This is a genomic window from Streptomyces sp. HD, from assembly GCF_028369295.1.
In the GTDB taxonomy this organism is placed as follows: domain Bacteria; phylum Actinomycetota; class Actinomycetes; order Streptomycetales; family Streptomycetaceae; genus Streptomyces.
Map to the genome: position 1 here is coordinate 1 of NZ_JAQMYP010000057.1, position 57,363 is coordinate 57,363.

45 protein-coding genes, 1 other RNA gene and 1 pseudogene (1 of these 47 only partly in view) are annotated in these 57,363 nt (G+C 71.2%); 23 read left to right on the top strand and 24 right to left on the bottom strand.

The features are described 5' to 3' along the window. Positions 1 to 84 precede the first annotated feature (84 nt). The 3 genes and pseudogenes from POF73_RS38055 to POF73_RS38065 all read left to right on the top strand — a co-directional run bounded on the left by POF73_RS38055 (position 85) and on the right by POF73_RS38065 (position 1,764). Entirely contained in the window at positions 85 to 723 is a 639-nt protein-coding gene (locus POF73_RS38055) for a TetR/AcrR family transcriptional regulator (RefSeq protein ID WP_272123883.1), read from the top strand. A gap of 237 nt (positions 724 to 960) precedes the next feature. Then, positions 961 to 1,053: pseudogene (locus POF73_RS38060) on the top strand (DNA-binding response regulator); the annotation flags it as partial. 144 nt (positions 1,054 to 1,197) lie between these two features. After that, positions 1,198 to 1,764: a dihydrofolate reductase family protein gene (locus POF73_RS38065; RefSeq protein WP_272123885.1), complete on the top strand. Its 567-nt coding sequence runs from the start codon at positions 1,198 to 1,200 to the stop codon at positions 1,762 to 1,764. A gap of 138 nt (positions 1,765 to 1,902) precedes the next feature. On the opposite strand, the gene POF73_RS38070 is transcribed toward POF73_RS38065, so the two are convergent. From POF73_RS38070 to POF73_RS38080, 3 genes are read right to left on the bottom strand one after another with little or no spacing between them, the layout of a single operon-like run. Next, on the bottom strand, positions 1,903 to 2,853 hold the full coding sequence (locus tag POF73_RS38070; RefSeq protein ID WP_272123886.1) for an ADP-ribosylglycohydrolase family protein: 951 nt from the start codon (positions 2,851 to 2,853) through the stop codon (positions 1,903 to 1,905). Between the two features lie 4 nt (positions 2,854 to 2,857). Then, positions 2,858 to 3,064, bottom strand: coding sequence for a DUF397 domain-containing protein (locus POF73_RS38075; protein ID WP_272123887.1), 207 nt, complete (start codon positions 3,062 to 3,064; stop codon positions 2,858 to 2,860). An 11-nt stretch (positions 3,065 to 3,075) separates the two neighbouring features. Continuing rightward, a complete protein-coding gene (locus POF73_RS38080; RefSeq protein WP_334313649.1) occupies positions 3,076 to 3,888 on the bottom strand; it encodes a DUF5753 domain-containing protein in 813 nt (270 codons plus the stop codon). Positions 3,889 to 4,111: 223 nt separating this feature from the next. Here POF73_RS38080 and POF73_RS38085 point away from each other — a divergent pair, with 223 nt between their 5' ends. Next, entirely contained in the window at positions 4,112 to 4,552 is a 441-nt protein-coding gene (locus tag POF73_RS38085; RefSeq protein WP_272123890.1) for an ATP-binding protein, read from the top strand. Between the two features lie 368 nt (positions 4,553 to 4,920). On the opposite strand, the gene POF73_RS38090 is transcribed toward POF73_RS38085, so the two are convergent. The 3 genes from POF73_RS38090 to POF73_RS38100 form a co-directional block, all read right to left on the bottom strand. Continuing rightward, entirely contained in the window at positions 4,921 to 6,825 is a 1,905-nt protein-coding gene (locus tag POF73_RS38090) for a hypothetical protein (RefSeq protein ID WP_272123892.1), read from the bottom strand. 224 nt (positions 6,826 to 7,049) lie between these two features. Beyond that, complete coding sequence (gene galE, locus POF73_RS38095; RefSeq protein WP_272123893.1) at positions 7,050 to 8,030, bottom strand: UDP-glucose 4-epimerase GalE; 981 nt, start codon at positions 8,028 to 8,030, stop codon at positions 7,050 to 7,052. A gap of 110 nt (positions 8,031 to 8,140) precedes the next feature. Then, complete coding sequence (locus POF73_RS38100) at positions 8,141 to 9,739, bottom strand: glycosyltransferase family 2 protein (protein ID WP_272123894.1); 1,599 nt, start codon at positions 9,737 to 9,739, stop codon at positions 8,141 to 8,143. Positions 9,740 to 9,904: 165 nt separating this feature from the next. Here POF73_RS38100 and POF73_RS38105 point away from each other — a divergent pair, with 165 nt between their 5' ends. Next, positions 9,905 to 11,809 (top strand): hypothetical protein, encoded by a 1,905-nt coding sequence (locus POF73_RS38105; RefSeq protein WP_272123895.1) that lies wholly within the window; start codon positions 9,905 to 9,907, stop codon positions 11,807 to 11,809. Here the strand turns inward: POF73_RS38105 and POF73_RS38110 are convergent. Then, positions 11,761 to 12,225, bottom strand: coding sequence for a MarR family winged helix-turn-helix transcriptional regulator (locus tag POF73_RS38110; protein WP_272123896.1), 465 nt, complete (start codon positions 12,223 to 12,225; stop codon positions 11,761 to 11,763). The two genes, POF73_RS38105 and POF73_RS38110, sit on opposite strands and share 49 nt — an antisense overlap. 124 nt (positions 12,226 to 12,349) lie before the next feature. Between POF73_RS38110 and POF73_RS38115 the strand changes: the two genes are divergently transcribed. Then, the gene (locus tag POF73_RS38115) at positions 12,350 to 12,763 is read left to right on the top strand and encodes an organic hydroperoxide resistance protein (protein WP_272123898.1); all 414 of its coding nucleotides are present in this window, start codon (positions 12,350 to 12,352) and stop codon (positions 12,761 to 12,763) included. 19 nt (positions 12,764 to 12,782) lie between these two features. Here POF73_RS38115 and POF73_RS38120 read toward each other — a convergent pair whose 3' ends face one another. The 8 genes from POF73_RS38120 to POF73_RS38155 all read right to left on the bottom strand — a co-directional run bounded on the left by POF73_RS38120 (position 12,783) and on the right by POF73_RS38155 (position 28,829). Continuing rightward, positions 12,783 to 14,375, bottom strand: a complete 1,593-nt coding sequence (locus POF73_RS38120; protein WP_272123899.1) for a hypothetical protein — start codon at positions 14,373 to 14,375, stop codon at positions 12,783 to 12,785. Positions 14,376 to 14,460: 85 nt separating this feature from the next. Further along, complete coding sequence (locus POF73_RS38125; RefSeq protein WP_272123900.1) at positions 14,461 to 16,692, bottom strand: bifunctional glycosyltransferase/CDP-glycerol:glycerophosphate glycerophosphotransferase; 2,232 nt, start codon at positions 16,690 to 16,692, stop codon at positions 14,461 to 14,463. 1 nt (position 16,693) lies between these two features. Beyond that, positions 16,694 to 18,895, bottom strand: coding sequence for a CDP-glycerol glycerophosphotransferase family protein (locus POF73_RS38130; RefSeq protein ID WP_272123902.1), 2,202 nt, complete (start codon positions 18,893 to 18,895; stop codon positions 16,694 to 16,696). A 142-nt stretch (positions 18,896 to 19,037) separates the two neighbouring features. Continuing rightward, positions 19,038 to 21,224 (bottom strand): bifunctional glycosyltransferase/CDP-glycerol:glycerophosphate glycerophosphotransferase, encoded by a 2,187-nt coding sequence (locus tag POF73_RS38135; RefSeq protein ID WP_272123904.1) that lies wholly within the window; start codon positions 21,222 to 21,224, stop codon positions 19,038 to 19,040. Positions 21,225 to 21,408: 184 nt separating this feature from the next. Beyond that, positions 21,409 to 22,323 (bottom strand): carbohydrate ABC transporter permease, encoded by a 915-nt coding sequence (locus POF73_RS38140; RefSeq protein WP_272123906.1) that lies wholly within the window; start codon positions 22,321 to 22,323, stop codon positions 21,409 to 21,411. Continuing rightward, a complete protein-coding gene (locus POF73_RS38145) occupies positions 22,320 to 23,666 on the bottom strand; it encodes a carbohydrate ABC transporter permease (protein WP_443049711.1) in 1,347 nt (448 codons plus the stop codon). The genes POF73_RS38140 and POF73_RS38145 overlap by 4 nt, the downstream gene beginning before the upstream one ends. Before the next feature lie 4 nt (positions 23,667 to 23,670). Further along, on the bottom strand, positions 23,671 to 25,053 hold the full coding sequence (locus POF73_RS38150) for an ABC transporter substrate-binding protein (RefSeq protein ID WP_272123910.1): 1,383 nt from the start codon (positions 25,051 to 25,053) through the stop codon (positions 23,671 to 23,673). Positions 25,054 to 25,259: 206 nt separating this feature from the next. After that, complete coding sequence (locus POF73_RS38155) at positions 25,260 to 28,829, bottom strand: FHA domain-containing protein (RefSeq protein ID WP_272123911.1); 3,570 nt, start codon at positions 28,827 to 28,829, stop codon at positions 25,260 to 25,262. A gap of 469 nt (positions 28,830 to 29,298) precedes the next feature. Between POF73_RS38155 and POF73_RS38160 the strand changes: the two genes are divergently transcribed. The 4 genes from POF73_RS38160 to POF73_RS38175 all read left to right on the top strand — a co-directional run bounded on the left by POF73_RS38160 (position 29,299) and on the right by POF73_RS38175 (position 34,596). Then, on the top strand, positions 29,299 to 31,002 hold the full coding sequence (locus POF73_RS38160) for a serine/threonine-protein kinase (protein WP_272123913.1): 1,704 nt from the start codon (positions 29,299 to 29,301) through the stop codon (positions 31,000 to 31,002). Between the two features lie 163 nt (positions 31,003 to 31,165). Continuing rightward, a complete protein-coding gene (locus tag POF73_RS38165; protein WP_272123915.1) occupies positions 31,166 to 32,407 on the top strand; it encodes a serine/threonine-protein kinase in 1,242 nt (413 codons plus the stop codon). A gap of 121 nt (positions 32,408 to 32,528) precedes the next feature. Beyond that, positions 32,529 to 33,635: a peptide chain release factor 2 gene (gene prfB / locus POF73_RS38170; protein ID WP_272123916.1), complete on the top strand. Its 1,107-nt coding sequence runs from the start codon at positions 32,529 to 32,531 to the stop codon at positions 33,633 to 33,635. A gap of 316 nt (positions 33,636 to 33,951) precedes the next feature. Further along, the gene (locus tag POF73_RS38175; RefSeq protein WP_272123917.1) at positions 33,952 to 34,596 is read left to right on the top strand and encodes a hypothetical protein; all 645 of its coding nucleotides are present in this window, start codon (positions 33,952 to 33,954) and stop codon (positions 34,594 to 34,596) included. A gap of 107 nt (positions 34,597 to 34,703) precedes the next feature. On the opposite strand, the gene POF73_RS38180 is transcribed toward POF73_RS38175, so the two are convergent. Further along, positions 34,704 to 34,895: a hypothetical protein gene (locus tag POF73_RS38180; protein WP_272123918.1), complete on the bottom strand. Its 192-nt coding sequence runs from the start codon at positions 34,893 to 34,895 to the stop codon at positions 34,704 to 34,706. Positions 34,896 to 35,221: 326 nt separating this feature from the next. On the opposite strand from POF73_RS38180, the gene ftsE reads away from it, so the two are divergent. The 11 genes from ftsE (at position 35,222) to POF73_RS38235 (ending at position 46,565) form a co-directional block, all read left to right on the top strand. Beyond that, entirely contained in the window at positions 35,222 to 35,911 is a 690-nt protein-coding gene (gene ftsE, locus POF73_RS38185) for a cell division ATP-binding protein FtsE (protein WP_272123919.1), read from the top strand. A 38-nt stretch (positions 35,912 to 35,949) separates the two neighbouring features. After that, the gene (gene ftsX, locus POF73_RS38190) at positions 35,950 to 36,867 is read left to right on the top strand and encodes a permease-like cell division protein FtsX (protein WP_272123920.1); all 918 of its coding nucleotides are present in this window, start codon (positions 35,950 to 35,952) and stop codon (positions 36,865 to 36,867) included. A 67-nt stretch (positions 36,868 to 36,934) separates the two neighbouring features. Beyond that, the gene (locus POF73_RS38195) at positions 36,935 to 38,113 is read left to right on the top strand and encodes a S41 family peptidase (RefSeq protein WP_272123921.1); all 1,179 of its coding nucleotides are present in this window, start codon (positions 36,935 to 36,937) and stop codon (positions 38,111 to 38,113) included. 83 nt (positions 38,114 to 38,196) lie between these two features. Continuing rightward, positions 38,197 to 38,739, top strand: coding sequence for an SsrA-binding protein SmpB (gene smpB, locus POF73_RS38200; protein ID WP_272123950.1), 543 nt, complete (start codon positions 38,197 to 38,199; stop codon positions 38,737 to 38,739). A gap of 114 nt (positions 38,740 to 38,853) precedes the next feature. Further along, positions 38,854 to 39,222, top strand: a transfer-messenger RNA (tmRNA) gene (gene ssrA, locus POF73_RS38205). Positions 39,223 to 39,334: 112 nt separating this feature from the next. Beyond that, the gene (locus POF73_RS38210; protein WP_272123923.1) at positions 39,335 to 40,627 is read left to right on the top strand and encodes a contact-dependent growth inhibition system immunity protein; all 1,293 of its coding nucleotides are present in this window, start codon (positions 39,335 to 39,337) and stop codon (positions 40,625 to 40,627) included. Further along, a complete protein-coding gene (locus POF73_RS38215) occupies positions 40,627 to 41,634 on the top strand; it encodes a DUF4232 domain-containing protein (protein WP_272123925.1) in 1,008 nt (335 codons plus the stop codon). Before POF73_RS38210 ends, POF73_RS38215 begins: the two co-directional genes overlap by 1 nt. 197 nt (positions 41,635 to 41,831) lie before the next feature. Next, the gene (locus POF73_RS38220) at positions 41,832 to 42,356 is read left to right on the top strand and encodes a PadR family transcriptional regulator (RefSeq protein WP_272123926.1); all 525 of its coding nucleotides are present in this window, start codon (positions 41,832 to 41,834) and stop codon (positions 42,354 to 42,356) included. Further along, positions 42,353 to 43,045, top strand: coding sequence for an ABC transporter ATP-binding protein (locus tag POF73_RS38225; protein ID WP_272123927.1), 693 nt, complete (start codon positions 42,353 to 42,355; stop codon positions 43,043 to 43,045). Before POF73_RS38220 ends, POF73_RS38225 begins: the two co-directional genes overlap by 4 nt. After that, positions 43,042 to 45,393: an ABC transporter permease gene (locus POF73_RS38230; protein ID WP_272123928.1), complete on the top strand. Its 2,352-nt coding sequence runs from the start codon at positions 43,042 to 43,044 to the stop codon at positions 45,391 to 45,393. The genes POF73_RS38225 and POF73_RS38230 overlap by 4 nt, the downstream gene beginning before the upstream one ends. Before the next feature lie 164 nt (positions 45,394 to 45,557). Continuing rightward, positions 45,558 to 46,565 (top strand): extracellular catalytic domain type 1 short-chain-length polyhydroxyalkanoate depolymerase, encoded by a 1,008-nt coding sequence (locus tag POF73_RS38235; protein WP_272123929.1) that lies wholly within the window; start codon positions 45,558 to 45,560, stop codon positions 46,563 to 46,565. A gap of 24 nt (positions 46,566 to 46,589) precedes the next feature. Here POF73_RS38235 and POF73_RS38240 read toward each other — a convergent pair whose 3' ends face one another. The 3 genes from POF73_RS38240 to POF73_RS38250 all read right to left on the bottom strand — a co-directional run bounded on the left by POF73_RS38240 (position 46,590) and on the right by POF73_RS38250 (position 49,136). Next, on the bottom strand, positions 46,590 to 46,922 hold the full coding sequence (locus tag POF73_RS38240) for a hypothetical protein (protein ID WP_272123930.1): 333 nt from the start codon (positions 46,920 to 46,922) through the stop codon (positions 46,590 to 46,592). Between the two features lie 256 nt (positions 46,923 to 47,178). Continuing rightward, on the bottom strand, positions 47,179 to 48,024 hold the full coding sequence (locus POF73_RS38245; RefSeq protein WP_272123931.1) for an SDR family oxidoreductase: 846 nt from the start codon (positions 48,022 to 48,024) through the stop codon (positions 47,179 to 47,181). Positions 48,025 to 48,170: 146 nt separating this feature from the next. Then, a complete protein-coding gene (locus POF73_RS38250; protein ID WP_272123932.1) occupies positions 48,171 to 49,136 on the bottom strand; it encodes a helix-turn-helix transcriptional regulator in 966 nt (321 codons plus the stop codon). A gap of 134 nt (positions 49,137 to 49,270) precedes the next feature. On the opposite strand from POF73_RS38250, the gene POF73_RS38255 reads away from it, so the two are divergent. Then, positions 49,271 to 49,876, top strand: a complete 606-nt coding sequence (locus POF73_RS38255) for a TIGR03086 family metal-binding protein (RefSeq protein WP_272123933.1) — start codon at positions 49,271 to 49,273, stop codon at positions 49,874 to 49,876. Positions 49,877 to 49,939: 63 nt separating this feature from the next. Here the strand turns inward: POF73_RS38255 and POF73_RS38260 are convergent, their stop codons facing one another. The 5 genes from POF73_RS38260 to POF73_RS38280 form a co-directional block, all read right to left on the bottom strand. Beyond that, the gene (locus POF73_RS38260; protein WP_272123934.1) at positions 49,940 to 51,460 is read right to left on the bottom strand and encodes an FAD-binding oxidoreductase; all 1,521 of its coding nucleotides are present in this window, start codon (positions 51,458 to 51,460) and stop codon (positions 49,940 to 49,942) included. Between the two features lie 115 nt (positions 51,461 to 51,575). Beyond that, positions 51,576 to 53,303 carry an NAD(P)/FAD-dependent oxidoreductase gene (locus POF73_RS38265; RefSeq protein ID WP_334313650.1) on the bottom strand — a complete coding sequence of 576 codons (1,728 nt, stop codon included), beginning with the start codon at positions 53,301 to 53,303 and terminating at the stop codon, positions 51,576 to 51,578. Between the two features lie 125 nt (positions 53,304 to 53,428). Next, positions 53,429 to 54,898: an FAD-dependent monooxygenase gene (locus POF73_RS38270; RefSeq protein WP_272123935.1), complete on the bottom strand. Its 1,470-nt coding sequence runs from the start codon at positions 54,896 to 54,898 to the stop codon at positions 53,429 to 53,431. A 175-nt stretch (positions 54,899 to 55,073) separates the two neighbouring features. Next, complete coding sequence (locus POF73_RS38275) at positions 55,074 to 55,451, bottom strand: pyridoxamine 5'-phosphate oxidase family protein (RefSeq protein ID WP_272123936.1); 378 nt, start codon at positions 55,449 to 55,451, stop codon at positions 55,074 to 55,076. 69 nt (positions 55,452 to 55,520) lie between these two features. Further along, a complete protein-coding gene (locus tag POF73_RS38280) occupies positions 55,521 to 57,011 on the bottom strand; it encodes an MFS transporter (RefSeq protein WP_272123937.1) in 1,491 nt (496 codons plus the stop codon). Positions 57,012 to 57,155: 144 nt separating this feature from the next. On the opposite strand from POF73_RS38280, the gene POF73_RS38285 reads away from it, so the two are divergent. Beyond that, positions 57,156 to 57,363, top strand: the beginning of a protein-coding gene (locus POF73_RS38285; RefSeq protein WP_272123938.1) for a winged helix-turn-helix transcriptional regulator. Its footprint extends 212 nt past the window's final position; 208 of the gene's 420 nt are visible here — the first part of the coding sequence; it begins with the start codon at positions 57,156 to 57,158; the stop codon falls past the right edge of the window.

Genomic DNA, 57,363 nt, shown 5'->3' on the forward strand with positions numbered 1-57,363 from the left:
CCGGGGGGGCCCGGCCGGGGGCGGCGGGGCCCGGGGGGCCGGGGCGGTCGCGTAGGGACGGGACCGTACCGTCGCTACGCCCCTATGCTGTTCCGCATGACGACCAACGCCGACCAGCCCCAGACGCCTCCGCGACGCCGGGCCCCCGCAGGGGCGGCCGTACTTCGCGAGGACGTGACGGAGGCGATCCGGGCGGCCGTCTTCGAGGAGCTGGCGGCCGTCGGCTACGCGCGCATGTCGATCGAGGGCATCGCGCGCCGCGCGGGCGTCGGCAAGACGGCGGTGTACCGGCGCTGGCGTTCCAAGCTGCACCTGGTGCTCGACGTGGTGTCGGCGGTCGCGGTCATGGGGCTGCCCGTGCCGGACGCCGGTTCCCTGGAGGGCGATCTGCGGCTGCTGTACGAGGTGACCGCGCGCGCCCTGCGTCACCCCTTGGCCTCGCAGATCCTCCCGGACCTCCAGGCCGAGGCGGCCCGCAGTCCCGAGATCGCCGAGGCCGTGCAGAAGGCGTTGCGGGACGGGCAGGCGAGCGTGGCCAACGGCATCGTGATGGCCGCGGAGAAGCGGGGCGAGGTGCGTCCGGGCATCGACGAGGAGCTGGCCCTCGACCTGATCTCGGGCCCCCTGTACTGGCGGTCCGTCGTGATCCGCAGCCCCAAGGTGCCCAAGGGCTATCTGGACGCCCTGGCCAGGGCCACCGCGCATGCCCTGAAGGCGCTGTGAACGACGCCGAACGACGTCGAACGACGCCGTGAACGACGCCGTGAACGACGCGGTGAGTAGGCTGCGCGCATCGAGCGCCGGTTGACCGAGGCTGCGTCACTGCGACGCGTGCGGTGACCGGAGCGGTGACCAGCGTGAAGCCGGAGTACCGGAGCACCGGAGTAGAGGCGGAACTGCCGTGAGAGTCGTGATCGCCGAGGACAACGCCCTGCTGCGCGAGGGACTGGTCCTCCGCGCATCGGCAACGTCTTCCTGAAGCTCGGTCTGCCGCAGAGCGACAGCGGGCATCGCAGGGTGCTCGCCGTGCTGACGTATCTGAACAACGTGTAAGGGCTGCTCGCCAGTGTTCCGGGGACTCCGGGAGCTCCGGGGACTCCGGGAATTCTGGGTGTTCCGGGTGCGAGCCGACTCGCGCGGTCGCATTGTGTGCACGGGGAACGTCGACTCCAGGATCGTCACCGAGGAGGACTTCTGATGCGCAGGGTGACCTATTCGATGGGCGTCTCGCTCGACGGCTACATCGTCGGGCCGGACGGCGGCTTCGACTGGACGGCGCCCGAGGCGGAGGTCTTCCGCTTCTGGATCGACGAGATCCGGGGGGTCGACGTCCACCTGCTGGGACGGCGGCTGTACGAGACGATGCTGTACTGGGAGACCGCCGAGCAGGAAGGATCGCTCGACGACGCGGCGGAGCTTGAGTGGGCCGCGCTCTGGAACCCGCTCCCGAAAGTGGTGTTCTCCCGCACGCTGTCGGCCGTGCAGGGCAACGCCCGCCTGGCCTCCGGCGGCGTGGCGGAGGAGATCGAACGGTTGCGGGCCGAGCCGGGGGATGGCGAGATCGCGATCGGCGGCGCGACGTTGGCCGCCGAGGCGGCCGCGGCGGGTCTGATCGACGAGTACCGGACCATGGTCTACCCGGTGCTGGTCGGCGGCGGCATTCCATACTTTCCACGGCACGAGCGCCGGGTGGATCTCGAACTCGTCGAGACCCGCACCTTCGGCTCCGGGGTCGTCTACCTCCACCATCGCGTGGTGCGCTAGCGCTGGAGAGTCCGGGTGGGCGGGCGTTGTGATGATTCCGGCGGTCATTCCGGCGCTTCGCGCCAGTCCACGCACTCCAGCTGCCCTCCCCGCAGTTCGTATTCCGCCCCCGCGTCAGCCGAGCGCGGGCAGCTCCGCTCAGCGCCGGGTGCCCGCCTCGCTCAGCCGCAGTGCCAGCTCGGTCAACTCTGCCGCACCCAGGACGCGTTCACCGAACCCCGGCAACGGCACATGCAGCGCCGCCGTCCACCGCTCCGGCACCGCGCCGATGCCGTACACCGCCCCGGCCAGCCCGCCCGTCACCGCGGCCACCGTGTCCGTGTCGCCGCCGAGGTCGATGGCGGCGCGTACGGCGTCCTCGTAGGAGGAGGAGGTGCGCAGGGCCCAGACGGCGGAACCCAGGCACGGCCATACGGCACCGTTGAACTCGGTCGCCTTGTCGGGGTGCCAGTCGGGGGCGAGGACGACGGCGTAGCGCTCCCGGTGGTCGGGGTGGACGGCGTCGAGGGTGTCCGGGACGGCGGTGAGTGGATCGTCCCCGGTCAGGGCGATGCGCACCAACTCATGGAAGACGGCGGTGCCTTCCCAGGCCGCACGGTCTCCGTGGGTGAGGGCGGCCAGGCTGCGGGCCGCGTCCATGGTGGCCTCGCATCCGGCATCGGCGAAGTACACGGCGGAGGTCGCCGCCCGCATCAACGCGCCGTTTCCCGCCGCCCGTTGACTCACCTGGAAGTGCAGCGCGGCGGCCATGTCCCAGGGGTCGCCGCTGCCCAGCACGGCTTCCGTCTGCAGACCGATGTCCTTCGGCTCGGCCGCCGCCCAGCGCTGGAAACGCCGGAAGACGTCCGGGAGTTCCATCCCTCCGCACTCCAGTAGCGACTCCCCGACGAGTACGGCCATCTGCGTGTCGTCGGTCGCCTCGCCGGGCTCCCAACCACCGCCCCCGCACATCTCACCGCCGGCGCCCTTCGGGAAGCGGGCCGAGAAGGCGCCCTCCGGCCCGAACTCGAAGGGTGCGCCCAGGGCGTCGCCGACAGCGGAGCCGATGACTGCGCCGAGGGCGCGGTTGGTTCTGGAGGGGGCGGTCATGTGCCTATCCGGGCTGGGCGTTGCTGTTCTTGAGGGTGGTGAGTAGGGCGTGGAAGGCGGTGGGGGTGGTGGTGAGGATGGTGGTGGGGGCGTCGCTTTCGCGGAGGCATATGGAGGTGGGGGGCATTGCGGGAAGGGCGAGTTCAACGCAGTTGTCGCCATCTCCGCCGCCGGAGAAGGAGGACTTTTGCCAGATGAGGTCGGGGGACATGGAAGGGCCTTTCACAGCTCACGGACGATGCGGGTGACCAAGTCACGGGAAGCGGCCTGGGACAGGGCTGAAGCCGAAACGCGGTCGTAGCGTTGCCGGTACTGCTTGAGCCGGGACTCGGCGTCGATGAAAGTTCCGCCGTGTCCCGTGTCGATCTGCACCGTGTCGAGCGGCGGGACGGGGCCGTGCAGATAGAGCATGGAGTACCCGGCACCGGCGAAGTCCTCGCTGTCGAAGGGGACCACGCGTACGTTCATGTGGTCCAGCTCGGAGCGGTCGAGGATGTGTTCCAGCTGGCTGCGGGCTGCTTTGCGGCCACCGACGCGGAGGCGTAGCGCTGCTTCGTGGATCACCGCCTGGTATGGCGTGGCGTGCTTCTCCGAGAGGATCTGCTGGCGTTGCGAGCGGAACGCGACATGCGCGTCCTGTTCCTTGCGTGGCCAGTCCGGCGTCGCATAGCTGAATGCGGCTCGCATGTGGTCCTCGGTCTGCAACAAGCCCGGGATGTGGGCCATTTCAAAGGTCTGGATCCGCGTTGCGTGCTGTTCATGTTCGGCCAGGTCGAGCCCGGAGGGGGCGACGATCCCGCGGTACTTCTCCCACCAGCCCTTACCCCGCTCGGTAGCCATGGCTACCAGTGCGTCGACATACGCCATGTCGTCACAGGCGCAGTGCGCTGCCAGGCGACGGATGCGGTCCTCGCTGATCCCGCTGCGGCCCGCCTCAACCGCACTCTGCTGTATGGGATTTGAGCCGAGCAGTGCCGCTGCGGCGCGGGCTGTGATGCCCGCTCGCTCGCGCATCTTGCGCAGTTCGGTCCCCAACCGCTCCTGTCGGAGGGTGGGGTTGCTCCTCGGCGGCATCCGCGCTCACTTCCTGGTCGCTTGCTGATGAGTATGCCGTGCTGAATGGGCAGATTCCGGCATCACCTTGTGCCGTCACCACCTTACGCCCTACTGTCAGTAATGCAGGCGGCACCCTCCGTTGTGTACAGCCTCCGTCTGCCTCAACTCACCCCTGCCTACGGCGACTTGGAGCTGACCCCCCATGCCCGAATACAGCCTCCGCATCCCCACCCACGCCACCTCCCCCCGCATCGCCCGCGAGTTCGTCACCTCCGTCCTGAAGGCGCAGCAACTCGGCGACATCGTCGACGACGCCACACTCTGCATCTCGGAACTCGTCACCAACTCCTGCCTCCACGCAGGCGGAAGCGCCGCAGGCGCCGGCACCGGCGCCGGGCTCCTCCTCGTCACCAACCCGGTCGGCCTGCGCGCGACGGTCTTCGATACGGACGTCACCCTGCCGGTGATGAAGGAGGGGTACGACGCCGAGAGTGGGCGTGGGCTGTGGATCCTCGACTCGGTCACCGCTGGGCGGTGGGGTGCCGAGCGGCGAGGGTGGCGGGCGGGGCGCGGGGGCGGGGAGGGCGGGAAGGGTGTCTGGTTCGAACTCGGAGCGCAGCGTCCGTCCGGACGCGGGCGATGAGTGCTTGGCTCGCCGCCGGAGGCGCGGACCAGGTGGCGCACGATGGGCAGGCCGGGTGCCGTCGTGGTGGGATTCCGAGGCGCGCCAGAACCGGTCGAAGGCCCGCACCCGGTCGGTCGGCGACATGCCCGGGCCCTGGTCGCTGACATGCAGTTCGGAGCCGGGGCACGGGTGAGCTTCAGCGTGGTGCCAGGTGGGAGACCCGCAGCGCGTTGGCTACGGGGCTGTCTGTGATCTGCTCCGACGCCATGTGTCGGACGTCTCCAGAGCGGTGGGAGAGTCGCCGTTCTGACGGGCCGGTGACAGGGGTGGTGACGAAGATGAGGAGCCATCCGATCGATCACGAACGGGTGCCTGCTTGGCGGGGTCTACGCCCGGCGCAGCACCCTGCTCGCTCCTGCCGCCACCGTTGTGACCAGGAGCCAACCGATCCCGATCAGTGCCACGGCGGCCCATTGCGTGATGCGGGCCGGAGCGTAGGAGCGTTCCTGCCCCAGGTCCACGAGTGGCAGCAGCAGGTCGAGCGTGTAGATCGCGGGTTGGAAGGGCGGAGCCGTGCCGTCGCCCACTGCGATGGGTGGCCAAGCGGTGAAGAGAGCAGTTCCGGTGGTCAGAAGACACAGCAGCAGCCACACGGCACGCCGCGGGCGGTAGCCGTAGCCCACCGTCGCGTCCTGGAGGAGGCTCCACAGCCTGGCCGCGGGAGACAGTGTTCGTCGCATGCTGCGGTGCTTGGCGACCAGGACGACGCGGGCGTCGGCGTCCTGACCGTGGCGTTGGTAGGTGGTGGCGAGCTGCTCGTACGGATGGGGCACGAACCCGGCGGGGTCACGGGCCAGCCAGGGCAGGCGTGCCTGCGCCGGGAGCGCGGGGTGCAGGCTGTCGTAGGCGGCGCCGTCGAGGACCAGTCCGGCGGGCCAGGCAGCAGGGGCGTCCCGCAGCATCCCGATTCTGCTGCGGGACAGATCGATCACGCCCGCTGGTGCCTGGCGCATGCGAATGGAGAGGGTGGCTGTGGATGATCCGATATAGCTCAGGGCCCACTCGTCGGCGGGCGTGTCGAGGACGGCGTCATCGAAGCAGACGCGGCTGCGGGCCGTGACGCTGAAGAGGGAGATCCTGCCGTGTGCGGTGAAGCCGTTGCACAGGTTGAACACACCTCCGATCTCGACTCCGTTGCCGCGTAGGGCGGGGTATCGGTTGTCGAGGGCCGTCAGTTCGGCGCCTTCGAAGAGGACAGAGCCACCGATGCGGGAGTCACGCAGGTCGATCATGCCGAGTGCGACGAATCCGTCCCGGCAGTCGAGGTCGCCGCCGACGCGCAGTCGGGAGGCGTCCAGAGCGGCGTCCGCGGTCGGCGCGTTCGAGGAGATGTCGAATCGGGCCCCTTTGAGGACGACGCTCCCGCGCACCGACGTGTCCCGGACAATGACGGGACCGTGTAAGACCAGACCGCGCCCGGACCAGATGTCACCACCTATCTCCGCACAAGAGAGATTCAGCGCGTACGCACCCCGGCCCGCGCCGGGGCCGTCCAGTCGGCAGTCGTCCATCCTCACGGTTCCGCCGATGGAGGCCCCGTAGAGGTTGATCTGCCCGGCGGCCGAGAATCCGGAGTCGAGGAACAGGCCACCGCCCACGGTCAGTTCGGGCGCCTGAAGGCCCGAGTCGCGGCCGATGCGGGTGCCTCGGAAGGCCAGGACGTCCTGTATCCGGGCGCTGTTCAGGAATACCGTTCCCGCACAGTCCAGGCCGGATGCCCAGAAGTCCTCACCCACCTCGACGGACTGCGCGTCAAGGGCGGCCTCGCCATGGGCCGGGCGGATGGCGGTGTCGTTCAGCGACAGTCGGTTTCCGACGGTGAGGGAACGCAGGTCCACTGTGCCCGTGACGGTACAGGCGGTGATCTCGCACTCCAGGGTGACGCGAGCGCCGACCAAGCTCAACCCCGGCATCGTGCAGGAGTTGAGTTGGAACGCGGTGTCAAGGTGCGCGTTGTCGAGGCAAGGAGTGGCGTCGAACCGGCATCGGTCCAGGCGGATCGAGCCCCTGACCGTGATCTCGGCGAGGTTCAGTTCGCCGGTGACGCGCGCGCCACGCAGCCGCAGGCGGGCCTGGCAGCCTGGGCGGGACGAGGGCGCGGAGATCAGAAGGTGGCGGAGCGTACTGCCACGAACCTCGGCCACGTCCTCGCACCACTCGCCGATCCGATACGCCTCCCACATCCGCCGCTCCTGCGGGCTCCATTCATCCGGCGGGTCGTTTTGAGCCACAGCGGCATCCCTCCCCCGACGCCCGGACCGCAAAGGTTCGAACGGCTCTTCGCTACCCGGCAGTCCTGACGGTCATGCCTCACGCCTGGAGGCCCGCAGACAGGCGCGGACGGCAGAGACGAGTTCCTCGTACCCGCCTCGCTGGGCCAAGAGCCGGGCGACGCAGTGTGTGTCACGAACCGGCAGGGGATTGCCGGTGATTGCCAGGCCGGCGCACCGGAGAGTCAGCCCCGCGCCGCCTTCGGATGCGTCCGCACCCACCCCTCCCACGCCGACTCGATCATGTCCCGTACGTCGTACCTGGCCTTCCAGCCCAGCTCCGTGGTGATGCGGTCGGCGGAGGCGACGACGCGGGCCGGGTCGCCGGGGCGGCGCGGGGTGACGGTCGCGGGGCGGTCGTAGCCGGTGACCTCGTTGATCAGGTCGACCATCTCACAGACCGAAACGCCTTCCCCGCGGCCGATGTTGAGGGTGAGATCCCTGCCGGGGGAGGACTTGACGGCGCGGGCCGCGGCCACATGGGCCTCGGCCAGGTCGACGACGTGGATGTAGTCGCGGACACAGGTGCCGTCGGGGGTCGGGTAGTCGTCGCCGAAGATGTGCGGGGGCTCGTCCGCCGTCAGCTTCTCGAAGACCATCGGGACGAGGTTGAAGACGCCGGTGTCGCCGAGTTCGGGACCGGCCGCGCCGGCCACGTTGAAGTAGCGCAGCGATGCCGTGGACAGGCCCGTCGCGCGGTGCGTCGCCCGGACCAGCCACTCGCCGGCCAGCTTGGTCTCGCCGTACGGCGACATCGGCACGCACGGGGTCTCCTCCGTCACCAGGTCGACATCCGGCATGCCGTAGACCGCGGCGGAGGACGAGAAGACGAAGGACCGCACCTTCGCCGCCGTCACGGCCTCCAGCAGGATGCGCAGGCCCTCCAGGTTCTCCCGGTAGTAGAGCATGGGGAGTTCGACCGACTCGCCCACCTGCTTCTTCGCCGCGAGATGGACGACACCGGTGATGCGGTGAGCCATGATCGCGCGGGCGACGCGCTCGGGGTCCAGGGTCGAGCCGACGACCAGCGGTACGCCGTCGGGCACGCGGTCGGGATTCCCCGTGGACAGGTCGTCGTACACCACGGCGTGCTCGCCCGCCCCGGTCATCGCCCGTACGACGTGCGCTCCGATGTAACCGGCGCCGCCGGTGATCAGCCAGGTCATGTGCGGCCGTCCCCTCGTCAGTCCTTGTCAGTCATCGTCGATGAGCCTGTGGTCGTGCTTGGTGTGTCGCTATCGGTGTCGATGTCGGTCTCGGCGGACCGTGCTCGGGGTCAGTGACAGTGAAGCAGGCGGCGCATTCGGCCGCGGGCCACTGTCATGACTCCGCGTAAACCCATGGCCATACGTAATGCCGGTGTTCCGGAGTGCGTGAGGTACGGGTGTACGAGTACTACGGCGTGCCGGGCGCTGACCACGGCGCGACGGCGCAGCGGGGCGGCGCCCGGGAGGACACATGCGGTGACCTCGCGATACGCCCCGCCCCGGAAGCGTACGCGCAGCCGCAGATCCCAGGTGCCCGCCTCGAACCCGGCCCAGCGCACCGTCGTCGCCGCAGACCACACGCCGTCTCCCGGCGTGAGCGCCACCGTCGTACGAGGCCCCGCCTCACGCCCCGTCTCCCGGCACCGCCACTCCACGTCCAGGGCCTGAGGTCCCGCCTGCGCCACTCTGCCGTACAGCTCGTGCAGACGGAGCCGGAGCAGGGCGCCGCGCGCGCGTGGGCGCAGTTCCGCGTCCACGGCGAGGGGGAGGTGGCGGATCGGGCGGGTCAGCAGCGGTTCCAGGGTGAGTTGAGGGAGGTCGGGCGACCAGACGGGGGTGCCGTCGGGGGTGTGGGCGTAGGGCGGGAGCAGGCGGGCGGGGCGGGACGCGAGGTCCCTGAGGCGGGGCAGGTCGCGGGGCTCGGGGGAGGCCAGGACGACGCGGCCGATGAGACGGCCGGGCGCGGCGGGGTGCTGAGTCCAGTCGGAGGCGTCGTACTCGGCGAGACACGACCGGGTGTGCGCCCACCAGGCGCGCTGGTAGCGGGCGTCGCGCAGGCCCAACTCGCGGACGTACATGCGCAGTTCGTGTTCGAGGAACTTGCCGCGCGCCGCCCGCGCCAGCTCCTTCTGTCCGGCGCCCAGCAGGATGTCGTACGCCAGCCGGCAGGCCTCCGTGCGCGCCAGCCAGTTGGTGATGCCGGCGCGGTCCAGGGAGATCGACAGCCGGCCGGCGGAGCGGCGTACGTGCCAGATGTACACGCGGTCCGGGACGAGGGCGATGCGCGGCGCGGCGGCCAGTACGCGCGCGGTGAAGACGAAGTCCTCGTAGGGGAAGCGGCCTTCGGGGAACCGGATGCCGTGGTCGCGCAGGAAGTCCGTGCGGTAGAGCTTGTTGACGCACAGCGTGTCGTGGACCAGGCGCGGGCGCTGCGCCGGGTTTTCGTACACCGCGTGCCCGGCGTAGAGGCCCGCCTCCCAGGGCACCTCGCGCCCCTGTGGCAGCTCCCGCCGCACGCACAGCCCGCCCGCCACCTCCGCGTCCGCCCCCGTCGCCGCCCCGAGCAGCGCGTCCACCGCGCCCGGCGGCAGGACGTCGTCGCTGTCCAGGAACATCACGTACGGCGATGTCACCCGGTCGAGCCCGGTGTTGCGCGGGCTGCCGCAGCCGCCGCTGTTGACCCGGCGCCGGACCACCTTCACCCGTGGCTCGCTCGCGGCGAGGCGTTCGAGGAGTTCCACGCTGTCGTCCGTCGAGCAGTCGTCCACGGCGACGACCTCCCGCACGGCGGGCCCCTGCGCCAACGCCGAGCGGACGGCGGTCGTCACATGCGCGGCGTCGTTGTGGCCGATGACGATGACGCCGACCTGCGGGGCGTGAGAGTGCATGGGGTCACGTTCCGGAAGCGTAGGAATGTTGGGTAGCCGCCCGCTAAGAGGCGGGTGGGGCGGAGGTGGTTCGTCGCGGGGATCGTAGGCCGGGTGAATGCCATATCCGTGGAGATACGCCGTCAATAAAGAATATTTGTCGGCTAATAACACAAAATCCCCCTCATGGTGGACGGGAAGCAGGAGCTGCCGAGGACGCCCAGGACGCAGGGGAAGCCGAGGAAGCGCGGCCGCGCAGACGGTGCGGCCCCGGTCGTCGCCGTCTGTGTGCCCGTCGCCGTCATGCTCGGCATCGGGTTGTGGAGGCTCGACCGCGGCGGCATGTGGCGGGACGAGGGGGTGACCTTCCAGGTCGCCCGCCGCTCCGTGCCGGAGATCTGGCGGCTGGTGCAGGGCGTGGACGCCGTGCACGGCCTGTACTACCTGCTCATGCACGCCGTCCTCGCCGTACACCCCGGCGAGGTCGCCCTCCGGCTGCCGTCGGTGCTGGGCGCGACCGCGGCGGCGGGACTGGTCGCCGCGCTCGGGGTGCGGCTGGCCCGGCCGAGGGTCGGGCTGTGGGCCGGACTGCTGTTCGCGGTGACGCCGCTGGTCGGGCACTACGCGCAGGAGGGTCGGTCGTACGCGCTGGTCACGGCCGGGGTGGCGGGGGCGACGCTGCTGCTGGTGCGGCGGGTGTGGTGGGCGTACGGCGTCGTCCTCGGGGCCTGCTGCCTGCTGCACGAGCTGGCTGTGCTGGTGGCGGGCGCGCATGCGGTGACCCTGGCGGCGTGGCGGGTGCCGGGCAGGGTGTGGCTCGCGTGGGGGCGCGCGGCGGCGGGCGCGGGCGTGGCCCTGGTGCCGCTGGTGGCCGTGTCACGGGCGCAGGCCGGGCAGGTGGAGTGGCTGGCGGCGCCGGGGTGGGGGAGTGCGGAGCGTCTGCTCCGGGGGTTCGCCGCCGGGCCCACGGGCGCCGTGTTCGGGGCGTGTGTCCTGCTCATGCTGGCGGGGCTGACGGTGCGCCGGGTCGCCATGGTCGCGCTGCCGCTGTTGGTGGTGCCGCCGGGCCTGCTCATGGCCGTGTCGCAGGTGCGGCCCATGTACGACGACCGGTATGTGCTGTACGCCCTCGCGGGGGCGCCGCTGCTGGTGGCGGCGGGGGCGGACCGGCTGGTGACGGCGGGGGCGGATCGACTGGCGGGGGCGGATCGGCCGGTGGTGGCGGGGGCGGACCGGCTGGCGGTGGCGGATCGAGCGGCGGTGGCGGGGGCGGATCGACTGGGGGTGGCGGACCGGCTGGTGGCGGCGGGGGCGGATCCGCTGGCGGTGGCGGACCGGCCGGAGGTGGCGGTGGCGGGAGCGGATCGGCTGGCCGTGGCGGATCGACTGGCGGTGGCGGGAGCGGATCGACTGGCCGTGGCGGACCGGCTGGTGGCGGCGGGAGCGGATCCGTTGGCGGTGGCGGACCGGCCGGAGGTGGCGGTGGTGGATCGGGCGGCGGTGGCCGTGACGCGTGAACGCCGGCACGCCGGCCCAGGTCAGGGTCCCGTCCGGTTTCCGAAGCTCCCCCTGGCGGGCGTCCTCGCCATCACCCTCGCCTTCCTCCACCACCTCCCCCTCCACCGCCAGGACCGCTCCCCGGCCCACCGCCCCGACAATCTCGCCTCCGCCTCCGCCTTCGCCGCCCGGCACCTCCGCCCCGGCGACCCGGTGCTCTACCTGCCGTCCATCGGCCGGCGCTCGGCACTTGCCTATCCGCGTGGCTTCCGGCGGGCGTGGGACATCGCGCTCGACCAGTCCGGACCGAGGTCGGGGACGCTGTACGGCCGGGAGGTCGGCGCCCGGGAACTGCGGCGCAGGCTCGACTCGGTCGACCGGGTCTGGGTCGCCGCCGAGCCGTACGCCCTGAACTCGCCCTGGTATCCCCGCAACCCCACCGAACGCGCCAAACTCGCCATCGTCGGCGAGGAGTTCCGCCCGCTGCGCACCGGGCAGCCCGACGGCCCGCTACGGCTCTACGTCCGCCGCCCGCCGGGCTCGCCCTACGGGGTCTCCTCCACCGCGGCCGAGTCCAGCGCCTCGGTGAGCTGATCCAGCCGGGCCCGCAGCGCGCGGATCTCCTCCACGTCGAACCCCGTCGCCCTGGCGATCCGGCGCGGCACCTCAAGGGCCCGCTCGCGCAGCGCCGCGCCCTCCTCCGTCAGCCGCACCTCCACCGAGCGCTCGTCGCGGGCGTTGCGCTCCCGGCGTACCAGGCCCGCCGCCTCCAGCCGCTTGAGCAGCGGGGACAGGGTGCCGGAGTCGAGGCGCAGATGTTCGCCGAGCTTCTTCACGGGCAGGTCGCCGTGCTCCCACAGCACCAGCATCACCAGGTACTGCGGGTAAGTGAGCCCCAGGTCCTTGAGGATCACGCGGTAGACGCCGCCGAAGGCCCGCGAGGCGGCGTTCAGGGAGAAGCAGATCTGCTGGTCGAGGCGGAGCCAGTCGGCCGTGGGCGAGGTCGTCATGGTTCCAGGGTAGCTCGTGTTCGCCATTTAGTTGTGTGCAATTGAATTGTGTGCTCTACTTGTGGTCGTGACGGCGGCCGCCAACGGAGCCGCCGGCACGTGACTTCGAGAGGGATGGTTTTCCATGGACGCGCTCTACACCGCTGTCGCCACCGCCACCCACGGCCGCGAGGGCCGCACCGTCAGCAACGACGGCAAGATCGACCTCGCCCTGGCCATGCCGGTGGAGCTGGGCGGCAACGGCCAGGGCACGAACCCGGAGCAGCTGTTCGCCGCCGGGTACGCCGCCTGCTTCGGCAGCGCCCTCGGTCTCGTCGGCCGCCAGGCCAAGGTCGACGTCTCCGAAGCCGCCGTCACCGCCGAGGTCGGCATAGGCAAGCAGGGCGAGGGCTTCGGCCTGAAGGTCACGCTGCGCGTCGAGCTGCCCGACACCCTGGACGAGGCGACCGGCCGCAAGCTCGTCGAGACCGCCCACCAGGTCTGCCCCTACTCCAACGCCACCCGCGGCAACATCGACGTCGACCTCGTCATCGAGTAACCACGCGCCGCACGGACGATCACCCGATCCGCGCCAGCACCTCCCCCGACGTCCCGCTCCAGGCCACCACCACCGCCTCCTCCGGCACCCGCTTCCACCGCGTCAGCAGCAGCCAGCGCGCGTGGTAGCGCCGGGCGATGGTGACGCGCTCGGCCCGGGTCGACGTCGGGGAGAGGTAGGCGCGGACATCGGCGACCCTGCGTTCCCGGACCCGCTCGTCCAGGGCGGGGTCGGGCCAGATCGGCGCGGCGAGGTTCGGCCCGTACCCGGGGATGGAGCGAGGGGCGAAGTGCCCGTCGGAGATGATCACTTCACCCTTCCCGACATGCCGCGCCACCCACGCGTACGACGGCCACTGAGACGGCTGCTCCAGGCCGATCGGGTCCAGCACGCGCGGCAGCACCGCCCCGCCCTGCACGGTGAGGAACCCGACACAGGCCCCGGCCACCGCGGCCCCGCCCAGCACCCGGCGCACCCTGCCCCACGGCCGGGGCGCCGCCAGCTCCACCGCCAGCGCGAACTGCAACGGCACCAGGGTGAGCCCGAGGATCCTGCCGTAGGTGTAGTGGCCGCTGAACCAGCCGTACCCCACGAGCAGACAGTCGAGGGCGAACAGCAGCACCAGCGGATCCCGCCAGGTGCCCCGCCGCCACCGCAGCCACAGCGCGGGCAGCCCGAGCAGCGCCAGCCAGAACTGTCCGAGAAGCTGCTCGTACAGCCGCCGGTGCATCCAGTCCACACTGCGGTTCCCGGCCAGCGCGAACACGTCGAAGTACGGCCACCACACCGCGACCAGCACCGCCGTGCCCGCCGCCACCCCCCAGCGCGCGACCACGGCAGCGCCCCACCCCCGCTGCCACCCGGTGACGAACGCCACCGCCCCCAGTACCGCGGCCGCCGCCGTGATCGGATGGATCAGCAGGATCAGCCCGTACAGCGCGCCCAGCCCCGCGTACCCGGCGAACCCCGGCAGCCCGCTCGGCCCGACGAACCGGACGAGCCCCTTCCCGCGCGCCCGCGCCCCCGTCCACGCCCAGGCCCAGAAAGTGAGCCCGATGGCGAAGGCGGACGGGTAGCCGAGGTTCCCGGTCATCGACATCAGGCTCAGATAGCCGCTCCACCAGGCCCGCTCGGTACCCCACAGCAGCGTCATCGCGCCCAGCGCCAGCACCGGCGCCCACGGCCGTGGCGTGAGCACCCGCACGAAGCGGCCGATGCCGGTCAGCAGCACCAGCAGGTTCAGCGGGCCGGCCAGCCGCACCACCTCCCAGCCGCCCAGCCCGGTCAGCCGGGCGAACGCGCCCTGTGCGACCGCGTACGGCGTGTAGTACGGGCTGCCCGCGCCCGGCAGGTCCGCCATCGGATGGCGGGGATGGAGGAGGTTCGCGCCGAGGCGTTCCACGACGGCGGCGTGCTGGCCGGCGTCGCAGCACAGCGGCACGGCCCAGTACGCCAACAGCATCACCAGGTAGAACAGGAACCCGAAGACCTGGTACGGCGTCGGATGCCAGACGCGGCCGCCGCGCAACGCGGTGGCACCCTGCACGGTCCTCCGGACGAGAGTCCCGACGGCCGCCTTTCTGACAGTGGAGGTTGTGTGGGTCTGGGGCATTTGCCGTATGTTCCCGGCCGGGTCAACGGCATTAACTCACGTCACCACATCGAGTGAGCCCATCGGCGGCCCCTCGGCAAACCCGTCAGCGGGCGTCCAGCAGCGACCTCGCCGACGCCGGAGCCGGCACCGTCGCGGCGGCCGACCCCGGCACCGGCTCGCCCAGCATCAGCGTCCGTACCACCCGCTCCGCGGCCTGCCCGTCGTCGAACTCGCAGAACCGCCGCCTGAATCCCTGCCGCGACCGCAGCGACTCCTCGTCCTGCCAGGTCCCGGACGTGAACAGCCACGCCAACTCCCGGTAGGAGCGCGACACATGGCCCGGCGCGTCCGCCGTGATGTCGAAGTAGGCGCCCCGGCTCGCCGCGTACGCCCCCCAGTCGTCGGCGTGGATCACGATCGGCCGGTCCAGGTTGGCGTAGTCGAACATCAGGGCGGAGTAGTCGGTGACCAGGACGTCGGCGGCCAGCATCACCTCCTCGACGTGCGGCTCGTCCGTCGCGTCGATCAGCACGCCCCGCCGGTGCAGATCGGCCAGGCCCATCCCGCGGGCCGTGCCCTTGGCCAGCGACGGGTGCAGCCGTACGACGAGGGTGTGGCCGGTGCCCAGGTCCGCGGCGAACCGGGCGAGGTCGATCCGGTCGACATGGCCGCCCCGGCGGTAGTCGCGGCGGGTCGGCGCGTACAGCACCACGGTGTTCCCGGCGGGGACGCCGAGCCGCGCACGGGCCGCCGCACCGGCCTCGGGCCCCGCGTTGACCAGCACGTCGTTGCGCGGGCTCCCGGTCCTGAGCGAGGTGAAGTGACATGGGTACGCCCGCTCCCACACCAGCTCCGAATGCCGGTTGGCCACCAGGCTGTAGTCCCAGCGGTCGGCCCGCCACAGCATCTTCGGCACGTCGAAGCCGTGCCGCGCACCGGGCTTGGTCAGCAGGTCGGCCGCCATGTACTTCAGCGGGGTGCCCTGGTGGGTCTGGAGATGCACACTGCCGGGGCGCTTGGCCAGCGTGCCCGGCCAGTTGACGTTGTTCACCCAGTACGTGGCCCGCGCCATGACCTCGTGATAGCGCCGCGAGCCGGGCGTCACGAAGTCGGTACCGGGCGGCAGCGAGTCCACCGCGTCCTCCTGGACCACCCACACGCCCTTGATGTGCGGGGCGATCTCCCGCGCCTTGGCATGGATCGCCGCCGGGTCGCCCAGCACCCCGCGATGCGAGAACGCCGAGTAGACGGCGAGATGCGGATCCAGCGGAAGCCTGGACTGGGCCCCGTACCAAGCCCGTTGGGCCCGCTGCGACACCGCCCGCGTGACGCGCCGCTTTCCGGCCCCCGCCACCCTGCGCAGATCACGCAGACCGCGTGCCACGGCGTACGACGCGTAGGGCGCCGTCGCCAGCAGCCGCATCTCCCTGCCGCGCCAGCCGTCCGGGAGGGTGAAGCCGTCGGGGAGGTGGCGGGCGTGGAAGGCGCGGATCTCGCGGTAGAAGTCCGGCCGGTCCGCGGGCGTCACCCGGTCCTCGCGGGCCAGCACGAACAGCATGTGGTCCAGGGCCCGCTCGAACAGCAGCGGGCGCGCCCACGCCAGGTCCGGGCGCCCTTCGAGGAACGCGAACAGGCCCTCGTACTGGGGAAAGATGTCGAAGTGCCGCCGCCCCGGAGTCTTGGTGATCGCCCCCTGCCGGCGCTGCCGGTACTCGACCCCGATCCGCTCCAGACAGGCGATGCTGTCGGCCAGCACCATCGAGCGGTAGGTGACGGGCGCGTCCTCGTACAGGCCCGGCGCGTAGCGCAGCTCGTGCTTGAGGAAGAAGTCGCGCCGGTACGCCTTGTTCCAGGCGACCAGGAACAGATGCAGGTACTCCGGGTTCTCACGGATGTCGAAGGTGCCCGTCCCGGCCGCGGCCAGCAGGTCCGCCGCCGTACTGCGGCCGCCGCGGCCCCACCAGTGGGTGCGTACGTGGTCGAAGACCAGGATGTCCGGATCGCCGGCCGACTCCAGACGGGCCGCCACCGCGGCCAGCAGGCCCGGCGTGTAGGAGTCGTCGCTGTCGAGGAACAGGACGTAGTCGCCGTTCGCCTCCTCCAGACCGGCGTTGCGGGCCCGGCCGAGGCCGACGTTCTCCGGCAGGTGCAGCACGCGCACGCGTACGTCGCGCTCGGCGTAGCCGTCCAGGATGGCGGGGCAGCTGTCGGGGGAGCGGTCGTCGACGGCGATCACCTCGAAGGAGGTGTACGACTGCGAGAGCACCGAGTCCAGGCACTCCCGCAGGAAGCCCTGCACCTTGAAAACGGGGACGATGATGCTGAAGCGGGGCACGTCAGCTCCTCACGGGGGTCGTCGCGGCGGGGGCGGGGATGCGTTCGGCGAGCGGGATCACCGGCGGGATGGCCTCGGGCGGCTCGCCCAGCAGCACCCGGCGTACGACGCGCTCGGCGGCGAGCCCGTCGTCGAACTGGCAGAAGCGCTCCCGGAACGCGGCCCGCAGCTCCTTGGCCTCCGCGTCCGCCCACGAGCCGTCGCGGAAGACGGCCGCCAGCTCGCCCGGCGTGCGCGCCACCCGGCCCGGCGGCGCCTCCAGCACGTCGAAGTAGACGCCTCGCAGCTCCCGGTAGATCTCCCAGTCGTCGGCGTACACCACGATCGGCCGGTCCAGGTTGGCGTAGTCGAACATGATCGACGAGTAGTCGGTGATCAGCGCGTCGGCGGCCAGGCACACGTCCTCGGCGGAGCGGTGCCCGGTGACGTCGATGATCCGGCCGGTGCCGCGCGCTCCGCCCCGGTCGTAGAAGTAGTGGGCGCGCAGCAGCACCACGTACTCGTCGCCGATCTCCTCGCACAGCGCCTCCAGGTCGAGGCTCGTCTCGAAGCCGGTGGCGTAGTCGCGGTGCGTGGGCGCGTAGAGCAGGGCCTTCTTGCCCTCGGGGACGCCGAGTTCGCGGCGGACGCGGGCGACGTCGGCGGCGGTCGCCCTGTAGTAGACGTCGTTGCGCGGATAGCCGTACTCCAGGGGCTCGTGCGCCGACGGATACGCGCTCTCCCACATCTCGGTGGAGTGCCGGTTGGAGGTGACGTTGTAGTCCCAGCGGTCGACCCGGGCCAGCAGCTTGGCGATGCTGCCGGTCGCCGCCGCCACCACGGGATACGTCGCCTGGTCGGCGCCCATCTTCTTCAGCGGGGTGCCGTGCTGCGTCGACAGGTGCACACTGCCCCTGCGCTTGACGACCGCGTCCGCGAAGTTGGCGTTGTTCACCAGGTACTTGGCCCGGGCCAGCACGTCCCAGTACTTGCGGCTGCCGATCACCGCGTACTCCACGTCCTTCGGCACCGTGTGCGCCTGGTCCGCCTCGACCAGGAACACCGAGCGCAGATGCGGGGCGAGTTCGCGCGCCTTGGCGTGGATCGCGGCCGGGTTGCAGAGGTAGCCGCGGCCCCAGTACGCGCAGTACACGGCGAGGTTGCGGTCCAGCGGGCGGCGCAGCTGACGCCGGTAGCGCAGCCGGGTGCGCAGTCCGTGTGGACGCGGCGCGCCCGCAGCCACCCTCGCCAGCGCCTGGTTGACGCCGCGCAGCGCCCGGAACGCCGCGTACGCCCCGCTCGCCAGCAGCCGGTGCTGCACCCTGAGACTGCCGCCCGGCACCCGGAACCCGGCGGGCCGGTGCCGCCGGTAGAGCCTGCTCGCCCGGCGGAAGAAGGCCCGCCGCCCGCGCGGCAGCCGACGCGGATGCGCGGCCGTCTTCAGTACGGTGCCGAAGACCTGCTCGAACAGCGCCGCGAACCGCTCCCCGGACAGCCCCTGCCCGGCCGCCCGCGTCAGCACCAGCTCGACCTGGTCCAGCAGCTCGAAGTGGTGCTCCCCGGGCAGCCCCAGCCGACTGCCCTGCCGCCGCACCAGATGCCGTACGACGACCTGCCGCAGCACCGCCATGCGCTCGGCGCTCGCCACGACCAGTCCGCCGAAGCCGATGTCGGTGAAGTGGCCGTCGGGAAAGGCGAGATGCCGTTCGGCGAGGAAGGCGCGGCGGTAGGCGGCACTCCAGGCCGGGAGCTGCACCCCCGTCAGCTGCGGCGCCCGCTCGGGGGAGAAGGCCCCGTCCGGCGTCCCCGCCAGCACGAGCGCGGCCGGGTTGGTGGGCTCGCCGACCCACCACGGGGTCCGCTCGTGCTCGAAGTGCAGGACGTCCACGTCGCCGGTCTCCTCCAGCCGGGCGTCCAGCGCCGCCAGCGCGCCCGGCACCAGCACGTCGTCCCCGTCCAGGAACAGCAGCCACGCCCCCGTCGCCGCCCGCATCCCGGCATTGCGCGCCCCGGCCGGACCGGCCGCCGGCGGCGAGTGCACGGGCGCCACCCGGCAGTCCCGTTCGGCATACCCGGCGACGACACCGGCAGCCGCCGAGTCCGGGGCATCGCAGACCGGGATCAGCTCGAAGTCGCCGAAGGACTGGACGAGGACGGAATCCAGCGCCTGCGACAGCCGGCCGGCGACACCATGAGACGGAACGATGATGCTGAAGCGGGGCATACTGCCCTTTCTGTCGGTGTTCTGGAGGAGACAGGGGCCATTCAGCTGCGGTTCGGCCGTGCCTAAGGGGCGCGGGGAACTGCGCGACAAGCCACGACGGCGCCGCAGACGAAAGACGGCACATCGCGGCACCAGCGGAGCGTTACGGCACAGGGTGACGCCGGTCGAGCGGCACGACGGGCGGCACGCCGGTCTCGCCCAGCACCACATGCCGTACCACCCGCTCGGCGGCGCGACCGTCGTCGTACGGGCAGAAACGCGCACGGAAGGCCGACCGCAGCTGCGCGGAGCGCGACCCGCGCCAGTGGCCGGTGGCGAAGATGTCGATCAGCTCGTCCTCGCTGCGCGACACCGCGCCCGGCGGGAAGGCCCGCAGATCGAAGTAGGTGCCGCGGGCCGCCTCGAACGCCTCCCGGTCGTCGGCGTGGATCACGATCGGCCGGTCCAGGTTGGCGTAGTCGAACATGATCGACGAGTAGTCGGTGACCAGCGCGTCCGAGGCGAGGCACAGCGACTCGACGTTCGGATGGTCGGTGACGTCGATGACCCGGCCCGGCTGGGGAGCGTCGACCAGGGGGCCGCCGTGGCGGTGGTGGGCGCGGGCCAGGACGACATGGCGCGGACCCAGACGGCGCACGACGCGGTGCAGGTCGAGGGTGGTGCGCTGGGTGCGGCGGTAGTCGCGGTGGGTGGGGGCGTAGAGGATCACGACCGCGCCCTCGGGGATGCCGAGCGACTCACGGATCCGGGCCACGTCCGCCGAGGTCGCCCGCAGGAAGCGGTCGTTGCGTGGGCTGCCGTACTCCAGGGTGGTGTAGCCGCCCGGGCACACGCGCTCCCAGGTCAGCGTGGAGTGGCGGTTCGCGGACAGGACGTAGTCCCACTTGTCGACGTTGGCCAGGAGTTCGCCGAAGTCCGTGTCGCCCGCTGCCGCCGGGCGTTCGCGCAGGTCCAGGCCCATGTGCTTGAGCGGGGTGCCTCGCCGGGTCTGCACCATGACCTGGCCGGGGCGCTTGACCAGACGGCGGTCGAAGTCGGCGTTGTGGACGAGGTACTTGGAGCGGGCGAGGGCCGTCCAGTAGGCGGCCGTGCCGGGGCGCAGCCGGCGGGTGCCGGTGGGGACGGCGGCATGCTGCCCGGCGTCGGCGACCCACGCCGTGCGGACGCCCGGGGCGTGCGTACGGAACGCCTGCTCCAGGGCGCCCGGGTGGCAGCCGTGGCCGCGCACCCCGTCGGCCGCGAAGACGGCACGGTCGCCGCGCACCGGGAGGCAGCGCTGGGCGCGGTAGTGCAGGCGCAGGGCGCCGGAACGCAGGCCCTTCAGCAGCCGGCCCGTGAACTTGCCGGTACGACGGGCCAGGGCCGCCGTCCGTTGCAGGGCCCGGTAGGTGCGGTGCAGGCCCAGCCGGACGAGGGCGTAGTGGAGGCGGGTGCGGGCCGGGGCGGGGGCGCCGGGGGCGTGGTAGCGGCGGTAGTAGGTGCGGGCCCTGCGCAGGAAGTCGGCGCGGCTGCGGCGCGGGAGGCGGTCGCGGCGCCCGAACACCACGATCAGGTGGTCGACCATCCGGCGGAACAGCACCGGGCGCCAGTGGGCCAGTTCGGGGTTCCGGTCGACGTAGGCGAAGACCCGGTCGTACTGCTCGAAGATGTCGAAGTGCCGCGGGCTGACCGTGCCGAGGATGCCGCCGCGGCGGCGCTGCCGGTAGTGCACGCACACCCGGTCCAGGGTGGCGATCGACTCCGCCGTCATCAGGACCGGGTAGGTCCAGGGCGTGTCCTCGTAGTAGCCGGACGGGAAGGCGAAGCCCTCCTTCTCGACGAAGCCCCGCCGGTACGCCTTGTTCCAGGCGACCATCAGCATCCGCAGCAGCCCCGGGCGGTCCGCGAGGCGGAACGGCGCCGGGCCCTCCTCGGAGAGCTGGTCGGCGGCCTGGTTGCGGACCGTCTCACCGGTCCAGTAGGTGCGCGCGTAGTCGTAGACCAGGACGTCCGGCTCGCCGGTCTCCTTCAGCCGGTCGGCGATCGTGACCAGGGCGTCGGGGGTGAGGGTGTCGTCGCTGTCGAGGAAGATCAGGTAGTCGCCGGTGGCCTCGGCCATCCCCGCGTTGCGGGCGGGCCCCAGGCCCTGGTTCGCGGTGAGGTGCACGGGGCGGACCCGAGGGTCGCGGGCCGCGAACTCGTCGATGATCGCGCCGCACGCGTCCGGCGAGCAGTCGTCGACGGCGATCAGTTCGAGATCGGGGTACGACTGCGAGAGCACCGATTCCAGGCACTCATGCAGGTACGCCTGAACCTTGTACGCGGGGACAATGACACTGAACCTGGGCAAGGGACATCCATGGGTCGGCTGGTGCGGTGGGGCGCTGTCGCCTTGCCGGGAACGGCCAATGGAGTGACTTGGTTACGGTGCCTAAGGCATACGGGGGACCGTGAGTGAACGGCAGGGGGCGGACCGGTGTCGGTCCGCCCCGCCGAGCCGTCTTTCGTCTAGGGCCGCTGCCTTTGCCGTACCGCTACTTGACCGCGCCCGCCATCACGCCGGACACGAACTGCCGCTGGAACGCGAAGAACACGATCAGCGGGATCACCATGGAGATGAAAGCGCCGGGCGCCAGCACGTCGATGTTGTTGCCGAACTGCCGTACCTGGGTCTGCAGCGCGACCGTGATCGGCTGGCTCCCGGAGTCCGTGAAGATCAGCGCGACCAGCATGTCGTTCCACACCCACAGGAACTGGAAGATGCCGAGCGCGGCGATCGCCGGACCGCCGAGCGGCATCACGACACGGAAGAACAGCCGCAGTTCACCGGCGCCGTCCAGACGGGCCGCCTCCAGCAGCTCCCGCGGGATCTCCGCGAAGAAGTTCCGCAGCAGGAACACCGCGAACGGCAGCCCGAAGCCGACGTGGAAGAGGATCACACCGATCAGGGACCCGAAGATGCCGATGTTGCCGAACAGCTCGGCGATCGGGATCAGTGCCACCTGCACCGGCACGACCAACAGGCCGACCACCCCCAGGAACCACCAGTCGCGGCCCGGGAACTCCATCCACGCGAACGCGTATCCCGCGAGCGCCCCGATGGTGACGACGAGGACCGTCGCCGGGACCGTGATCAGCACGGTGTTGAGGATCGAGTCGGTGATGTCGCTGTTGCCGAGGAGCTTGTCGTAGCTGTCGAAGGTGAGCTGGGAGGGCTTGCTGAAGACCTCCCACCAGCCGCTCGCGGCCATCTCCTCCGGCGGCCGGAGCGAGGACAGCAGCAGCCCTAGCGTCGGGACCAGCCAGAACAGCCCGACGACGATGAGCAACACCCGCACCAGCCCGCCACTGACGAACGAGGCGAGCCGCCCGCCGAGCGACTGCTCGCCCTTGACGACGGTGAGCGGCCGGGGCGCCGCCTCGGTGGGCCTGTCGACGTCCGCACTCATCGCCTGACCTCCCGCCGCAGCCGACGAACGTTGAACCACATCACCGGAATCACCAGCAGCAGCAGGAACACCGAGATCGCGCTCGCGATGCCCGGCTGGTCCTCGGAGAAGCCCTTGCGGTACAGCTCCAGGGCGAGGACGTTCGCGTCGTCCTGGGAGGAGCCCGGGGCGATGATGAAGACCAGGTCGAAGATCTTCAGGACGTTGATCATCAGGGTGACCGTGACGACCGCGAGGACGGGTGCGAGGAGCGGCACCGTGACCTTGCGGAACACCTGCCACTCGTTGGCGCCGTCCACCCGGGCCGCCTCCAGCAGGTCACGCGGGATGCCCGCGAGCCCGGCCGCGATCAACACCATCGCGAAACCGGCCCACATCCAGATGTACGACCCGATGATGGCCGGCGTGACCAGGGACGGGCCGAGCCAGTCGACGCCGTTGTACGCCTCCTTGAAGTTGTCGCCGGGGAGCCGCAGCTGGGCCCCGTCGGCCTCGGCGGGCAGCGTGAACGTGCCGTCGTCGGCGGCGTTCGTGGCGGCGACGACCTTGCCGTCCTTGACCGCCTCGATCCTCATCCCGGGATAGCCCAGCTCGGACGCGTCGACCCCGCCGAGCGTGCCGACGCCCTTGCCGCGGGTGAAGTCCTGCCAGGTGGTGCCGGTGACCTTGCCCGGCTCGGCCTTCGCCGCCACGGCCTTCTTGGCGTCGTCCGGCATCTGGTCCGGGGCGACGCCGACGAGGGGCAGGGTGACCGGGGTTCCGGCGCTGACGGTGGCCTTGGTGATGAAGGCGCCGCCCGGTGCCGCTTCGAGCGGCGACTCCCGCCCCGGGTGCGCCTTCGGGAACGCGGACGACTGCGCGAAGGTGTCGTGGACGCCGACCCACACCGCGTTGGCGACACCCTTGTCCGGGTCCGCGTCGTACACCAGCCGGAAGATGATGCCCGCCGCCAGCATCGAGATCGCCATCGGCATGAAGACGACCAGCTTGAACGCCGTACCCCAGCGCACCCGCTCGGTCAGCACCGCGAAGATCAGACCGAGCGCGGTGGCGACGGTCGGGGCGAACACCACCCAGATGATGTTGTTCTTCAGGGCCGTGCGGATGCCGTCGTCCGTGAACAGGGACTTGTAGTTGTCGAATCCGGCGAAGCCGTCCCCGGACTGGTCGTAGAAACTGCGGACCAGCGAGTACCCGATCGGGTAGACCACGAGCGCGCCCAGCAGCACGAGAGCGGGCAGCAGGAACAGCGCCGCCATGGTCATGCGTGTGCCGGTCACACTCCTGCGCGACCTGGGTTCGGCAGGGGGCGCGGAGCCCCCTGCCGCTTCCGCCGACGCCATGACGTCAGTTTCCGTACGCCGCGGCCGCGTCGGCTTCCAGCTTCCGCTGTGTGCCCGCGATGTCCGACGGGTTCTTCAGCAAGTCCTGCAGCGCCTTCCACTCACCCTTGCCGGGCGTGCCGCCGAACGCCTGCGGCGCCTGGTCGGACATGTCGAAGCGGAAGTCGTCGCCGGAGCCGATGAGGGCCTTGGCGATCTTCTGCTGCACGGCGTTCGGATACGCCGAGTTGGCCACGTTCTTGTTCGGCGAGAGGTAGCCGCCCAGCTTCGCCTGGATCGTCGCCGCGTCCGGGGAGGCGAGCCAGGTGGCCAGGGCCTGCGAGGCCTTGGAGTCCTGGAGGATGACGGCCGCGTCGCCGCCGGAGACGACGGGCGCGGTGTCACCGACGGCCGGGAACGGGAACACCTTCGCGTCCGTGCCGACCTTCGCCTTGGCCTGCGTGATGTTGACCTGCGCGAAGTCGCCCTCGTAGACCATCGCGGCCTTCGGCTGGTCGCCGCCGGTGAAGGTCTGGGTGACCGAGGCCGGGAAGTCCGTCTGCAGCGCGCCGCTCGCACCGCCCGCCACGTAGTCCTTCTTGCCCCACACCTGGGCGAGCGTGGCCAGCGCGTCCTTCACGGAGGCGTCGGTCCACTTGATCTCGTGCTTCGCCAACTGGTCGTACTTCTCGGGACCGGCCTGGGAGAGATAGATGTTCTCGAACCAGTCGGTGAGGGTCCAGCCCTCGGCACCGCCCACGGAGAACGGGGTGACCCCGGAGTCGTACACCGTCTGGGCGGTCGTCAGAAGCTCGTCCCACGTCTTGGGCTCGGTGGCCCCCGCGTTCTCCAAGACCTTGGCGTTGTACCAGATCAGCGACTTGTTGGCGGCCTTGTAGTAGACGCCGTACTGCTTGTCGTCGACCTTGCCGATGTCCTGCCAGCCCTGCGAGTAGTTCTTCTGCAGCTCGTCGATCGCCTCGGGGCCGAGCGGCTTGGCCCACTTCTTCTCCACGGCCTGCTTTATGGCGCCGGGCTGCGGAAGCATCGCGATGTCCGGCGGCTGTCCGCCCGCGACCTTCGAGCCGAGGAAGTTGATGATCGGGTCCTGGGCGGGCACGAAGGTGACCTTGGCGCCGGTGCGCTTCTCGAACTCCGCGAGGACCTTCTTGAAGTTCTCCTGCTCGGCACCGGTCCAGACGGCGGCCACTTCGAGAGATTCGCCGTTCAGCTTGGGAAGGGTGACGGTGTTGGCGGTCTCCTCGCCGGATCCGCCCTGTTCATTGCCGTTGCCGCTGTCGTCGTCGCCTCCGCACGCGGAGAGCGAGAGTGCGAGGGCGCCCGCGAATACGGCTGCCGCGGTCCTGGCGGCCCTGCTTGTCCGGTTCCTGCTGCTCGTGCTGCGCATCACTGCCCCGTTCTTCGTGCCTCGTCGAACGTTCGAGCGCTGTCCCGTTTGATCTGGTCTACGCCTTGGGGTTGGGGGCGGCAAGACCGCGTCCGCTGTCAACCGGGGGATCGTGACGACCTCGTGACCAGGGACCCCGCACTCCTGCCATCGGCGCGAACGGAGCCGTCCTCAATCACCGGACGGGCTGAAATCGCAGACCGGCGTCACAGCAGTGACGGCACCTCGGCCGCCGCGACCTCCCGCGCCGCCCGCTCCAACGCGCTGGCCAGCAACGCAAGATCCGTCGGTCCGTTGCCCAGCTCACGGACCGGGCGGCGGGTCGGCGGGTCGCCCATGCGGTGCCACTCCAGCGGCACGACCGTCGGCCGCAGCGTCGCCGTCCGCGGGATACGCCCCGTGACCCGGCCGCCCTGGAACGGCACCGCGCTGCCGTCCGCCCAGGCCAACCGTCCACGCCCAGGCGCCGGTTCGTCCGGCCCCGAGGTCACCGCGTCCAGCGTCACCCGCAACGTCGCCCGGCGCGCCGGCTCCGACTCCGCCGTACGCCCCCCGACACCGGCGGCGGCCACCAGATGCACCCCGAGCCGCTCGCCCTCCCGGGCCACGGCCTCCAGCGCGCGTATCACCGACCCCGCCGCGGGCCGGCCCAGCGACCCCAGCGGAGGCGAGACCAGCGCGTCCAGGTCGTCCACGACCACGACGAGCCGGGGCAACGGCGGCACGGCCGCGGCCTGCCGACGGGCCGCTCCCGGCCGCAGCCGCAGCGTGGAGCTGGACGGCGAGTCGAGATCCCCCGAGCCGTCACCGGATCCGGCGCCGATGCCGGCCCCCGCCCCCGTCGCACGCTGCGCGACCATCCGGCTCGACAGCTCACGGCCGGTGTGCCACTCGGTGAAGTCGGACCGCCCGAGCAGCTCCGCGCGCCGCTTCAGCTCGGCGCTGAGCGACTGGGCGAACTCCCGCATGCGGACGGGGTCGTTGGCGGTGAGATGGGTGGTGACATGCGGGACGTCCGTACAGACCCGCAGCCCGTCGCCGTGGCCGCCGCCCGAGGCCGTGCCGTCCCGGCCGTCGATCAGCACGATGCTCAGCCGGTCCGGCCGCTCGGCCGCGGCGAGCGAGGCGACGACGGCCCGCAGCAACTCCGTACGCCCGCTGCCGGAGGGTCCCTCGATCAGCAGATGCGGTCCGTCGGCGCCGAGGTCCGCGCCGACCGGCCCGCGCGGCCCGGCCCCGAGCACGGCACACGCCCGCCCGCCGAGGGCCCCCGCGTCATCGCCCGCGTCGGCCCACCGCGCCATCAACGACGCCGGGGTGGCCCGCGCCAGCCCCAACTCGTCCAGCAGCCGCGCCGCCTGCGGCAACGGCACCGACACGCGCGCGTGCCGCTCACCACCCGTCCCCTCGGTCCGCAGCGGCGCCAGAGCCCGCGCGAACCGCTCCGCCCAGGCGACCGAGACCGCGTCCACGGCGGCGACGGTGCCGTGGCCCACGGGGCCGTGGACGGGGGCGTTGGCAGGGGCGGGCACCGAGGCGGCGGGGCTGTGGCCGGTTGGGCCGGGTGCCCCCGAGCCGTGGCCCGCCGAGTCGTGATCCGTGGGGCCGCGGCCCACAGCGCCGCCTGTGCGGGCGCCCTCGGACCCGGCCCCGGACTCGGCCCCGACACCGATCCCGCTGCCGGCCCGTGCCACCCGCATCAGCCGCAGCGCCGTGGCCACGTCGCCGCTCAGCAGCGCGACAGCGCCGCACTCCCGGAACACCGGCGACACCGTGCAGGCCGCCTCATAGGTCTCCGTCACCGGCGACGCGGGCGAGGCCGCGGCCGTCTCGGCGAGGCAGACGACATGGATCCCGGCCCGCGGTCCCTCCAGGGCCAGCCGGGCCACCGCCTCGCGCACATCGGCGCCGCCGGGATCGCCGTCCACGACGACCACGCTGTACGGCCCCACGAACCCGTCCGTCGGGTCGTCGTCCCGCGCCCAGGAGGGCCGCCGAACGGCACGCTCGGCAGGGTCCTGCCCGTCCGCGCCCCGCGCCGCCCCGCCCACCGCACCGGCAGACCTGGCGCTCGCGGGCGTCTCCGCCGACACGTCCTCCAGACGGCGCAGCAGCTCCTCGGTGCGGGCCATGGCTTGTTCGCGGTCGTAGGCCAGCAGCAGCCGGCAGTCCTGGCCGTGCCCGGGGCGGATGTGCGGGAGCCAGCCCAGCCAGGCCCACTCGGCGGTGCGCTCCTCCAGGGGGCGGGAGCGGTCCGCGCTGATCAGGACGATCTCCAGGGCGTCGGGCGAGTGCAGCGCCGCGAGCTGGGCGAGCACCGCGCGGGCCAGCCCGGCGAGCCGCTCGCGCGGACCGGCCAGCCCCAGTGCCCCGACCTCGCGCAGACCGGCGGTCACCGGCACCGCGGGCAGCAGCCCCGAGCCGTCGGGCGCCGCCCGGTCCGCCGTGCCCAGCCGCACCGTGAGCGCCTCCGGGTGACCCGGTGCGCGCTCCCACAGCCGGGGTCCGGGACCCAGGGCCGTCAGCAGCAGCGATGCCGGGTCCGGCCAGGCCTCCGGCTGCCGGGGGCCGCTCACCGCGGAGGGGAGCTCGATCGCCTCGCCGCGCTCTTCGTCGTCGTACGTCTCGTGCCGGGGCGTCTCCTGCTCCCCGCGTCCGCCGGCCAGCCGCCGTGCCCACGCGGTGAGCCCGCCGCGCCTGCGCACGCCCTGCGGCACGTCGGTGCCCCGCAGGGGAGTGCCCTTACGGCTGCTGCCGTGGCCGCCGCTCGCCGGGGACTCGCCGAGCCCGCCGTCGCCCGATCCGTGTTCGGCGCCTGCGCCGAGCGGGCCCACTCCGAAGCCCGCGCCGTGCGTGTCGCCGTCGCGCGGTCCCGGATGCGGCCCGTCGGCCCGTCCCTGCCGTTCGATCCGCGGGGCCCCGCCCTGTACCGGCACGATGGGCGGCTCGACAGGGCCGTGTTCCTGCGCGGCCGACCTGCCTCCCGAGGGTGCGCAGGCGGCGCCGCCGTCCGCCACGCGTGCGTGAGGCACCGCACCGCTTGTTCCGGTCGCTCGCGCGGGCGCCGTGGGCCCGTCGCTGCGCGGGGCGGCGCCGCCGTCCACGCCGCGGTCGTCGAGGTCCCCGGCGGGGACCCGCACATGCCCCTCCCCGTCCGGCTCCGTCCGCACTCGCGCCCCCGGACCCCCGGCCGGAGCCAGCCGCAGCGCCGACTCACCGATCCGCAGCAGCGACCCGGGCGCGAACCGCACCGGGCGGGTGGTCACACCGGAGCCGTCCAGCGTCGTGCCGTTGGTGGAGCCGAGGTCGGCGACCGAGACACGGCCGTCGGCGGCGACCGTGACCGCGCAGTGCAGGCGGGAGACGTCCGGGTCGTCCAGCGGGACGTCGGCGTCGGCGGAGCGGCCGATGCGGATCTCGCCGCCGTGCAGCAGATGAACCCCGCCCGCGTCAGGCCCGGCCACCACATGGAGCTGGGTCGGGGCGTCGTCCAGCTCGGGGTGCGGCTCCGGGGCCGGCGGGGCGCCCAGGGCCAGCACCGCACCGTCGGTCAGCGGGGGCTCGCCCAGCGTGCTGCGCCGGTCGTCGAGCCGCTCCGAACCCGCGTACAGCACGACCGGGCCGTCGCCCCCGGACACCGCCGAGGCGAGCGCCGACGCCACCGCCGACAGGGCCGTGCCCGCGGGCGCCGTGACCAGCACGTCGCAGCTCGCGGCGCGGCCCCGCGCCGGGGCAGGCGGGGCCAGCGGATCTACGACGGTCAGCCGGATCTGCATCGGCGTCAGCGGTCCCTTCTGCGAGGGCGCGGAACAGGGCCCGTCTGATGGATCTCCGCGGCGTCGCGACGCCCGGCGCGTGCTCTCGCCGCACCGAACGCCGAGAGCGCGCACCGAACGCCGCTCCCTCTTCCGCGGAGATCCATCAGACGGGCCCTCCACCCCACACGAGCACATCGGCCAGTACTCCACGCATCCTCGCACCTGCCACTGACAGCGCGCCCCCCGCCCGAAGGCAAGTGATCTTGATTGGTCGGCTCTGCCCGCAAAAGTGCATGACAAGTGCACTGCCGGTGATCACTTGAGATCGCTCACGTCCGCTTGCGGCAACCACGAGACAGAGCCGAGCGTCTTTCCTTCGAACATGTACGGGAAGCCGTACGTAAGACGCACAGAATGACGACAGTCGGTGCCGCGAAGCACGGCACTACAGTGGGTCGGAACGTAGGCAAGCAGCAGGGAGCGCGACGTGCGGCCGGTAGGCAGCAAGTACTTCCTTGAGGAGCCGCTCGGGCGCGGCGCCACGGGGACCGTCTGGCGAGCGCGCCAGAGAGAGACGGCGGGTGCCGAGGCGGCAGTGGCCGGGCAGCCCGGCGAGACGGTCGCGATCAAGGTCCTCAAGGAGGAGCTCGCCGGCGATCCCGACATCGTCATGCGGTTCCTGCGCGAGCGCTCCGTACTGCTGCGGCTGACCCACCCGAACATCGTCCGGGTCCGCGACCTGGTGGTCGAGGGCGAGCTGCTCGCCCTGGTGATGGACCTCGTCGAGGGCCCCGACCTGCACCGCTACCTGCGCGAGAACGGTCCCTTCACCCCGGTCGCCGCCGCCCTGCTCACCGCACAGATCGCCGACGCGCTGGCCGCCAGCCACGCCGACGGCGTCGTCCACCGCGACCTGAAGCCCGCCAACGTCCTGCTCCGGCAGCACGGCGGCCAGATGCACCCGCTGCTGACCGACTTCGGCATCGCCCGCCTCGCCGACTCCCCGGGCCTGACCCGCACCCACGAGTTCGTCGGTACGCCCGCGTACATCGCACCCGAGTCCGCCGAGGGCCGCCCGCAGACCTCTGCCGTCGACATCTACGGCGCCGGAATCCTCCTCTACGAGCTGCTCACCGGCCGCCCGCCGTTCGGTGGCGGCTCCGCCCTGGAGGTCCTGCACCAGCACCTGAGCGCCGAGCCGCGCCGCCCGTCCACGGTCCCCGACCCGCTCTGGACGGTCATAGAACGCTGCCTGCGCAAGAACCCCGACGAACGGCCCAGCGCCGAGAACCTCGCGCGCGCCCTGCGCGTCGTCGCCGAGGGCGTCGGCGTGCACGCGAACTCCACGCAGATCGCCGCGGCCGAGGGCGTCGGCGCGCTGCTCGCCCCCGACCCCGCGCCGACGGCCGTGCCCGGCTCGGCCGACCCGACGCAGGTGCTGCCGCACGGCGCGGGCGCCGGGGCGTTCGACCCGAACGGCGCGACCAGCGTCCTGCCGCACACCGGCGCCCCCGGCCCGGCGGGCGCCGCCGACCCCACCGCCGTACTGCCGCACACGGGCGGTCAGGGCGGGCACGGTGCCGCCGACCCGACGGCCGTGATGCCGCCGATGCCGCCCGGACAGCCCGGTCAGCAGCCGGGGCAGCCCGGACCCGAGGACCCGCACCCCTGGCAGAACCAGCTGCGCGCCGCCCGGGACCGCAACGAACAGACCCAGGTCCAGTACCTCGACCCCAACGAGGACCCGCTGCGCCGCCGCCCCCAGCGCCAGGTCGCCCGCCCGCAGCAGCAGCCACGGCCCCAGCAGCAGCGGCCGCCGCAGCGCCAGCAGCCGGGGTACGGCTATCCGCAGCAGCAGCCTCAGCAGTACGCCCCGCCGCAGCCCCAGCGCCCCCAGCAGCCGCAGCGGTACGCCCCGCCTCCGGCACCGGAGCCGCAGCGGCCCCAGCGCGAGCCGCGCCAGCCGCGCCAGCGCAGCGCCAACCCGATGCGGATCCCCGGCCTCGGCTGCCTCAAGGGGTGCCTGTTCACGATCGTCATCCTCTTCGTCGCGGGCTGGCTGGTCTGGGAGCTGAGCCCGTTGCAGGAGTGGATCGGCACGGGCAAGGGCTACTGGGACCAGCTCACCGACTGGTTCAACAGCGTGACCGGGTGGATCGAGGACCTCGGTGGGGGCTCGGGCACCAACTGACCGAAGGTGGCGTGACGTCGGTCACAAGTGGAGCCTTCGGCGGCTCGACTGCGGCCACCTTGGGGATTTGTCGACACCTGGCGGGTGATTTACGCCTCCGCGGTGAAGGTTGGCTCTCCGGACGCGTAGTTTTAGCGACAACACGCGTCAGGTAGGAGCAGTCTTGGCACGCAAGATCGGGAGCCGGTACACCGCCAACCAGATCCTGGGGCGGGGCAGCGCCGGCACGGTGTGGCTGGGCGAGGGGCCCGAGGGGCCCGTCGCCATCAAGCTGCTGCGCGAGGATCTCGCGTCCGACCAGGAGCTCGTCGGACGCTTCGTACAGGAGCGCACGGCGTTGCTGGGCCTGGAGCATCCGAACGTGGTCTCCGTGCGTGACCTGGTGGTCGACGGCAACGACCTCGCGCTGGTGATGGACCTGGTCCGGGGCACGGATCTGCGCACCCGCCTCGACCGCGACCGGCGGCTCGCGCCCGAGGCGGCGGTGGCGATCGTGGCGGACGTCGCGGACGGGCTGGCGGCGGCCCACGCGGCCGGGGTCGTGCACCGCGACGTCAAGCCGGAGAACGTCCTGCTGGACATGCAGGGCCCGCTGGGCCCGGGCGGCGCCCACCCGGCCCTCCTGACGGACTTCGGTGTGGCGAAACTCATCGACTCACCGCGCCGCACCCGCGCCACGAAGATCATCGGTACGCCGGACTACTTGGCACCGGAGATCGTGGAGGGCCTGCCGCCCCGTGCCGCGGTCGACATCTACGCGCTGGCGACCGTCCTGTACGAGCTGCTGGCGGGCTTCACGCCGTTCGGCGGCGGCCACCCGGGTGCGGTCCTGCGCCGCCACGTCACCGAGACGGTGGCCCCCCTGCCCGGCATCCCCGACGAGCTGTGGCAGCTGGTCGTGCAGTGCCTGGCGAAGGCACCGGCCTCGCGGCTGCGGGCCTCGGAGCTGGGCGGCCGGCTGCGGGAGCTGCTCCCGTTGGTGGCGGGGATGCCGCCGCTGGACGTGGACGAGCCGGACGGGGAGCCGGTGGAGGAAGAGGCTCCGGTCACCCAGGAAGCGGCGCCGGCGGGGGAGGGGGCGCGACGGCGCGGCGCGGTGCCGTTGGTGCCGGGGGCCAAGCCGGCCGACTCCAACCGGGACACGCATACGTCGATGAGGGTGCCGGCGCCCGACGAGCTGGCCGGTGGCGCCCGGGGTACGGCACGGGTGCCGAGGGCGACGGGAGCGCCGCGGCCCGGTTCCGCCCGCCATCGGTCCACGACTCGGCGGCGCCGGGTGGCGCTGGGCGCGGCGGCGGTGGCGCTGGTGGCCGCGGCGGGCGTGGGCACCTGGCTGGCGACGTCGGACGACGACGCCGGGGCGACCCCCCAGGACAAGAACAACACCGCCCCGGCGGCCCCGTAACCTCCCGCGGCCCCCGGCGACCCTGCCCGTACCGTCCCCCGGGGGCCCGGCCCCTTCGATCCGGGCCCTCGGGGGGCTGCGTGCGGACCTCCCCGCTTGGCGGAGCCGTTACGCTGGAGGCGTGGCAGTCGTCGATGTATCCGAAGAGCTCAAGTCCCTCTCCTCGACCATGGAGTCGATCGAGGCCGTTCTGGACCTCGACAAGCTGAGGGCAGACATCGCCGCTCTAGAGGAGCAGGCGGCCGCGCCGTCCCTGTGGGACAACCCGGACGAGGCGCAGAAGATCACCAGCAAGCTGAGCCACCTGCAGGCCGAGGTCAGGAAGGCCGAGGCACTGCGCGGGCGGATCGACGATCTCGCCGTGCTCTTCGAGATGGCCGAGGAGGAGGACGACCCGGACACCCGTGCCGAGGCCGAGTCCGAGCTCACCGCCGTCCGCAAGGCACTGGACGAGATGGAGGTCCGGACGCTGCTCAGCGGTGAGTACGACGCCCGTGAGGCGCTCGTCAACATCCGCGCCGAGGCCGGCGGCGTCGACGCCGCGGACTTCGCCGAGAAGCTGCAGCGGATGTACCTGCGCTGGGCGGAGCAGAAGGGCTACAAGACCGAGGTCTACGAGACGTCGTACGCCGAAGAGGCCGGCATCAAGTCGACCACCTTCGCCGTGCAGGCGCCGTACGCCTACGGCACGCTCTCGGTCGAGCAGGGCACCCACCGCCTCGTGCGCATCTCGCCCTTCGACAACCAGGGCCGCCGGCAGACCTCCTTCGCGGGCGTCGAGGTGCTGCCCGTGGTCGAGCAGACCGACCACATCGAGATCGACGAGTCCGAGCTGCGCGTGGACGTCTACCGCTCCTCCGGGCCCGGCGGCCAGGGCGTGAACACCACCGACTCCGCGGTGCGCCTCACCCACATCCCCACCGGCATCGTCGTCTCCTGCCAGAACGAGCGGTCGCAGATCCAGAACAAGGCCACCGCGATGAACGTCCTCCAGGCGAAGCTGCTTGAGCGGCGCCGCCAGGAGGAGCAGGCCAAGATGGACGCCCTCAAGGGCGACGGCGGCAACTCCTGGGGCAACCAGATGCGGTCCTACGTTGTGCACCCGTACCAGATGGTCAAGGACCTGCGCACCGAGTTCGAAGTCGGCAACCCCGAGGCCGTGTTCAACGGTGAGATCGACGGATTCCTGGAAGCCGGAATTCGCTGGCGCAAGCAGCAGGAGAAGTAGCCGGAGAAGCAGCAGCAACCACGTTGCTTTGTCGACAAGGCAACTGCCGTCACCTCGACGGCAGTTGCCTTTTCTGTGCCCGCATGTCTGGGTTTTACATCACACTCACAGAGTCCAACCCATGGCATAGCTCCCGTATTTGGACATGGCGGTCGCAAACGGCCTTGACGTGTCTTTGAAAAATGGGAAGGGTAAAGCGTGGCATGCGTATCTCTGGGGCGCATGTGAACCGGGGGGCTCAAGTTCAGCTGTCCCCGTCGATCACGGCCCCCGAGCGCCGCCTCACTGACGATTAGCTACTGGGGGTAGCAACCACATGACGAAGAAGACGCGGATCCGCATCGCGCGGGTCGCGGCCGGTGCCGTGATCGCGGCTGGTGCCTCGCTGACCGCTGCCGGTGCCGCTTCTGCCGCCGAGGCGGACGACTGCGTGCTCGGCCTGTTCTGCGCGCCCGAGGACCCGACCGACCCGCCGACCGACCCGGTTCCGACGGACCCGGGCATCCCGACCGACATCCCGACGGACCCGGGCATCCCGACCGACCTTCCGACGGACCCGACGGACCCGACCCTGGAGCCGACCGAGCCGTCGGAGCCCACCGACGAGCCGACCGACCCGGGTGACGACAACGGGAACGGCAATGGCAACGGGAACGGGAACGGCAACGGGAACGGGAACGGCAACAACGGCGGCGGTAACAACAACACCGACCCCGACGGTGGCACGTCCCCGCAGGAGGAGGGTTCCTCCGGCCTGAACGACACCGGCACCGAGACCACCGGAACCGGCACCGGCACGGGGACCAGCACCTCCGCCCAGGGCGGCGGCGACGAGCTGGCCGAGACGGGTTCCGGTCAGACCACGTTCCTGCTGATCGGCGCCGCCACCATGATCGCCGGCGGTATCGGCTTCCGTATCCTGCCGCGCCTCGTGGGCGGCCGCGGCGGTGCGGCTGCCTGACGGTAGCCGTTCGTCACGCCGTGTGACGCATGTCGTACGGCCGAGGGGCCCGGAGCGGGTTTCGCTCCGGGCCCCTCGGTATGTCCGTCTACGGTGTGCGCGCCGCTCTACGCCGTCTGGTGCGCCAGCAGCGCCACCGCTGCGATCAGCACCGCCAGCAGGGCGATCAGCGTCATCGGGTTCAGGCCCGCGAACGGGTTCTCCTGCTGCAGCCGCTCGCGGTTCGCCCGGCAGACGGGACAGCGGCCCTCACTCACGGGCGCGGCACAGCTCGCGCACACCAGCCGGTCGTACGTCATGCGCTCGCCCTCCTAGCGGGTTCCCTCCGGGGGTTCAACGGGTTCGGGCCCGAGAACGTTCCCTCTTCTACTGTGCCAGGTTCCTTGGGAAAGGGCCCGGGCGCTTCCGGAGGGGTGGTTGCCATTGTCTCGCGGCTGCGGGTGGGTGGGGGCTGTTCCCGCAGTTCCCCGCGCCCCCAGGAAAAGGGCGCCGGCTCCCTGCTCGTCAAAGAGCGAACCCCGTACATAAGTGCACAAGGGGCGCGCAACCCACCTGGCGACTGCACCCCTGCCCTCGGTTCGCGTATGGTCACGCTCATCTACCCCCGGCGACCCGTGGTGCATCCGTGATCCGATTCGACAATGTCTCCAAGGTCTACCCCAAGCAGACCCGCCCCGCACTCAGGGATGTGTCCCTGGAAGTGGAGAAGGGCGAGTTCGTGTTCCTCGTGGGGTCCTCCGGCTCCGGAAAGTCCACCTTCCTGCGGCTGATCCTCCGCGAGGAGCGGTGCAGCCACGGTCAGGTGCACGTCCTGGGCAAGGACCTCGCACGCCTCTCGAACTGGAAGGTGCCGCAGATGCGCCGCCAGCTGGGGACGGTGTTCCAGGACTTCCGGCTCCTGCCGAACAAGACGGTCGCGGAGAACGTGGCCTTCGCCCAGGAGGTCATCGGCAAGTCGCGCGGCGAGATCCGCAAGTCCGTGCCGCAGGTGCTCGACCTCGTCGGGCTGGGCGGGAAGGACGACCGGATGCCCGGTGAGCTGTCCGGCGGTGAGCAGCAGCGGGTGGCGATCGCGAGGGCCTTCGTCAACCGGCCCAAGCTGCTGATCGCCGACGAGCCCACCGGCAACCTCGACCCGCAGACCTCCGTCGGCATCATGAAGCTGCTCGACCGGATCAACCGGACGGGCACCACCGTGGTGATGGCCACGCACGACCAGAACATCGTGGACCAGATGCGCAAGCGCGTCATCGAGCTGGAGCAGGGCCGCCTCGTCCGCGACCAGGCCCGCGGCGTCTACGGCTACCAGCACTGACCGCCGACACGCTCCACGGAAAGGCATAACCAGACGCCATGCGCGCCCAGTTCGTTCTGTCCGAGATCGGTGTCGGTCTCCGTCGCAATCTGACGATGACGTTCGCCGTCGTCGTCTCCGTCGCCCTGTCGCTCGCCCTGTTCGGCGGGTCGCTCCTGATGAGCGACCAGGTCAGCACCATGAAGGGCTACTGGTACGACAAGGTCAACGTCTCGATCTTCCTCTGCAACAAGAGCGACGCCGAGTCCGACCCCAACTGCGCCAAGGGCGCCGTCACCGAGGACCAGAAGAAGGAGATCACCGCCGACCTGGACAAGATGTCGGTCGTCGACAAGGTGACGTACGAATCGCAGGACGAGGCGTACAAGCATTACAAGGAGCAGTTCGGGGACTCTCCGCTGGCCGCCTCGCTGACGCCGGACCAGATGCAGGAGTCGTACCGGATCAAGCTGAAGGACCCGGAGAAGTACCAGGTCGTCGCCACCGCCTTCGACGGGCGGGACGGCGTGCAGTCCGTGCAGGACCAGAAGGAGACCCTGGACAACCTCTTCGAGCTGCTGAACGGCATGAACTGGGCCGCACGGGCGGTCATGGCGCTCATGCTGGTCGTCGCGCTGATGCTGATCGTCAACACCGTGCGGGTCTCGGCGTTCAGTAGGCGGCGCGAGACCGGCATCATGCGCCTGGTCGGCGCCTCCGGCTTCTACATCCAGGCGCCGTTCATCATGGAGGCCGCGGTCGCCGGGTTGATCGGCGGGGCGGTCGCATGCGCGTTCCTGGTGGTCGCCAGGTACTTCATCATCGATCACGGACTCGCCCTGGCCCAGAAACTCGATCTGATCAACTTCATCGGCTGGGACGCGGTGTTGACGAAGCTGCCGCTCATCCTCGCCACGAGTCTGCTGATGCCCGCGTTGGCGGCGTTCTTCGCGCTGCGCAAGTACCTGAAGGTGTGACCAACGCCAAGGGGGCCGTGCGGGCAACGGACCGTACGGCCCCTTGCGTTGTCCTAGACTCACCGGCATGTCAGGTCGTGACCTGTTCTGTCAGCCCCGCCGCTTCGGCCGCGGGGCCGCCCTGACATTGGTCTTCGCGAGTGTGCTCGTCGCCGGTGCCGCGACCGGCTCCCTGCCCGTCTCCGACCGGAAGTCTCCGGCCGGTGCCACACGTTCGGCCACCTCCGCGGGCGGCCACCAGGACATCGCCGAGGTGGCCGCCGAGGCCATGGCCGCCGGCCAGTCCCCCATGGAGGCCGCCGAACGGGCGGTCAGCCGCAGCGGGGACCGCTGGGGCGCCGTGTACTCCGAGGGCGAGTACGAGGAGTTCGAGGAGGCCCTCGACGGCGCCTACACCGGCGTCGGACTGTGGGCGCGGCGCGAGCGGGACGGCCGTATCGAGGTCACCAAGGTGCGGGCGGGGTCGCCCGCCGCGGTGGCCGGGATCCGCGCCGGCGACCGGCTGCGCAGCGTCGACCACAAGAAGGTCGACGGGCGTCCGGTCACCGACGTCGTCGCCTTACTCCGCGGCGACGCCACGGGCGCCTCCGCCGGTACGGCCGTCACGGTGGGGCTGGAGCGCGGCACGCGCACGTGGGACCTCACTTTGAAGCGGGCCCGTCTGTCCACCGATTCGGTCACCGTTCGAGAACTCGCCGGCGGCATCACCGTCGTCAGGATCTCCTCCTTCACCAAGGGTGTCGGCGCCACGGTCCGCTCCGCCGTACGGCAGGCCCCGGCCGCCACCGGCGTCGTCCTCGACCTGCGCGGCAACTCCGGCGGCCTGGTCACCGAGGCCGTCACCGCCGCCTCCGCCTTCCTCGACGGCGGCCTCGTCGCCACCTACGACGTCGACGGCGACCAGCGTGCCCTGCACGCCGAGCCGGGCGGCGACACCACCAGACCGCTGGTCGCGCTCGTCGACGGCGGCACGATGAGCGCGGCCGAGCTGCTCACCGGTGCCCTTCAGGACCGCGGCCGCGCGGTCGTCGTGGGCACCCGCACCTTTGGCAAGGGCTCGGTCCAGATGCCGAGCCGCCTCCCCGACGGCTCCGTCGCGGAACTGACCGTCGGCCACTACCGCACCCCCTCCGGACGGGCCGTCGACGGCCGGGGCATCACCCCCGACCTGGAGGCCGAGCGGGGTGTCCTGGAGCGGGCCGAGACGGTTCTGAGCGGGCTCGGCAAGTCGTCGGGCGAGTCATAGGGCGAGTCGTCGGGCGGCTCGTAAATCGGCTTTCCGTCCGCCCCCTCCGTAGTGCGAAAATGGACGGCACTATGAGCAAGGGAATGTACGTACCGAAGGAGTCCCAGCCCAAGCAGGGCGGGTCGGCCGCGAAGACCAGGGACGGCGAGAAGGGCGGCAAGCGCAAGATCGTCGCCCAGAACAAGAAGGCCCGGCACGACTACGCGATCATCGACACGTACGAGGCGGGCCTGGTACTCATGGGCACCGAGGTCAAGTCGCTGCGTGAGGGACGGACGTCGCTGGCCGACGGCTTCGTCCAGATCGACCGGGGCGAGGCGTGGCTGCACAACGCCCACATCCCGGAGTACCACCAGGGCAGCTGGACCAACCACTCCGCGCGCCGCAAGCGCAAGCTCCTCCTGCACCGCGAGGAGATCGACAAGCTGGAGGCCAAGTCCCAGGAGACCGGGCACACCATCGTGCCCCTCGCCATCTACTTCAAGGACGGCCGGGCGAAGGCGGAGATCGCTCTCGCGCGAGGCAAGAAGGAGTACGACAAGCGGCAGACCCTGCGGGAGAAGCAGGACCGGCGCGAGTCGGACCGGGCGATCGCGGCGGCGAAGCGGCGGCAGCGCGGCGTCTGACGGGCGGGAATACAGTGGCATCGGCGTGCGTTGGTCACGTACGATGGCACTGCACCTCACAGCGGGTGCGCGCCCTCCAGCGGATCTTTCCGGTGGGGATTGAAAAAACAACATGGGGATGATCGGTTTCGACAGCGGCTGTTCAAGCAGGGGAAGCGTGTCGAGGAAGCGGCAATGATCTCGTAAACCATATGTCGCAAAAAATAATCGCCAACACCAAGCGCGATTCCTTCGCCCTCGCTGCCTAAGTAGCGACTTGCGAAGTGTCAGCCCGGGGCTGTTCCCGACCCGGATCCTGGCATCAGCTAGGGAACTAAACCTTGATCCCGGTCACGGGGTGAAGAGGGAAATCTAACAGTGACTGGGCCCGTCGGCGACTTGTTCGCGTGATCGCCGGGGCCGAGAAAATCACAGCGGACTGCACACGGAGAAGCCCTGTTTCTGCACCGTTGGACGCGGGTTCGATTCCCGCCATCTCCACGATCGGGAGGTTTCCGAACCTCCCAACCCATGTGGGCAAGGGCCCCGCCGCCTTCGGGCAGCGGGGCCTTTGTCATGCCGGAAACGTGAAACACGGGGGATGAGGGTGGGGACGATGACGCAGCCGGATGAGCCGTACTACGTGATGTACGACGACGACTTCGGGCTCAGTGGTCTCGCCGGGAGGTCAGGGGACGCCCCGCCCCTGGCCGGGGGCGATGTGGCGGGGGACGAGCAGGTCGGGGAAGACGCCCGGAGCCTGCTGCTGTCGTCCCTGTCGGAGGACATGATCCGTACGTTGTGGCTGGCCGCCGACGGGGCGCGGTTCGATCCGGCCGCTCGGGGCACGACCGTGCGGTCCTGGCTGGGTGGCTGGTCGGAGGCGTTTCCGGCGCTGCCGCCGAAGCCTCCCAAACAGTTCGTCAAGTACCGGAGCACCATGTTCGTCGGACCGCGTCGGCCCGTGCTGGTGGAGGCGGAGATGCGGGACGCCGTACTCGCCGAGATCGCGGCGGTGGAGGGCGACCTGGTGCGGGCCGTCCCGTTGCCGGAGATCGTCCCGGTGCTGCGGCGGGCCGTCGCCGAGGCGGGCGCGGATCTCGGCTTCCGGCTGCTGCTGCGGATCCTGAAGGCGCACTCCGTGCGGGTCGACAAGGCGCGCTACGAGCGGTTCATCGAGCTCAGCGAGCCCTTCGAGTACTGCTTCTCGGTCGTGTCCGACGGACTGCACGTCGACTGGCCGCCCGTCGACCCGGCCCGCCGCGACAGCGACTGGGACTTCGGGCTCTCGGAGCTCGCCGGGCGGTTCGCGCACTGGTGCGACGGCGCGGCGGACGAGGTCCTCCGTGAGACGGCCGCCGGCGACGACGTCCGGGAGCCGCCGGGCATGGCGGCCGCCGTCCTGCTGGAGGACGTGACGCGGCTGCTGGCCTCGCCCCTGTCCACCGACACGCTCGCCACTCTCTGGCTGGCCGCGAGCGACTGCGGCTACCGGCCCGAGCGTTTCGACCTCGACGTACGGCAGTGGCTGGAGCGGATCGCCGAGGTCTGCCGGGAACGGCTGCGGGAGACCGCGCCCGACTACCGGCCCGGCCCGGCGCCGGTGCGGGCGGACCTCGCGGACGAGGTGCTGCGTGAACTGCGGGACCTGGAGGCAGAGTTCGCGTCCAGGACCATTCAGCCGCACTGGCAGGGCGTGCCGGGTGCCGACGCGGCGCGGGCGCTGGAGCAGGTCGTCGCCCTGGCGGATCCCGATCTCGGTTTCCGGCTGTTCCTGCGGGTGTTGCTCGCGCTGTGGATGCCTCTGACCAAGGAGCAGTACGGCCGCTACCAGGCGCTCGGGGAGCGGCTCGGATATGGCGAGTTCCATGTGTCCCTGGTCGATCAGTTCATCCAGAATGATCTGTGATGCCTGCCAACCTGCGTACCGCTTCCGCCGTTTCCGCTGTTCCGGCCGTCCTCGCCGGTGTTCTGCTGCTCGCCGCCTGCGGTTCCGAGAGCGCCGCGCCGGGCGGTGACGGGCGGGTCCGTGCCGAGGCGTTGTGTCCGTCGGAGTTCGCTCAGAACGGCAGCCGTGCCTCCGGTACACCGACGCCGCTTGCCCTGCCCTCGTCCGACGGGACGACCGGGGGCGACGTGAAGGTCACCGGGCTGTACGCCTGGGGGAGCGGAAGCGGCTGCGGGGCCGATTTCTCGGCCGACTTCGAGGTCACCAACAGCGGGACGGAGAAGGCCGCCTACACCGTCACGCTCGGGTTCTTCTCCGCGTCCGGAACCATCGTCGACCATGTGGAGCGGACCGTCGCCGCGGTCGGGCCGGGGCGGACCGTCAAGGGGACCGCCGGGCTGGGGGCCTCGATGGGGGACGCGTCGGACGTGGCGAACGTCAAGGTGGAGAAGGTGCGCAGCGTGCCCGCCGACGAGGCGTCGTCCGCCTCGGGGCCGTGCCCCGCGTCGGGGTTCCACCTCTACGCGGACGACGGGGACGCCGCCATGGGGCTGCGTGCCGTCGGCCTCCATCTCGTCAACTGCGGCACCCGCCCCTACCGGCTCGACGGCTACCCGAAGCTCGAACCCCTCGACGAGGAGCACGACTCCGTCGACGGAGTGCGGATCCTCCAGGGGACGGACCGGATCAGCACCGGCCTCGGCGGCGCCGGCAGCCCGCAGCCCGTCGTGTTGCAGCCGGGGGAGGCCGCGCAGGCCACGCTGGCGTGGCGGAACACGACGACCTTCGGTGAACCGGTCGACGCACCGTACCTCCGTGTGTGGGCGAAGTCCGGTGCCGGCCCGGTGACGGTGGTGCCGGAGCTCGACCTCGGGACGACGGGGAAGCTCGGTGTCGGGGCTTGGGTGAAGGACGAGTCGGTCCGGGGGGACGCCGGGGCTCCGCCGCGGCCGACGGTCACGCCGTAGGAGTCGACGGGTCCGGGAGCAGGCAAGCAGGTGACGCCCCGCCGGCCCATGACCGTTGCCACGGCGCCGCGTCCGCCTGTTTCCGTACCGTCACGATCGGCATCCCGGCTCTGTCACCCGCGCTGTCGTACATCCCGCCACAACCAGCACGCTCGGTGTATACACACCGCGTATACACGGCGTGTAGAGTGCGGGTCATGTCCATCGGTCACACCCTTCTAGGGCTCCTGGAGGCCGGCCCGCGCCACGGCTACGACCTCAAGCGGGCCTTCGACGAGACGTTCGGTCACGACCGGCCGCTGCACTACGGCCAGGTCTACTCGACGATGTCCCGGCTGCTGAAGAACGGTCTCGTCGAGGTCGACGGGATCGAGGCGGGCGACGGTCCCGAGCGCAAGCGCTACGCGATCACCGAGGCCGGCATCACCGACGTACAGCGGTGGCTGGCGACCCCGCAGAAGCCGGAGGCATACCTCCAGTCGACCCTCTACACCAAGGTTCTCCTCGCCCTGCTCACCCGGCGCGACGCCGCCGAGATCCTCGACATCCAGCGCTCCGAGCATCTGCGCAGCATGCGGATCCTCACCGACCGCAAGCGCAAGGGCGATCTGGCGGATCAGCTGATCTGCGACAACGCCCTGTTCCACCTGGAAGCCGACCTGCGCTGGCTGGAGCTGACCGGCGCCCGACTCGACAAACTCCGTGAGGCTGTGACCCGATGACGACTTCTCCCCCCGGTTCACTGCTCACCGCGCACGACCTGCGCAAGGCGTACGGCCCGACCCATGCGCTGGACGGCGCCGAGTTCTCCATCCATCCGGGCGAGGTCGTCGCCGTCATGGGCCCCTCCGGCTCCGGCAAGTCCACGCTGCTGCACTGCCTCGCGGGGATCGTGCCGCCCGACTCCGGGTCGATCACCTACAACGGGCGTGAACTGACGGAGATGAGCGATGCCCAGCGCAGCGCGCTGCGCCGCTCCGACTTCGGGTTCGTGTTCCAGTTCGGTCAGCTGGTGCCCGAGCTGACCTGTGTGGAGAACGTCGCCCTGCCGCTGCGGTTGAACGGCTCCTCCCGCAAGGACGCCGAGCGGTCCGCGCTCGGCTGGATGGAGCGCCTGGAGGTCGACGACCTCAAGGCCAAGCGTCCCGGCGAGGTCTCCGGCGGCCAGGGCCAGCGCGTCGCCGTGGCCCGCGCGCTGGTCACCGGACCGCGCCTGCTGTTCGCCGACGAACCCACCGGCGCGCTCGACTCCTTCAACGGCGAACGCGTGATGGGACTGCTGACCGAAGCGGCCCGCTCGACCAACGCCGCCGTCGTCCTCGTCACCCACGAGGCACGCGTGGCCGCCTACTCCGACCGCGAGGTCGTCGTCCGCGACGGCAAGTCCCGCGACATGGAGCGCGCCGTATGAGACCCCGCCAGTGGGCCAGGGACCTGGCCGTGGGCGCCCGCTTCGCCGTCACCGGCGGACGCGAGGGCTGGGTCCGGATGACGCTCACCGCCGTCGGCGTCGGCCTCGGCGTGGCACTGCTCCTGCTGTGCACCGCCCTGCCCAACGTGTTCGCCGCCCGCTCCGAGGTGGAGGACGCCCGCTTCGACTACGCGTACTCCGACGAGGCCCCGCCGAAGGCCGACAACACCTTCCTGATCGCCGACACCGACACCACCTGGCACGACGACGACATCCGCGGCCGGCTCGTCGAGCCCGAGGGCAAGCGGGCGCCGCTGCCCCCGGGGGTCGACAGCTTCCCGGGCAAGGGCGAGATGGTGGTGTCCCCCGCGCTGCGGGACCTGCTCGCCTCGGACGGCGCCGAGCTGCTGCGCGAGCGGCTGCCCTACAGGACCATCGGCACGATCGGCGAGAGCGGACTCATCGGCTCCCACGAACTGGCCTACTACGCGGGCGCTTCGGGGCTGAAGGTCACGGACTTCTCCGCGGTGCACCGGCTGACCGAGTACGGCAAGCCGGACGCGACACCCGAGAAGACCGACCCGGTGCTGCTGCTCATGGTCCTGGTCGTGTTCGTGGTGCTGCTGACCCCGGTCGCCGTGTTCATCGCCGCCGCCGTCCGCTTCGGCGGCGAGCGCCGCGACCGTCGGCTGGCCGCGCTGCGCCTGGTCGGCTCGGACAGCCACATGACCCGGCGGATCGCGGCGGGCGAGGCACTCGCCGGAGCCGTGCTCGGCGTGGTCGTCGGCACCGGCTTCTTCCTCCTCGGCCGTCAGACGCTGGGCTCCACCGAGGTGCTGGGCGTGAGCGTCTGGCCCAGCTACCTCGATCCCTCTCCCGCGCTCGCCGCGCTGGTCGCGGTGGCGGTCCCGGTCGCCGCCGTACTCGTCACGCTGCTCGCGATGCGCGGCGTGGTGGTGGAGCCGCTCGGCGTCGTGCGCGCGGCCAGGCAGCGCCGCCGCCGGCTGTGGTGGCGGCTGCTGCCGCCGCTGGCCGGCCTCGCGATGCTCTACCCGATGATCGGCAAGGGCCGGGGGAACGGCGAGTTCAACCAGTACCTCGTCATCGGCGGCGTGCTGTTGCTGCTGATCGGCATCACCGCGCTGCTCCCCTGGGTCGTGGAGGCGGTCGTCGTGCGCCTCGGCAAGGGCGCGCTGTCCTGGCAGCTCGCGGTACGGCGGCTGCAGCTGAGCAGCGGAACCGCCGCACGCATGGTCAACGGCATCGCCGTCGCCGTGGCCGGAGCGATCGCCCTGCAGATGCTGTTCACGGGAACGCAGAGCCAGTACACCAAGGCCACCGGCGAGGACCCCGGCCGGGTCCAGATGCAGATCGAGTTCAGCGATCGCAAGCCGCTGTCCGGGGTCGAGCGTGAATTCACCGGCACCAAGGGGATACGGGCCGCGGTGAACCTGGCCAACCTGCAGTACGGGGACGCGCGTCGCGACCCGGAGAAGAGCAACGGCCTGACCGTGGCCGACTGCACGGCTCTGCGCGAACTCGCCACGCTTCCCTCCTGCGAGGACGGCGACGTGTTCGTCACGCGGACGAGGAGCCACTACGGCTCCCCCAGCAACGCCGACGAGATCGCCCTGGTGAAGCCCGGTCGGCAGCTCTTCATCGACCCGTCGTACGGCGGCGACACCACCGAACGCGGCATCGAGGCACCCTGGACCGTTCCGGCGAACGTGCGGGTCGTGGAGGCGCGCAAGGACTCACTGCAGGACTACAACGGTCTGCTGGTCACCCCCGCCGCCCTGCCCGCCAAGGCCGCGCCCGCGTTGTTCTCGGAGGGGGTCTACCTGCGTCTGGACCCGTCGGTGCCCGACTCGCGGGAATACGCACGCAACACCGTCGCCCGGATCGACCCCCTGGCACACGCCTACAGCTGGTCGGCGACCCAGGAGAACAAGAAGTACACCTCCATCCGCACCGGCCTGTTCGTCGGCTCCGCCTTCGTGCTGGCACTGATCGGCGCGAGTCTGCTGGTCTCCCAGCTGGAGCAGCTGCGCGAGCGCAGGAAGCTGCTCTCCGCGCTGGTCGCCTTCGGCACCCGGCGCCGCACGCTGAGCCTGTCGGTGCTGTGGCAGACGGCCCTCCCGGTCGGACTCGGCCTCGTACTGGCCACCACGGTGGGTGTCACCCTCGGCTCGGTGCTGCTGAAGATGACCCGTACACCGGTGGCCATGGACTGGGCGAGCGTCCTGACCATGACCGGTGTGGGCGCGGCCGTGGTCGGCGTGGTCACGCTGCTCAGCCTGCCGCCGTTGCTGCGGATGATGCGCCCGGAAGGCCTGCGCACGGAATAGGCCCTCGCAACAGCCCCTCGCACACCCCCGAAGTGGGCTCCTCCTGCCAGGAGGAGCCCACTCCTGCGCACCGGCGAGAGCCACTCGTACGACACAGGCGATGCTCCCGTTGTGGGGTCCCGCCCCATATCGCGGGGTCGTTCAGGCTTCTACGGTCCCTCCGCATGACACAGACCAACGCACAGACCAACGCAAGGGCCAGAGCCGCAAGTCGTCGTATCCCCGTCCTGGTGGCCCTCCTCGGCGCCCTGATCGCCGCCTTCCTCACGCCCGGTCGGGCCGCGGCCGCCTCTCTTCAGGAGGTCACCGGGTTCGGGACCAATCCCGGTGCCCTGCGCATGTTCCGGTACGTCCCCGAGGGGCTGCCCGCCGGGCGGCCCGTGGTCGTCGTGCTGCACGGGTGCACGCAGAACGCCTCCGGATACGGCACCGGCAGTGGGTGGACGCAGCTTGCCGATCGCTGGGGCTTCTCCCTGGTGCTGCCGCAGCAGCAGGCCGCCAACAACGGCTCGTCCTGCTTCAACTGGTTCCAGAGCGGGGACATCGCGCGCGGTCAGGGTGAGGCCGCGTCGATCGCGCAGATGGTGGACCGGCAGCTTGCCGACGTCTCGGGGGACGGGGCGCGGGTGTATGTGACCGGGCTGTCCGCCGGGGGCGGGATGGCGGCCGTGATGATGGCGGCGTACCCGGAGAGGTTCGCGGCGGGCGGCGTCGTCGCCGGGCTGTCCTACGGGTGTGCGCAGGCCGCCGGGTCGCCGTATGTGTGCATGTACGTCGGGGCCACGCAGACCCCGGCGCAGTGGGGGGACCGGGTGCGGGCCGCCCGGCCGGGGTACTCCGGGCCCTGGCCCACGCTGGTCGCCTTCCAGGGCACCGCCGACCACACCGTGAAGCCCGTCAACATGACCGACCTGATGAGGCAGTGGACCGATGTGCAGGGGGCCGATCAGGTGGCCGACGTGAGCGACAGCGTTGCCGGGTACCCGCATCAGGTCTTCCGGGACTCGGGCGGGCGTGCGGTCGTGGAGACGTACAGCGTCACCGGGATGGGGCACGGGCAGCCGGTCGATCCGGGGAGCGGGAGTGAGGAGTGCGGGAGTGCCGGGGCGTATCTGCTCGACGTGAACCTGTGCGCGGCGTACCGGATGGGGCGGGCCTGGGGGCTGGGCTGAGGCGGAGGGTGCCGTGGCGGACGGTCACATGACGCCGGGGCAGGTGCGGTCGGCCCGGAGTTGGTTCCAGGTCGCCGTCGCCCGGGTCAAGTGGTCTGCGCAGAGCGCCAGTTGGCGGTGGTGGAAGCTGAGTGGTGTCGCGTCGCGGAGGGTCGTGCACAGGGCCGTCAGGTGGGTGAGGGTCGCGCCGAGCTGGGCGGCGGTCGCGTCCAGCCGGTCCGCCAACTGCTCGGGGTCGGCCGGGGGCGCCTGACGGGCGAGGTGGAGCAGTGTCGCCGTGGCTGTCGCGGCATCCGTGGCCGCGGCTTCCATGGCGGTGGCTTCCAGGGCCGTGAATTCCGTGGGCGCGGCTTCCATGGAGGTCTCCCTGCGTCGTTCGGCCTTGTGTCGTCCGGCCCTGCGCCGGCCTTGTGGGGATGGCCCGCCCCGGACCCGTACGGGGGATTCCGGATCCGGGGCGGTGCCGGGGCCGCGGCGGGCGTCACACGCAGGCGCCGCGGCTGCTCGGGGGGGGCAGGGACTGTTCGGCGGATCATGTCGGCGGCGCGGGCTCCGGCACGCGCGTCAGCGGCCGTTGTCGATGTCGCCCGATCCGCCGGACAGGCCCTGGGCGTCACTTGAAGGCGTGCACGTTGCGCTGTGCCCATCCGGCGAAGGAGCCGGCCGGGCGGCCCAGGACGCGCTCGGTGTCGGAGCTGACGCGCTGCTCGGCGGGGAGCGGTTCGCCGAGGATGTCGAGGGTGCCGTCGATCACCGGCTCGGGCATGAACCGCGCCATGTGCTCGCGGGCCTGCTCACGGGTCAGCTCCACGAAGCCCACCTCCTCGCCGATGGCCTCGGCGAGCGCGGCGGCCTGCTCGCGCGGGGTGACGGCGGCCGGGCCGGTCAGCTCGTACGTCTGCCCGGAGTGGCCCTCGTCGCGCAGGACGACGGCGGCGACCGCGGAGATGTCCGCCGGGTCCACGACGGGCAGCGCCACGTCGGCGAACGGGGCGATCACCGTGCGCTGGGTGCGGACGGTCTCGATCCAGGCGTAGGCGTTGGAGGCGAAGCCGCCCGGGCGCAGGATCGTCCAGTCCAGGCCCGAAGTGCGTACGGCCTCCTCGAACTCCCGCAGCCGGCCGTGCGAAAGGGCGTCCGGGCGGGTGCCGTTGATCTGTGAGGAGAGCAGTACGACGCGCTGTACGCCGGCCTCCTTGGCGGTGGCCAGGACCTCCGTGGCGGGTGCGCCGCCGCCGAGCAGTTCGCCGGCCAGCAGGATGAACAGGGCCTCGGCGCCGTCCAGGGCGGGGCCCAGGGTGGTGGGATCGGCGAGGTCGGCGCGGACATGCCGCGCTCCCTCCGGCAGGTCGTGGGTGAGGGGATTGCGGGACACGGCCGTGACCTTCTCGCCGGCCGCGGCGAGCGCCTCGACGAGCGGGCGGCCGACGTTTCCGGAGGCTCCGGTGACAACGATCATGAGAACTCCCAAAGTCGTGGACAAACAGGTGGAATCAGGGAAGAGCTGGGGCGCTTTCGTGCGATGTCTGCGACGTTAGCATCCTTCGTATAGTAGGTACCTAGAGGAAAGTGACTATGGGGCTGGTAGGGGTTGGTGCGGGGTTGTCAGGAGGCCGTCGCCTCCTCGAACTGCTCGTAGCGAGCGGTGAGGGCGCGGCCGAGGCGGGCCAGGTGGGCGCGTGCCCGGGGTGGGCCCACCACCTCGACGCGGTCCGCCAGACCGGCCAGTTGTGCGGCCAGCACCTCCACGGACGGCCCGGCGGCCTCGATCTCCCGTCTGCCGTCCGGCAGCAGCCGGCCGATGCTCAGCCGCCCGTCGAACAGCCGCTGGAGCAGCGGCAGGGCGTCCTGGTCCGCGTGCGCGGTGACCGTCGCGGCCAGCAGACGGTCCTCCAGCCGGGTGGCCAGCGAGCGCCAGGCGGCGGCCAGGTCGAAGTCGGCGGGACGGCGGACCGGTTCGTCGGTCGGCTCGGCCGAGGTGACACGGCCCAGCCGGAAGGAGCGCAGCCCGTCCGGGGTGCCGGCCACCATGTACCAGTGGCCCGCCTTGAGGACCAGGCCGAGCGGGTCCACGGTGCGTTCGTGCGGTTCGTCGCCGGGACGGGCGTAGCCGAGACGGACCCGTCGGCCGTCCAGCACCGCGCGCTCCAGGGCCGTATGGTGCGGGCCGCCCGCGGCCACGGCGGTGCGGGACCAGTCCAGCTCGTCGACGATCCGGGCCCGGGAGGCCGCCTCGGCGTGCGGGCGCAGCGGTTCCGGCACCGCACGCAGTAACTTCCGCAGCGCCGAGCGCAGTTCGGGGGAGGCGCCCGACGAGCCCGCGGCCAGGAACAGCGCCTGCACCTCCGGCGAGGTGAGCCCGGTCAGGTCCGTGCGTGCGCCGCCGACCAGCCGCCAGCCGCCGCCCCGGCCGCGCTGGGCGTAGACGGGGACGCCGGAGGCGATCAGGGCCTCCAGGTCGCGTCGCGCGGTGCGTTCGGAGATCTCCAGCTCGGCGGCGAGCTCCGCGGCGGTCACCCGGCCGCGCGCCTGGAGGACCAGCAGAGCCGCCACCAACCGGTCAGCTCGCATCAGTGATCAGCCTTTCGAGGAACTTCGAGGAACTTCGAGGAACTTCGAGGAACTTCGAGGAATTCGAGAAAAGTGGAAGAAGGCGAGAGAAAAGAGGCCGGAGGGTGGCCTGTTTGGCCGGAAGACTCGACGGCATGACGAATCCTGCGAACACCCCTGGCACGCCGTCCCTCGCCGACCCCCGGGACGGTCTGCTCAAGGCCGTCGACCTGGCCGGCGACGTGCTCGCCGCCGTGCGGCCCGAGGACTACGACCGCACCACGCCGTGTCCTGACTACTCGGTACGCCAACTGTCCAATCACCTTGTCTCCGTGCTCCGTCGGGTCGCCGTGATCGGCGCCGGCGGACAGTTCTTCGCCGTTCCGCACTTCGCCGAGGACGTCGCCGACGGCGCCTGGGCCGAGGCCTGGGCCGCCGGGACGAAGGAACTGCGGTCCGTCTGGTCGGACCCCGCGGTCCTGGGCCGGGAGATCGGGCTGCCCTGGGGGCCCGTCCCCGGCGCCGTCGCCGCGGTCATCTACACCAATGAGTTCGTGCTGCACACCTGGGACCTGGCCAAGGCGACCGACCAGAGCCCCGAGTGGGACGACGCCGTCCTCGCCGCTCCGCTGGCCGGCATGCAGCGGGCCGTGCCCCGTGAACCGCGCGGCGGCCAGGTGCCGTTCGGCCCCGTCGTGGACGTCCCGGAGGACGCCCCCGCGATCGACCGCCTGGTCGGCTGGTACGGCCGCCGGCCCTGACCTCGTACGGCAGTCGCCCCGTGGGGCCGCCGGACCCCGTTGTCCGGCGGCCCCACGGGTTTTTCATGCGGCGCCTATGGACTGCGGGAAGCAGAAGAACCGGTTCGGGTCGTACTTGGTCTTGATCCGGGTCAGCCGCGCGTAGTTCTCCGCGTAGTACGACGCCTTCCAGTCCTTCAGGGACGGGTCCATCCAGTTCTGGTAGGTCTCGCCGTTGGACAGCGGGTCGATGGTCGCGAAGCCGTTGTCGGCCCAGGCGTTCGCCACCGCCTTGGCCTCGTCGGTCACCTGGGCCGGGTCGTTGATCAGGACCCGGTAGTTGACCGAGAAGAGCGAGTCGCGGTGGACGTACGCCGTGGCGGTGCGCGACACCTCGCCCGCGGCGCCGCCGAAGAAGTGGAAGTCCAGGTAACGCGCCTGGCCCGCCCTGCGGTTCGCGTCGAACGCCGTCATCACGTCCGCCCAGCCGCTCGCCGCGTACGGCGTACTGCCCATGCGGGTGCGCTCCAGGCCGTAGGACGGGCGGGACAGCGTGCCCGCGGGGGTCTTCTCGGAGCGCTGGCACTGGTCCTCGGTCAGGGTGGCACAGCCGAAGATCATCATCATGAGCTGCTGGTACGTCATCACGCCGTCCTGGCGCTGGAGCGGCGCTCCGGTCAGGGCGATCAACCGGGCGGCCTCACCGGCGAGTTCGGTGGGCGTGCCGCGGGAGGCGAGGAAGACGTTGGCCTGCGGCACCGAGCCGGGCGCGGCGTCGGGCTGCACGACGTAGGCGCCGCCGCCGATCGTGTGCGGGGCGTCCACCAGCCAGCGGGCGACGCCGTCGAGGACGTCGGCCATCCGGTCGTAGGGGAAGATCAGGTTGCTGATGGCCATCTGGTCGCCGCTGTGCGGGGTGACCGTGAACTTCGTGACGATGCCGAAGTTGCCGCCGCCACCGCCGCGGAGCGCCCAGAACAGGTCCGGGTACTGCGTCTGAGAGGTGGTCACCACACGGCCGTCGGCCAGCACCACCTGGGCGGAGGTCACCGCGTCGCAGGCCATGCCCGTCGACCGGGTCAGAAAGCCGAAGCCGCCGCCCTGCAGGAAGCCGCCGGCGCACACGGTCGGGCAGCCGCCCTCGCTGACCACCAGGTGGTGCGGGGCCAGCGCGTTGAGGATGTTGACGTTCTGCGCGCCCGGGCCGATCTCCACCGACGAGGAGCTCTTGACCGTCACGGCGTTGAGCCGCGACACGTCGATGATCAGGCCCTGGGTGGTGGACCAGCCGCCGTAGTTGTGCCCGCCGCTGCGGACCGCCGTACGGACGCCGTAGTCCTGGGCGAAGCGCACACAGGTCGAGACGTCCGCCGGGCTCTGGCAGTAGGCGACGGCCTGCGGGTTGACCGCGTCGAACTGGCCCAGCTCCAGCTGACGGGCGACGCTGTAGTAGGGGTCGGAGGGCAGCACGAGCTTGCCCGAAAGCTTGCTCGCGAGGCGGCTCCACGGGGTCCCCGAGCCTTCGGCGGCGACCGGAGCGGCGGGTACGAGGGCGAGGCCGGCGGCGGCGGATCCGGCGCCGAGCAGGGTTCTACGACTGATCACACGGTGTCCCGGAGTCGAAGCGGTTGGGTTGGAGAGAAGTCGGTGAATGGGCCCGCACAGGGGCGGTGCGTGGGGGTGGCACCACGGCCCTGTGCGGGCCTGCCAAGGGGGGCGGTCAGGAGACCTTCTTGCCGCGTACGGCGGACTTGGCGACGCCCTTGAGCATCGAGCGGCCCAGGTCGCGCATCTCCTTGGGGCCGTTGGTGCTCGCCCACCACATGAACTTGATCATCGTGGGGGTGGTGGCCCGGTAGAAGCGGTGGTCCTCGCCGTCCTTCCAGCCGAACGGCGTGTTCACCGACTCGCAGTCGTTGATGGCCTGGAAGACGATGTCGGCCGCCTTGTCGCCGTCGATCTCACCGGCCTCGTAGCGCTCACAGGTCTCGGTGGTGACGTCGAGCAGGTGCTTGAAGGCGTGGCTGTCCGGCCACCACAGGCCCGGGTACGGCGAGTTCTCCATCTCCCGGAAGTGCCGGTCGTCGCCGTCCAGGACGAACTCCTGGCGGGCCTGGATCTGCCGCATGGTGGCGGGTGTGGTGAAGCAGGCCCAGACCCGGAACACCGCGTTCCAGAGCCGGAAGTGGGAGAACGCGATGTAGGAGCTGTTGACGATCATGTCGTTGTACGTGAGCAGCCCCTGCTCCAGCCGCTCGACGTACTCGAACCGCTTGGCGGAGAAGTCGTCGTCGCGCAGCGCCTCCAGGACCCGGTAGCACAGGGCGTCCACCACCTCGAAGGTGTTGGACAGACCGCGCGAGTACAGCGGGTCGACGAAGCCGGCCGCGTGCGACATCAGGCACCAGCGGTCGCCGACGGTCTGCTTGGACGAGTACTGGATCCGGTCCGGCGTCGAGATCCACTCGCGCACCCGCCGCGCGCCCTCGAACTGGCGCTTCACCGCCGGGTACATGTCGAGGTAGTGGTTGAACTCCTCGTCCGGCGTCATGTCCTTGGGCTGCGGGTACAGCCGCTCGTCGAAGGTGAGGCCCACGCTGCACATCGGGTTGCGGGAGTCCTCGTAGTTGTCGAACGGGATGATCCAGAACCAGCCGCGCTCGATCAGATGGTGCAGGGTGCCGCCGTGGAACGGGGACTCGGCCGGGGGCCGCAGCGCCTCGGGGTAGTTGCACACGTCGTCGTACGGCTTGATGCCGACGTAGTGCGTGAACAGCGAGCGCGCGTGGTGCTTGATCCGCGACGGCTTCTCGCGCAGGTCGAACTTCTGGGCGAGCGGGGAGCGGAAGCCGCTGGCGTCGATGAGGTACTTCGCGCGGAACACCTCGCCGCTCTGGCCGGTGACCGTCACGCCGTCGTCGTCGAAGTCCAGGTCGGTGGCGCGCCAGTTCTGGCGCAGGGTGCAGCCGTACTTGGCGGCGACGTTGAAGTAGTAGGTGTCGGTGTCCTGGCGGAACATGTGCGACGCCTCGGTGAGCATCTTCGGGATGACGAACATCGTCGCCTCGCGCGGGTCCGGCTCCCGGTCCGGTACATGCCGTACGAAGCCGAAGCTCTGCTTCCTGCCGTGGTGGGCGCCGATGTGCTTGGTGACGGCCTTGATGTCCAGCAGGTGCTTGATCTCGGGGACGTCGTAGCGCACGGCGAGGATGTGCAGCCACTCCACGAGCTGCGGGTTCTGCGACTCACCGACCGCGAACCGCGGGTGCTGGCCGGCGTCGACGAGCACCACCTTCGCGCCCTGCCGGGCCAGGATCGCGCCCGTGATCGAACCGCCGATCCCGGCGCCCAGGATGATGACGTCACACTCGGTCCACTCGCCGGCCTTCGCCGCCGTCTTCGCTGCGTCGGCCCTGGTGGGCATCTCTTTCTCGGCCTTGCCGGTCAACTCGGAACTCCTCTTCTGACGAACTGTGCCGGTTGGCGCCCCATAGGGGCGCGGGGAACTGCGCGACCAGCCACGACGAACCGGTAGACGATCGACGGCCCGTCGCGGCACTACCAGCGGAGCGCCTAGCTGCCCGCAGGGCCGCCGAACCAGCGCTGGAGAGCCTCGGCCAGCCCGGCGGAGCCCCCCGTGCCGACCCAGGCGACATAACCGTCGGGCCGCACCAGCAGGTCGGCGGCCGGGGCGGCGGGGTCGGGCCGCGACGCGACGACGACGTCCACGCGGTCGGCCCAGCCGGCGGCGGCCGCGGTGAGGGCCTCGCCGCCGCGCAGGTTCAGCAGCAGCGGACGGCCCCGGGTGAGCAGTGCGTAGGTGCTGGTCTTCTCGTCGCCGACGAGCAGCTCCTGGTCGGGCAGTCGGCGGCCGAGCAGCGGGTGGTCGCCCTCGCCCATGTCGTAGGTGATGTCCAGGCCGGTGACCAGGCCGACCAGATGGCGGCGGACCGCCTCGATGCCGACCAGCTCGCCGAAGAGCTCACGCAGCGGCTGCATCTCGGGGCCGCCGAGGTAGAGGGAGCGCTGCACCAGGGTGTTGGCGACGATGCGGCCGCCGACCGGGTGGCGCTCGCTCTGGTAGGTGTCCAACAGCCCCTCGGGGGCGTGGCCCTTGAGCTCCGCGGCCAGTTTCCAGCCGAGGTTCACCACGTCGCCGACGCCGGCGCTGATGCCCTGGGCGCCGATGGGCAGATGGATGTGGGCGGCGTCGCCCGCGAGGAAGACCCGGCCCTTGCGGTACTCGGAGGCCTGACGGCTGGCGTCGGTGAAGTAGCTGGTCCACAGCGGCTGGTGGCCGGTGATGTCCTCACCGGTGACGCGCTGGAAGGCGGCGGCGACCTCGGGGAAGGTGGGCGCCTCCTGGGTCGGGCGGACTCCGGCGCCGCGCTCGAAGACGACGACGCGGGTGGCCTTCGGCCCGAGCGGGAGCACCACGACCATGCCGGACTCGCCGACCTCGCCGGTCGGGCGGATACGCAGCTCGTTGGTGGCGACGTCGGCCATCAGCATCTCGATGGTGGCGCTGGTGCCGGGGAAGTCGATGCCGGCCAGGCGGCGCACGGTGGAGCGGGCGCCGTCACAGCCGACGAGGTAGGCGGCGTGCAGCGTCTCGGCGCCGCCGGCGCCCGCGACCTCCACCGTGACGCCCTCGTCGTCCTGGGTCATGCCGACGACCTCGTGCCCGCGGCGGATCTCGGCGCCGAGACCGGTCGCCCACTTGTACAGAATTGCCTCGGTGCGCGACTGCGGAACACCCCGGACGCCGAAATTGCCGCCCTCGATGATTTGATAGTCGATGGGCAGTCCACCGAAATGCCCGAAGGGTATCGTCTCAAGTTCACCGAATTCATCGAGAAGTCCGCGCTGCCCGAACTCCTCGATCGTGCGGGCGGAAAACCCGAGCGCCCGGGACTGCTGCATGGGCTCGGCCAGCCGGTCGAGCACCACCACCGAAAGCCCGGCCAGGCGGAGTTCACCGGCGAGCATCAGCCCGGAAGGGCCGGCCCCGGCAACAATCACGTCGGCATGAAAACGGTTCATGTTTCCTCTCCCAGTGGATTTTTCTCCAGTATTCCGGGGGAGTGCGAGAAGCTGAACTGCCGCAAGTACAGGTCTCTGACAAGTTTCGTCAGAGGTTCTGCAGTTCGGTCAGGCGGTGGAAATGAGCGAGGGTGCCGGACGGACTTCCGGCACCCTCGGTGGGTCTCGGGCCCGCTCAGATCAGGCCCATCACCCGGTCGATCTCGATCTCGATCACGATCAGGCCCGGCGGCTCCGGCGGCGGCGTCCAGTACCGCTTGGCGTACCGCCGTACGCCCTCCTGGACCCGGATCGGGTCGTCATGGACGGTGGCGGTGCCCTCCAGGGTGAGCCAGCGGGGGCCCACCGTCTGGCAGAGGGAGGCCCGGCCGCCGGGCGCGGCCAGCACGTTCCTGGCCTTGCGCCGGGTCACCGCGGTCATCACCCGGGCCAGTCCCGCCTCACCGTCCCAGGTGAAACGCACGGGCGTCACATGGGGCGAGCCGTCGGGGCGGAGCGTGGTGAAGGTGCACAGCTGGTTCTCGGCGAGGAAGTCCTCGGCCGCGGGGGACATTCGCGGTGGCGTCGGCATGAAGGGTTTCCGATCTGGGTTGCCGTCCGGTTTCCGATCCGGTTTCCGAGCTCAGGCCTTGGCGGGAGCGGCGGCCTGCGGGTCCGATGCCTTGGTGAAGGGCAGCAGGATCAGCGTCAGCAGCAGCCCGGCCACGGCGAAGCAGGCACCCGCGAGGAACGCGTCGTGGAAGACCTCGGTGCGCGCCTGGGTCACCCGCTCGGGCACCCCGTCCGCCCACTTGGTCAGCTCCTCGACCTGACGGAAGGCGTAGGTGGCGGCCACGGCGAGACCGAGGGCGCCGCCGACCTCCTGCGCGGTGTTGATGAGACCGGCCGACAGACCGGACTCGTCCTCGTCGGTGCCGGTGAACGCGGCGACCTGAACCGGCACGAACGACATTCCGAGGCCGAGGCCGGAGGCCAGGAACGCGGGCAGCAGGTCCACGGCGTAGGAGGCGTCGGACGGGGCCCGCCACAGCAGGAACATGCCCACGCTGGTCAGCGTCAGGCCGACCATCAGCACCGGCTTCGGGGCGATCTTGGTCACCAGCTGGGAGGCGACACCCGCGCCGACCGCGACGATCACGGCGAGCGGGACGTAGGCCAGACCGGTCTTCAGGGCCGACCAGTTGAGGACCTGCTGCATGAACAGGCTGGCGAAGAAGAACAGCGTGACGCAGGTGCCGAGCAGCAGGACGGCGACGACGTTGGAGGCCCGCAGCGACTTGCGCTTGAAGATGCCGAGCGGGATCAGCGGCGCCTGGGCGCGGCGCTCGATCAGCAGGAACGTGATGAGCAGGACCGCGGAGAGGGCGAAGCCGCCGTAGACACGGCCCACCGGGACGTCGGCGTCGCTGACGGTCTGGCCGAGGCTGAAGATCAGCAGCACGAGACCGGCGGTCAGCGTCACGGCGCCGGCGACGTCGAAGGAGCTGCTGCGCTCCGCGGCACGGCTCTCACCGACGATGCGCGGCGCGATCAGCGCGCAGACCAGGCCGATCGGCACGTTGATGAAGAAGATCCAGCGCCAGCCGGGGCCGTCGGTGAGCAGACCGCCGAGGGTGACACCGGCGACGGCGGCGATACCGCTCAGCGCGCCCCAGGCACCCAGCGCCTTGTTGCGCTCGGCGCCCTCCTCGAAGTTGTTGGCGAGCAGGGACAGCGCGGCCGTCGCGATGAACGCGGCACCCAGGCCCTGGGCACCGCGCGCCACGATCAGCATCGCCGCGCTCTGTCCGAACCCGGCGAGCAGCGAGGCCAGTGCGAACAGGATCAGGCCGGTCTGCAGCATCCGGCGGCGGCCGAAGGCGTCGGCCAGCCGGCCGGTCAGCAGCAGGAAGCCGCCGAGCAGCATGCCGTAGGTCGTCACGATGTACTGCAACGACGTCTGGGAGATGTTGAGTTCGTCCTCGATGGTCGGCAGCGCCACGTTGACGATCGACACATCGAGGAAGGTCATGAACCCGGCCAGGCAGAGGAACGCCAGGATGAGTCCCGGGCGGTGCGGCGGGGCCGATTCGTGGGCGTGGCGGGGAACTCGCAGCGACTCTTGGGTCGACATGTCGCTCCTAATGGAGGGGACGGAAGGGACACGGAAAGACATGGCGCGGGACCGGGAGCGGCGGGCCACTCACCGTCTTCCGGGAAGCTAGCATCCTGGGTAAAGTAGGTACCTAGAGGAAAGTGACTTCCTGGGAGGGTCCGAATGGGCAGCACCGGCGCCATGGGCAGTGCCACCACACAAGGCGGAAAGGTCGACTCGGAGCTGGCGTGTCCGGTCTCCCCGGTGGTCGACATCGTCTTCAGCCGCTGGACGACACCGATCCTGTGGACGCTGCACGAGTTCGGCCGGCAGCGGTTCGTCGAGCTCCAGCGCAACATCCGCACCATCACGCCGAAGGTGCTCACCCAGC

What these genes read in the sequence shown, in the direction of transcription:
- POF73_RS38055 (WP_272123883.1), top strand. Translation starts at nt 85, where the DNA reads ATGCTGTTCCGCATGACGACCAACGCCGACCAGCCCCAGACGCCTCCG.
- POF73_RS38065 (WP_272123885.1), top strand. Translation starts at nt 1,198, where the DNA reads ATGCGCAGGGTGACCTATTCGATGGGCGTCTCGCTCGACGGCTACATC.
- POF73_RS38070 (WP_272123886.1), bottom strand. Translation starts at nt 2,853, where the DNA reads ATGACCGCCCCCTCCAGAACCAACCGCGCCCTCGGCGCAGTCATCGGC.
- POF73_RS38075 (WP_272123887.1), bottom strand. Translation starts at nt 3,064, where the DNA reads ATGTCCCCCGACCTCATCTGGCAAAAGTCCTCCTTCTCCGGCGGCGGA.
- POF73_RS38085 (WP_272123890.1), top strand. Translation starts at nt 4,112, where the DNA reads ATGCCCGAATACAGCCTCCGCATCCCCACCCACGCCACCTCCCCCCGC.
- galE (WP_272123893.1), bottom strand. Translation starts at nt 8,030, where the DNA reads ATGACCTGGCTGATCACCGGCGGCGCCGGTTACATCGGAGCGCACGTC.
- POF73_RS38100 (WP_272123894.1), bottom strand. Translation starts at nt 9,739, where the DNA reads ATGCACTCTCACGCCCCGCAGGTCGGCGTCATCGTCATCGGCCACAAC.
- POF73_RS38105 (WP_272123895.1), top strand. Translation starts at nt 9,905, where the DNA reads ATGGTGGACGGGAAGCAGGAGCTGCCGAGGACGCCCAGGACGCAGGGG.
- POF73_RS38110 (WP_272123896.1), bottom strand. Translation starts at nt 12,225, where the DNA reads ATGACGACCTCGCCCACGGCCGACTGGCTCCGCCTCGACCAGCAGATC.
- POF73_RS38115 (WP_272123898.1), top strand. Translation starts at nt 12,350, where the DNA reads ATGGACGCGCTCTACACCGCTGTCGCCACCGCCACCCACGGCCGCGAG.
- POF73_RS38120 (WP_272123899.1), bottom strand. Translation starts at nt 14,375, where the DNA reads ATGCCCCAGACCCACACAACCTCCACTGTCAGAAAGGCGGCCGTCGGG.
- POF73_RS38130 (WP_272123902.1), bottom strand. Translation starts at nt 18,895, where the DNA reads ATGCCCCGCTTCAGCATCATCGTTCCGTCTCATGGTGTCGCCGGCCGG.
- POF73_RS38140 (WP_272123906.1), bottom strand. Translation starts at nt 22,323, where the DNA reads ATGAGTGCGGACGTCGACAGGCCCACCGAGGCGGCGCCCCGGCCGCTC.
- POF73_RS38145 (WP_443049711.1), bottom strand. Translation starts at nt 23,666, where the DNA reads ATGGCGTCGGCGGAAGCGGCAGGGGGCTCCGCGCCCCCTGCCGAACCC.
- POF73_RS38150 (WP_272123910.1), bottom strand. Translation starts at nt 25,053, where the DNA reads ATGCGCAGCACGAGCAGCAGGAACCGGACAAGCAGGGCCGCCAGGACC.
- POF73_RS38155 (WP_272123911.1), bottom strand. Translation starts at nt 28,829, where the DNA reads ATGCAGATCCGGCTGACCGTCGTAGATCCGCTGGCCCCGCCTGCCCCG.
- POF73_RS38175 (WP_272123917.1), top strand. Translation starts at nt 33,952, where the DNA reads ATGACGAAGAAGACGCGGATCCGCATCGCGCGGGTCGCGGCCGGTGCC.
- POF73_RS38180 (WP_272123918.1), bottom strand. Translation starts at nt 34,895, where the DNA reads ATGACGTACGACCGGCTGGTGTGCGCGAGCTGTGCCGCGCCCGTGAGT.
- ftsX (WP_272123920.1), top strand. Translation starts at nt 35,950, where the DNA reads ATGCGCGCCCAGTTCGTTCTGTCCGAGATCGGTGTCGGTCTCCGTCGC.
- POF73_RS38195 (WP_272123921.1), top strand. Translation starts at nt 36,935, where the DNA reads ATGTCAGGTCGTGACCTGTTCTGTCAGCCCCGCCGCTTCGGCCGCGGG.
- smpB (WP_272123950.1), top strand. Translation starts at nt 38,197, where the DNA reads ATGTACGTACCGAAGGAGTCCCAGCCCAAGCAGGGCGGGTCGGCCGCG.
- POF73_RS38210 (WP_272123923.1), top strand. Translation starts at nt 39,335, where the DNA reads ATGACGCAGCCGGATGAGCCGTACTACGTGATGTACGACGACGACTTC.
- POF73_RS38215 (WP_272123925.1), top strand. Translation starts at nt 40,627, where the DNA reads ATGCCTGCCAACCTGCGTACCGCTTCCGCCGTTTCCGCTGTTCCGGCC.
- POF73_RS38220 (WP_272123926.1), top strand. Translation starts at nt 41,832, where the DNA reads ATGTCCATCGGTCACACCCTTCTAGGGCTCCTGGAGGCCGGCCCGCGC.
- POF73_RS38225 (WP_272123927.1), top strand. Translation starts at nt 42,353, where the DNA reads ATGACGACTTCTCCCCCCGGTTCACTGCTCACCGCGCACGACCTGCGC.
- POF73_RS38230 (WP_272123928.1), top strand. Translation starts at nt 43,042, where the DNA reads ATGAGACCCCGCCAGTGGGCCAGGGACCTGGCCGTGGGCGCCCGCTTC.
- POF73_RS38235 (WP_272123929.1), top strand. Translation starts at nt 45,558, where the DNA reads ATGACACAGACCAACGCACAGACCAACGCAAGGGCCAGAGCCGCAAGT.
- POF73_RS38240 (WP_272123930.1), bottom strand. Translation starts at nt 46,922, where the DNA reads ATGGAAGCCGCGCCCACGGAATTCACGGCCCTGGAAGCCACCGCCATG.
- POF73_RS38245 (WP_272123931.1), bottom strand. Translation starts at nt 48,024, where the DNA reads ATGATCGTTGTCACCGGAGCCTCCGGAAACGTCGGCCGCCCGCTCGTC.
- POF73_RS38250 (WP_272123932.1), bottom strand. Translation starts at nt 49,136, where the DNA reads ATGCGAGCTGACCGGTTGGTGGCGGCTCTGCTGGTCCTCCAGGCGCGC.
- POF73_RS38255 (WP_272123933.1), top strand. Translation starts at nt 49,271, where the DNA reads ATGACGAATCCTGCGAACACCCCTGGCACGCCGTCCCTCGCCGACCCC.
- POF73_RS38270 (WP_272123935.1), bottom strand. Translation starts at nt 54,898, where the DNA reads ATGAACCGTTTTCATGCCGACGTGATTGTTGCCGGGGCCGGCCCTTCC.
- POF73_RS38275 (WP_272123936.1), bottom strand. Translation starts at nt 55,451, where the DNA reads ATGTCCCCCGCGGCCGAGGACTTCCTCGCCGAGAACCAGCTGTGCACC.
- POF73_RS38280 (WP_272123937.1), bottom strand. Translation starts at nt 57,011, where the DNA reads ATGTCGACCCAAGAGTCGCTGCGAGTTCCCCGCCACGCCCACGAATCG.